General features: G+C 60.8%; 52 protein-coding genes and 1 pseudogene (1 of these 53 running past the window's edge). 34 read left to right on the top strand and 19 right to left on the bottom strand.

Annotated features, from left to right (window positions below; all coding sequences use genetic code 11):
* Both AC3A5O_RS27630 and aroC read right to left on the bottom strand, forming a co-directional pair.
* Nucleotides 1-530, bottom strand: the 5' portion of a protein-coding gene (locus AC3A5O_RS27630; RefSeq protein ID WP_487753968.1) for an MFS transporter. The gene continues 616 nt to the left of window position 1, outside the view; only the first 530 of its 1,146 coding nucleotides appear in the window; the start codon lies at nt 528-530; the stop codon falls past the left edge of the window.
* A gap of 34 nt (nt 531-564) precedes the next feature.
* A complete protein-coding gene (aroC, locus tag AC3A5O_RS27625; protein ID WP_060741135.1) occupies nt 565-1,656 on the bottom strand; it encodes a chorismate synthase in 1,092 nt (363 codons plus the stop codon).
* A gap of 143 nt (nt 1,657-1,799) precedes the next feature.
* Between aroC and AC3A5O_RS27620 the strand changes: the two genes are divergently transcribed.
* Both AC3A5O_RS27620 and AC3A5O_RS27615 read left to right on the top strand, forming a co-directional pair.
* Nucleotides 1,800-2,765 (top strand): alpha/beta hydrolase, encoded by a 966-nt coding sequence (locus AC3A5O_RS27620; RefSeq protein ID WP_487753967.1) that lies wholly within the window; start codon nt 1,800-1,802, stop codon nt 2,763-2,765.
* Nucleotides 2,766-2,874: 109 nt separating this feature from the next.
* Nucleotides 2,875-3,663 (top strand): hypothetical protein, encoded by a 789-nt coding sequence (locus tag AC3A5O_RS27615; protein WP_487753966.1) that lies wholly within the window; start codon nt 2,875-2,877, stop codon nt 3,661-3,663.
* 241 nt (nt 3,664-3,904) lie between these two features.
* Here the strand turns inward: AC3A5O_RS27615 and prmB are convergent, their stop codons facing one another.
* Entirely contained in the window at nt 3,905-4,813 is a 909-nt protein-coding gene (gene prmB, locus AC3A5O_RS27610) for a 50S ribosomal protein L3 N(5)-glutamine methyltransferase (protein WP_487753965.1), read from the bottom strand.
* A 254-nt stretch (nt 4,814-5,067) separates the two neighbouring features.
* Between prmB and AC3A5O_RS27605 the strand changes: the two genes are divergently transcribed.
* The 5 genes from AC3A5O_RS27605 to AC3A5O_RS27585 all read left to right on the top strand — a co-directional run bounded on the left by AC3A5O_RS27605 (nt 5,068) and on the right by AC3A5O_RS27585 (nt 7,844).
* Nucleotides 5,068-5,658, top strand: coding sequence for a cysteine hydrolase family protein (locus tag AC3A5O_RS27605; RefSeq protein WP_122566987.1), 591 nt, complete (start codon nt 5,068-5,070; stop codon nt 5,656-5,658).
* A gap of 130 nt (nt 5,659-5,788) precedes the next feature.
* Nucleotides 5,789-6,109: a hypothetical protein gene (locus AC3A5O_RS27600; protein WP_053124023.1), complete on the top strand. Its 321-nt coding sequence runs from the start codon at nt 5,789-5,791 to the stop codon at nt 6,107-6,109.
* A 73-nt stretch (nt 6,110-6,182) separates the two neighbouring features.
* Nucleotides 6,183-6,740 (top strand): Smr/MutS family protein, encoded by a 558-nt coding sequence (locus tag AC3A5O_RS27595; protein ID WP_003204497.1) that lies wholly within the window; start codon nt 6,183-6,185, stop codon nt 6,738-6,740.
* A gap of 82 nt (nt 6,741-6,822) precedes the next feature.
* Nucleotides 6,823-7,368 carry a GTP cyclohydrolase I FolE gene (gene folE, locus AC3A5O_RS27590; protein WP_003204506.1) on the top strand — a complete coding sequence of 182 codons (546 nt, stop codon included), beginning with the start codon at nt 6,823-6,825 and terminating at the stop codon, nt 7,366-7,368.
* Nucleotides 7,369-7,472: 104 nt separating this feature from the next.
* Nucleotides 7,473-7,844, top strand: a complete 372-nt coding sequence (locus AC3A5O_RS27585) for a glutathione S-transferase N-terminal domain-containing protein (RefSeq protein WP_305471260.1) — start codon at nt 7,473-7,475, stop codon at nt 7,842-7,844.
* Between the two features lie 153 nt (nt 7,845-7,997).
* On the opposite strand, the gene AC3A5O_RS27580 is transcribed toward AC3A5O_RS27585, so the two are convergent.
* Complete coding sequence (locus AC3A5O_RS27580) at nt 7,998-9,164, bottom strand: aminotransferase-like domain-containing protein (protein WP_305482322.1); 1,167 nt, start codon at nt 9,162-9,164, stop codon at nt 7,998-8,000.
* Nucleotides 9,165-9,245: 81 nt separating this feature from the next.
* On the opposite strand from AC3A5O_RS27580, the gene AC3A5O_RS27575 reads away from it, so the two are divergent.
* The 5 genes from AC3A5O_RS27575 (at nt 9,246) to AC3A5O_RS27555 (ending at nt 17,652) form a co-directional block, all read left to right on the top strand.
* Nucleotides 9,246-9,683 carry a MarR family winged helix-turn-helix transcriptional regulator gene (locus AC3A5O_RS27575; protein WP_212799458.1) on the top strand — a complete coding sequence of 146 codons (438 nt, stop codon included), beginning with the start codon at nt 9,246-9,248 and terminating at the stop codon, nt 9,681-9,683.
* 333 nt (nt 9,684-10,016) lie between these two features.
* Nucleotides 10,017-11,366: an NCS2 family permease gene (locus AC3A5O_RS27570; RefSeq protein ID WP_122566984.1), complete on the top strand. Its 1,350-nt coding sequence runs from the start codon at nt 10,017-10,019 to the stop codon at nt 11,364-11,366.
* Nucleotides 11,367-11,428: 62 nt separating this feature from the next.
* A complete protein-coding gene (locus AC3A5O_RS27565) occupies nt 11,429-12,058 on the top strand; it encodes a LysE family translocator (protein ID WP_122566983.1) in 630 nt (209 codons plus the stop codon).
* Between the two features lie 124 nt (nt 12,059-12,182).
* The gene (locus AC3A5O_RS27560; protein WP_487753964.1) at nt 12,183-15,908 is read left to right on the top strand and encodes a calcium-binding protein; all 3,726 of its coding nucleotides are present in this window, start codon (nt 12,183-12,185) and stop codon (nt 15,906-15,908) included.
* Between the two features lie 109 nt (nt 15,909-16,017).
* The gene (locus AC3A5O_RS27555; RefSeq protein ID WP_487753963.1) at nt 16,018-17,652 is read left to right on the top strand and encodes a hypothetical protein; all 1,635 of its coding nucleotides are present in this window, start codon (nt 16,018-16,020) and stop codon (nt 17,650-17,652) included.
* Between the two features lie 93 nt (nt 17,653-17,745).
* Here the strand turns inward: AC3A5O_RS27555 and uraH are convergent, their stop codons facing one another.
* A complete protein-coding gene (gene uraH / locus AC3A5O_RS27550) occupies nt 17,746-18,099 on the bottom strand; it encodes a hydroxyisourate hydrolase (protein WP_122566981.1) in 354 nt (117 codons plus the stop codon).
* A 413-nt stretch (nt 18,100-18,512) separates the two neighbouring features.
* Between uraH and puuE the strand changes: the two genes are divergently transcribed.
* From puuE to AC3A5O_RS27520, 6 genes are all read left to right on the top strand, one after another.
* The gene (gene puuE / locus AC3A5O_RS27545; RefSeq protein ID WP_487753962.1) at nt 18,513-19,454 is read left to right on the top strand and encodes an allantoinase PuuE; all 942 of its coding nucleotides are present in this window, start codon (nt 18,513-18,515) and stop codon (nt 19,452-19,454) included.
* Entirely contained in the window at nt 19,451-19,966 is a 516-nt protein-coding gene (gene uraD / locus AC3A5O_RS27540; RefSeq protein WP_122566979.1) for a 2-oxo-4-hydroxy-4-carboxy-5-ureidoimidazoline decarboxylase, read from the top strand. Before puuE ends, uraD begins: the two co-directional genes overlap by 4 nt.
* 67 nt (nt 19,967-20,033) lie before the next feature.
* A complete protein-coding gene (gene alc / locus AC3A5O_RS27535) occupies nt 20,034-21,029 on the top strand; it encodes an allantoicase (RefSeq protein WP_122566978.1) in 996 nt (331 codons plus the stop codon).
* A gap of 121 nt (nt 21,030-21,150) precedes the next feature.
* Entirely contained in the window at nt 21,151-21,654 is a 504-nt protein-coding gene (locus tag AC3A5O_RS27530) for an ureidoglycolate lyase (protein ID WP_122566977.1), read from the top strand.
* 51 nt (nt 21,655-21,705) lie between these two features.
* A complete protein-coding gene (locus AC3A5O_RS27525) occupies nt 21,706-23,007 on the top strand; it encodes a urate hydroxylase PuuD (protein WP_122566976.1) in 1,302 nt (433 codons plus the stop codon).
* Nucleotides 23,008-23,508: 501 nt separating this feature from the next.
* The gene (locus AC3A5O_RS27520) at nt 23,509-24,294 is read left to right on the top strand and encodes an outer membrane protein OmpK (RefSeq protein ID WP_487753961.1); all 786 of its coding nucleotides are present in this window, start codon (nt 23,509-23,511) and stop codon (nt 24,292-24,294) included.
* Between the two features lie 486 nt (nt 24,295-24,780).
* Here the strand turns inward: AC3A5O_RS27520 and AC3A5O_RS27515 are convergent, their stop codons facing one another.
* Both AC3A5O_RS27515 and AC3A5O_RS27510 read right to left on the bottom strand, forming a co-directional pair.
* Entirely contained in the window at nt 24,781-25,935 is a 1,155-nt protein-coding gene (locus tag AC3A5O_RS27515) for a patatin-like phospholipase family protein (RefSeq protein ID WP_460082398.1), read from the bottom strand.
* Between the two features lie 36 nt (nt 25,936-25,971).
* A complete protein-coding gene (locus AC3A5O_RS27510) occupies nt 25,972-26,904 on the bottom strand; it encodes a lipid A biosynthesis lauroyl acyltransferase (RefSeq protein WP_122566973.1) in 933 nt (310 codons plus the stop codon).
* Between the two features lie 118 nt (nt 26,905-27,022).
* On the opposite strand from AC3A5O_RS27510, the gene minC reads away from it, so the two are divergent.
* The 6 genes from minC to AC3A5O_RS27480 all read left to right on the top strand — a co-directional run bounded on the left by minC (nt 27,023) and on the right by AC3A5O_RS27480 (nt 31,824).
* Nucleotides 27,023-27,760, top strand: coding sequence for a septum site-determining protein MinC (gene minC / locus AC3A5O_RS27505; RefSeq protein WP_122566972.1), 738 nt, complete (start codon nt 27,023-27,025; stop codon nt 27,758-27,760).
* 200 nt (nt 27,761-27,960) lie between these two features.
* On the top strand, nt 27,961-28,773 hold the full coding sequence (minD, locus tag AC3A5O_RS27500) for a septum site-determining protein MinD (RefSeq protein WP_003179114.1): 813 nt from the start codon (nt 27,961-27,963) through the stop codon (nt 28,771-28,773).
* Complete coding sequence (gene minE, locus AC3A5O_RS27495; protein WP_003179111.1) at nt 28,773-29,027, top strand: cell division topological specificity factor MinE; 255 nt, start codon at nt 28,773-28,775, stop codon at nt 29,025-29,027. Before minD ends, minE begins: the two co-directional genes overlap by 1 nt.
* Nucleotides 29,028-29,217: 190 nt before the next feature.
* Nucleotides 29,218-29,853: an RluA family pseudouridine synthase gene (locus AC3A5O_RS27490; protein ID WP_018612476.1), complete on the top strand. Its 636-nt coding sequence runs from the start codon at nt 29,218-29,220 to the stop codon at nt 29,851-29,853.
* 286 nt (nt 29,854-30,139) lie between these two features.
* Entirely contained in the window at nt 30,140-31,429 is a 1,290-nt protein-coding gene (locus tag AC3A5O_RS27485) for a M18 family aminopeptidase (protein ID WP_305468037.1), read from the top strand.
* 212 nt (nt 31,430-31,641) lie between these two features.
* On the top strand, nt 31,642-31,824 hold the full coding sequence (locus AC3A5O_RS27480; RefSeq protein ID WP_122566970.1) for a hypothetical protein: 183 nt from the start codon (nt 31,642-31,644) through the stop codon (nt 31,822-31,824).
* Between the two features lie 7 nt (nt 31,825-31,831).
* Here AC3A5O_RS27480 and AC3A5O_RS27475 read toward each other — a convergent pair whose 3' ends face one another.
* Nucleotides 31,832-32,560, bottom strand: coding sequence for a UTRA domain-containing protein (locus AC3A5O_RS27475; RefSeq protein ID WP_305482314.1), 729 nt, complete (start codon nt 32,558-32,560; stop codon nt 31,832-31,834).
* A 349-nt stretch (nt 32,561-32,909) separates the two neighbouring features.
* Between AC3A5O_RS27475 and AC3A5O_RS27470 the strand changes: the two genes are divergently transcribed.
* From AC3A5O_RS27470 to AC3A5O_RS27445, 6 genes and pseudogenes are all read left to right on the top strand, one after another.
* The gene (locus tag AC3A5O_RS27470; protein WP_122566968.1) at nt 32,910-33,977 is read left to right on the top strand and encodes an ABC transporter substrate-binding protein; all 1,068 of its coding nucleotides are present in this window, start codon (nt 32,910-32,912) and stop codon (nt 33,975-33,977) included.
* Between the two features lie 214 nt (nt 33,978-34,191).
* Nucleotides 34,192-34,982, top strand: a pseudogene (locus AC3A5O_RS27465) (alkaline phosphatase family protein).
* Nucleotides 34,983-34,987: 5 nt separating this feature from the next.
* Nucleotides 34,988-35,824: an ABC transporter permease gene (locus AC3A5O_RS27460; RefSeq protein WP_163006779.1), complete on the top strand. Its 837-nt coding sequence runs from the start codon at nt 34,988-34,990 to the stop codon at nt 35,822-35,824.
* The gene (locus AC3A5O_RS27455) at nt 35,811-36,611 is read left to right on the top strand and encodes an ABC transporter permease (protein ID WP_060741108.1); all 801 of its coding nucleotides are present in this window, start codon (nt 35,811-35,813) and stop codon (nt 36,609-36,611) included. The genes AC3A5O_RS27460 and AC3A5O_RS27455 overlap by 14 nt, the downstream gene beginning before the upstream one ends.
* Nucleotides 36,608-37,597, top strand: coding sequence for an ABC transporter ATP-binding protein (locus tag AC3A5O_RS27450; RefSeq protein ID WP_487753960.1), 990 nt, complete (start codon nt 36,608-36,610; stop codon nt 37,595-37,597). The genes AC3A5O_RS27455 and AC3A5O_RS27450 overlap by 4 nt, the downstream gene beginning before the upstream one ends.
* A gap of 46 nt (nt 37,598-37,643) precedes the next feature.
* A complete protein-coding gene (locus AC3A5O_RS27445; RefSeq protein WP_122566963.1) occupies nt 37,644-38,297 on the top strand; it encodes an HAD family hydrolase in 654 nt (217 codons plus the stop codon).
* Nucleotides 38,298-38,448: 151 nt separating this feature from the next.
* Here AC3A5O_RS27445 and AC3A5O_RS27440 read toward each other — a convergent pair whose 3' ends face one another.
* From AC3A5O_RS27440 to AC3A5O_RS27430, 3 genes are all read right to left on the bottom strand, one after another.
* Nucleotides 38,449-39,237 carry a DUF2182 domain-containing protein gene (locus tag AC3A5O_RS27440; RefSeq protein ID WP_487753959.1) on the bottom strand — a complete coding sequence of 263 codons (789 nt, stop codon included), beginning with the start codon at nt 39,235-39,237 and terminating at the stop codon, nt 38,449-38,451.
* 2 nt (nt 39,238-39,239) lie between these two features.
* Nucleotides 39,240-39,875, bottom strand: coding sequence for a DUF1326 domain-containing protein (locus AC3A5O_RS27435; RefSeq protein ID WP_122566961.1), 636 nt, complete (start codon nt 39,873-39,875; stop codon nt 39,240-39,242).
* Nucleotides 39,876-40,306: 431 nt separating this feature from the next.
* Nucleotides 40,307-41,269, bottom strand: a complete 963-nt coding sequence (locus tag AC3A5O_RS27430; RefSeq protein WP_122566960.1) for a zinc-binding dehydrogenase — start codon at nt 41,267-41,269, stop codon at nt 40,307-40,309.
* A 139-nt stretch (nt 41,270-41,408) separates the two neighbouring features.
* Here AC3A5O_RS27430 and AC3A5O_RS27425 point away from each other — a divergent pair, with 139 nt between their 5' ends.
* Nucleotides 41,409-43,487 carry a carboxy terminal-processing peptidase gene (locus AC3A5O_RS27425; RefSeq protein WP_163006778.1) on the top strand — a complete coding sequence of 693 codons (2,079 nt, stop codon included), beginning with the start codon at nt 41,409-41,411 and terminating at the stop codon, nt 43,485-43,487.
* 118 nt (nt 43,488-43,605) lie between these two features.
* Entirely contained in the window at nt 43,606-45,393 is a 1,788-nt protein-coding gene (locus AC3A5O_RS27420; protein ID WP_305468046.1) for a bifunctional diguanylate cyclase/phosphodiesterase, read from the top strand.
* Nucleotides 45,394-45,527: 134 nt separating this feature from the next.
* Here the strand turns inward: AC3A5O_RS27420 and AC3A5O_RS27415 are convergent, their stop codons facing one another.
* The 8 genes from AC3A5O_RS27415 to bamJ form a co-directional block, all read right to left on the bottom strand.
* Complete coding sequence (locus AC3A5O_RS27415) at nt 45,528-45,944, bottom strand: hypothetical protein (RefSeq protein WP_487753958.1); 417 nt, start codon at nt 45,942-45,944, stop codon at nt 45,528-45,530.
* A 59-nt stretch (nt 45,945-46,003) separates the two neighbouring features.
* Nucleotides 46,004-46,426, bottom strand: coding sequence for a hypothetical protein (locus AC3A5O_RS27410; RefSeq protein WP_487753957.1), 423 nt, complete (start codon nt 46,424-46,426; stop codon nt 46,004-46,006).
* 21 nt (nt 46,427-46,447) lie between these two features.
* Nucleotides 46,448-51,238, bottom strand: coding sequence for an RHS repeat-associated core domain-containing protein (locus AC3A5O_RS27405; RefSeq protein ID WP_487753956.1), 4,791 nt, complete (start codon nt 51,236-51,238; stop codon nt 46,448-46,450).
* A 186-nt stretch (nt 51,239-51,424) separates the two neighbouring features.
* Entirely contained in the window at nt 51,425-51,826 is a 402-nt protein-coding gene (locus AC3A5O_RS27400; protein WP_122569180.1) for an SEL1-like repeat protein, read from the bottom strand.
* The gene (locus AC3A5O_RS27395) at nt 51,827-52,198 is read right to left on the bottom strand and encodes a hypothetical protein (RefSeq protein ID WP_003179080.1); all 372 of its coding nucleotides are present in this window, start codon (nt 52,196-52,198) and stop codon (nt 51,827-51,829) included.
* On the bottom strand, nt 52,195-52,536 hold the full coding sequence (locus AC3A5O_RS27390) for a helix-turn-helix domain-containing protein (RefSeq protein ID WP_053124879.1): 342 nt from the start codon (nt 52,534-52,536) through the stop codon (nt 52,195-52,197). Before AC3A5O_RS27390 ends, AC3A5O_RS27395 begins: the two co-directional genes overlap by 4 nt.
* 102 nt (nt 52,537-52,638) lie before the next feature.
* Entirely contained in the window at nt 52,639-53,094 is a 456-nt protein-coding gene (locus AC3A5O_RS27385; RefSeq protein WP_122569181.1) for a YkvA family protein, read from the bottom strand.
* Between the two features lie 293 nt (nt 53,095-53,387).
* Nucleotides 53,388-54,101, bottom strand: coding sequence for a BamJ family beta-barrel-assembly machinery protein (gene bamJ, locus AC3A5O_RS27380; protein WP_030142016.1), 714 nt, complete (start codon nt 54,099-54,101; stop codon nt 53,388-53,390).
* A 269-nt stretch (nt 54,102-54,370) separates the two neighbouring features.
* On the opposite strand from bamJ, the gene AC3A5O_RS27375 reads away from it, so the two are divergent.
* Nucleotides 54,371-56,176 carry a di-heme-cytochrome C peroxidase gene (locus AC3A5O_RS27375; RefSeq protein ID WP_487753955.1) on the top strand — a complete coding sequence of 602 codons (1,806 nt, stop codon included), beginning with the start codon at nt 54,371-54,373 and terminating at the stop codon, nt 56,174-56,176.
* Between the two features lie 31 nt (nt 56,177-56,207).
* Nucleotides 56,208-57,344, top strand: a complete 1,137-nt coding sequence (locus tag AC3A5O_RS27370; RefSeq protein WP_460082374.1) for a catalase family protein — start codon at nt 56,208-56,210, stop codon at nt 57,342-57,344.
* Nucleotides 57,345-57,671: the final 327 nt, after the last annotated feature.

Here is a 57,671-nt window from a genome sequence, read left to right as displayed (position 1 = left end):
ACCCAGAAGCTGGCGAGGACGATGCCGGCCATGATCAACACCAGCGCCAGCGGGTAGATGTCCAGGCTCAGCCATTCGAACAAACGACCGAGCACGACCACGGTGATGATGAAGCCGATGGAACCCCACAGGCGGATCTGGCTGTAGCGTGCGGCCTGCCCGCTCAAGTGGGCCAGGGTGATGACTTCGAACTGCGGCAACACGGCATGCCAGAAGAACGCATGCAGCGCCATGACCATCGCCAGCCAGGCGTAGCTTTTGTCGATGAAGATCAGCGAGAAGGTCAGCAGCGTACAGATCGCGCCAAAGCGCACGATCGCCAGGCGTCGGCCGGTGTAATCCCCCAGCCAGCCCCAGATGTTCGGCGCCACGCAGCGCATCAGCATCGGGATCGCCACCAGCTCGCCGATGCGCGCCGCGTTGAAGCCCAGGTGATCGAAATACAGCGCCAGGAACGGCGCCGTCGAACCGAGCAGCGCGAAATAGAACAGATAGAAGCTGGAGAGCCGCCAGTACGGCAGTGCCGCCATGGTCGTCAGGCCACGGCGGCTGGCAGGCCGGCCATCAAAGTTGTCCCAGCACCGGGGTGCTGACGCGGACGTCGGCGTTCTGGCCGCGATGACGCAGCAGGTGATCCATCAGCACGATGGCCATCATCGCTTCGGCGATGGGCGTGGCACGAATGCCGACGCACGGGTCGTGACGGCCCTTGGTGATCACATCCACCGGGTTGCCATGGATGTCGATGGAGCGTCCCGGCGTGGTGATGCTGGACGTCGGCTTCAAGGCCAGGTGCGCCACGATCGGCTGGCCCGAGGAAATGCCGCCGAGGATGCCGCCGGCATTGTTGCTGAGGAAACCGTCCGGGGTCAGTTCGTCACGGTGCTCAGTGCCGCGCTGGGCGACGCAGGCGAAACCGGCGCCGATCTCCACGCCCTTCACCGCGTTGATGCTCATCAGCGCGTGGGCCAGCTCGGCGTCGAGGCGGTCGAAGATCGGCTCGCCCAGGCCCGGCATCACGCCTTCGGCCACCACGGTGATCTTCGCGCCGACCGAATCCTGGTCCCTGCGCAGTTGGTCCATGTAGGCCTCGAGTTCCGGCACCTTGTCCGGGTCGGGGCAGAAGAACGCGTTCTGTTCCACCGAATCCCAGGTCTTGAACGGTATTTCGATGGGGCCCAACTGGCTCATGTAGCCACGAATCACGATGCCCTGGCTGGCCAGGTATTTCTTGGCAATTGCCCCGGCCGCCACGCGCATGGCGGTTTCTCGGGCAGAGCTGCGGCCGCCGCCACGGTAGTCGCGCTCACCGTATTTATGGTGGTAGGTGTAGTCGGCGTGGGCCGGGCGGAACAGGTCCTTGATGGCCGAGTAGTCCTTGGACTTCTGGTCAGTGTTGCGAATCAGCAGGCCAATGGCGCAGCCGGTGGTGCGCCCTTCGAACACGCCGGACAGGATTTCGACTTCATCGGCTTCCTGGCGCTGGGTGGTGTGGCGGCTGGTGCCGGGCTTGCGGCGGTCGAGGTCACGCTGCAGGTCGTCCAGGGAAATCTCCAGGCCCGGCGGGCAGCCGTCGACAATGGCGACCAACGCCGGGCCATGGCTTTCGCCCGCGGTGGTGACAGTGAACAGCTTGCCGTAGGTATTGCCGGACATGCAGGGTGCTCCGTGAAAAACGCTGAGAGACTCAACCTTGGATTCGTAGTGGGCGCCAGTATACGCAGGCTCCCCGCGTAGTTCATCCTCGAACCTTATCGGCGACCACCAGTCCAACCGGCACCTTCGCAACTAATGGCGTGATGATGTTAAAGCTGCTTGCCTTAAGCCTTGCCGTGTTCACCGGCCTGTTTTCCTGCCTGGCCCAAGCCACGGTGCTGCAACGCCCGATCAGTCTCGACACCGGCAGTGGTGAGCTTTTCGGCTCGTTGTTGCTGCCCAAGTCCGACACGCCCGTGCCGGTTGTCCTGATCATTTCCGGGTCCGGTCCTACGGATCGCGACGGCAACAACCCCGAGGGCGGGCGCAACGACAGCCTCAAGCGCCTGGCCTGGGTCCTGGCCAGGCACAACATTGCCAGCGTGCGCTATGACAAACGCGGTGTGGCCGCCAGCCTCGCGGCGACACCGGACGAGCGCAACCTGAGCGTCGAGGCCTATGTGGCCGATGCCGTGGCCTGGAGCCACAAGCTCGCCGCCGATCCACGCCTGGGCCCGTTGATCCTGCTGGGCCACAGCGAAGGCGCGTTGATCGCCAGCCTCGCGGCGCCCCAGGCCAACGCGGCGGCGGTGATTTCGCTGTCCGGCAGTGCCCGGCCGATCGACCAGGTGCTGCGCCAACAACTGAGCAACCGCCTGCCACCACCGCTGATGTTGCGCAGCAATGAGCTGCTCGACAGCCTCAAGGCCGGGCAGCTCGACAACAACGTGCCGGCGCAATTGCAGGTCATTTTCCGCCCCAGCGTTCAGCCCTACCTGATCTCGTTGTTCCGCCAGGACCCGGCCCGAGCCTTCGCCGCGTTGAAGATGCCTGCCTTGATCATCCAGGGCAGCAACGACATCCAGGTCAGCGTCGATGATGCCCGGCAGTTGAAAGCCGCCAAGCCCGACGCCGAGCTGGCGCTGATCGAGGGCATGAACCACGTGATGCGCATCGTGCCCAACGACGTGAAACGGCAACTGGCCTCCTACAAAGACCCTAACCTGCCCCTGGCGGCCGAGCTCGGTACGCGGATTCTGCGTTTTATTGACTCGTTAGCCGCCCGTTAAGCGGTTTTAGTCGCAACTAGCCCTCCAGTCCTGGCAAAAACGGCCGATAGCACTGTGTCGGATAGCGCAATGGCTACCGACCCGCCGGCCTGGACAGGACTTTGCCGTTATGACTGAAACTCAAACTTCCCCCGACACCGCTGCCGAAGCCCCCGCCTCGTCTGCGGTGGAGCTGCCGTGGGCCGACGTGCACACCGAGCATCACAAGATGCTCCGGCTGGCGCCGCTCAAGACCGACCGCGCCACCGGTGTGCGGCCGCTGCGGTTTGTCGAGTTCAGCTACGTCGAGCGCCACAGCAAGGAGCGCAGCCTGCTGCGCATGACCATCCAGTTGCCGAACCAGCGGGTGCGCAAGGAACAGAATCACCTGGACGTCTGGGCCGACCACGTCGAAAAACGCCTGACTTTTTCCCCGGACAACCTGCAAGTCGAGCCGTTGAACCGTGGCATCGGCCGTTTCCTGGCGGCCCAAGGTATTACCTGGGCCAAGAAACGCTGGTCGGCCTACCAGGTTGAAGGCTCCGACCTGGATAACAAGGACGCCCTGAACGAAGACACTCGCCTGCGCCGCGACCGCTTTCTCAAGGCCCAGGGTTTCGAGGTGGCCTACGCCGATGCCCAACACCTCAAGGGCAGCATCAAGCCGGCCCAGGTCGGCGATTTGATCGGCGACTGGAACACCGAGAAGCTGCAGTTCGTGACCATCCTCGAAGCTGCGCAGATGCTGCAACAAGCCGAGCAGAACCTGGCGGAACAGGAAGTCAAACTCAAGCAGCAGGAAGAAAAGGTCACCAAGTTCAAGCGCGAAGACACCGGCCTGCGCTTCACCATCACCTGCCTGGTGGCTTTCGCCATGTTCCAGGCGGGGTTGCTGATCTGGATTGCGACGCGGCATTGAACCCAACAGCGCGTGAGTAACCCTGTGGGAGCGAGCTTGCTCGCGATAGCGGTGAATCAGTCAACTTCCATGCTGCTGATCCGACGCCATCGCGAGCAAGCTCGCTCCCACAGTAGGGTTGCGGCGGAAAAATGCGGACAATCCCGTGGCGAGGGAGCTTGCTCCCGCTCGGCTGCGCAGCAGTCGTAAATCTGGCAAGTACTATTTTGAGCCTTTGAAGCCACAAAAGCGGTCGCAGCAATCAAACCCGCGAAGCAAACACCGCCTGATACTGGCGGCACTGCTCGGCACTGAGCATAAACACGCCATGGCCACCACGCTCGAAGTCGAGCCAGGCGAAATCGACTTCCGGGTACAGCGCCTCGACGTGCACCTGGCTGTTGCCCACCTCGACAATCAACAGCCCTTTCTCGGTCAGATGATCGGCCGCCTCGGCCAGCATCCGGCGAACCAGGTTCAAGCCGTCGTCGCCACAGGCCAGGCCCAGCTCCGGTTCGTGCTGGTACTCCTGCGGCATGTCGGCGAAATCTTCCGCATCAACGTAGGGCGGGTTCGACACGATCAGGTCGAAACGTTGCCCCGGCAGACCTTCGAAACCATCCCCCTGAACGGTGAACACGCGCTCGTCGACGCCGTGGCGCTCGATGTTCTGGTTGGCCACTTCCAGTGCTTCGAACGACAGGTCGGCCAGCACCACCTCGGCCTCCGGGAATTCATAGGCACAGGCAATGCCGATGCAGCCGGAACCGGTGCACAAGTCGAGAATCCGGGTCGGTGCCTGGCCCAACCAAGGCTCGAAACGGTTTTCGATCAGCTCACCGATGGGCGAGCGCGGAATGAGCACGCGCTCATCGACGATGAACGACATTCCGCAGAACCAGGCCTCACCCAACAGGTAGGCCGTCGGGATGCGCTCGGCAATGCGCCGACGCAGCAGACGCTGCACATGCACCAGTTCTTCGTCTTCAAGACGGCAGTCCAGGTAGCTGTCGGCGATTTCCCACGGCAGGTGCAACGCACCCAACACCAGTTGCCGAGCTTCATCCCACGCGTTGTCGGTGCCATGGCCGAAAAACAGATCCTCCCCATGGAAACGGCTGACGGCCCAACGGATATGGTCGCGCAGGGTACGGAGACGGGAAGTGATCACGGCGGCAAACTCCAGAAAAATCGACGGGCGAGTCTACCAGCCAAACGCGGCCCCACCCAAACACGCCTCGATGGCGAACGAAAAGCGCTGGACCAATCGTAGGATTTATCCGTTTTTTGCACCGCCTATTGAACGAGACGAGCATCTTGACAAGGCTGTAGGCCAGCAACGGCGGCCCTTGCGATGGAAGCGATTCACAGAACCGCTCAGCCAGAGGACAATGTCGCAAAAGCCCCACTCGAAGGAGCCCCAGAATGTCCGTTCCAAAAACGATGTTTCAACTCAGCGGCCGTGGTTATGCAGCGGCCAATCTGAGTCAAGCGACCTTGATCATCATCGATGCCCAGAAGGAATACCTCGCCGGGCCCCTGGCCCTGAGCGGCATGGATGCAGCCGTCGCGAACATCAAGCAACTGCTCGGCGCGGCCCGTGCAGCCGGTCGCCCGATCGTGCATGTGCGCCACCTGGGCACCCATGGCGGGCTGTTCGATCCACAAGGCGAACGCGGGGAGTTCATTGCCGGCCTCGAACCCCTGAGCGACGAAACCGTGGTCGAAAAGTTGCTGCCCAGCGCCTTCCACGGCACCGAGCTGAAAAAGCGCCTGGAAGACTTCGGCCCCCTGGACCTGATCGTGTGCGGGTTCATGAGCCATTCCAGCGTCAGCACCACCGTGCGCGCCGCCAAGAACCTGGGCTTTCGCTGCACCCTGGTGGAGGACGCCTGCGCCACGCGCGATCTGCCGTACAAAGGCGGTGTCCTCAGTGCCGAGCACGTTCAGCAGACCGAAATGGCGATCATGGCCGACAACTTCGCCACCCTGGCCCTGACCCGCGACTTCATCTGATGCGCCTTGATGAGCGGCCCTCCCTGCCGCTCATCCGCAAAAGCCTCTCATTTGCTGCAATTACCCTAGCCTCAGGAACAACCCGAATATCTTCCGGTCGAAGGGCCGATACCCATTGAGGAAGGTCGGAATGAAGTTATCCGATGGTTTTGACGCACGTCGCTTGCGGCCCAAGGGCCCGAGCAACTGGCGGTTTCGTTTTGGCGCGGCGATCGCTGCGCTGCTGGCAACACTCGGTGTGCTGCTGGCCATGGCCGGTGCGGCCAGCTTGCTGGGCCGTCCACCCGCATTGGGCGAGTTGAATGCCACCCCACTGGGTTCGGCGATCATCCTGGCAGTCGGTCTTTTCGTGTTGCTGTTGGGCGTCTGGCTCTGGCGCCGCTGCCGCCGTCGCGCCCGCCAATCCCTGGAGCTGGCCATGGCTCCGCACCTGATGAAAAAGCACGACTGATCCGCCACTCGACGTTTTGTCGCGCCTGATCCCGCCAGAGTTGGGTAAACTGGCCGGCTTCGCGGAGGCTGACATGCAAGACGACGACTTTTCCCTGTTCAAAAGTGCGATCCAGGGCGTAAAACCGATCAAACACGACCGTGCCGAGACCGGCAAGCCCAAGGCCGATCGCGCGCAAATCGCCAAGCTGCGCCAAGCCGCCACCGTGCGCACCGACGCCACGACCGTGGACGGTTTGTCCGATCAATTCGTGATCGACGTCGGCCCGGAAGACGAGTTGATGTGGGCGCGCGACGGCGTCCAGGAAAGCCAGATGCGCAAGCTGAAGGTCGGCCAGATCCCCTTCGAAGGCAGCCTAGACCTGCACGGCATGAGCGTCGAAAAGGCCCGGGAAACCCTTTGGGCGTTCCTGGCCGAAGCCACCAAGTTCGAAATCCGTTGCGTGCGCGTCACCCATGGCAAAGCCGTGCGCCTGGACGGCAAGCGACCGATGATCAAGAGCCACGTCAACACCTGGCTGCGCCAGCACCCGCAAGTGCTGGGCTTCACCTCCTGCCAGGCGAAACACGGCGGCGCCGGGGCGGTCTACGTGATGCTCAAGCGCACCATGATGGAAGGTCGCGACGAGTAGCCCTCGCTTGCCGAGCTTGCAGCGCCGTGTCCGCCACCGTACCCTTGCCCTTTGCGTAAAATCCCATCCCACAGGTAGTTTCATGTCTCTGGAACAGAATTACACCGCGATTCTCGGCCAACTGGGCGAGGACGTTTCCCGCGAGGGCCTGCTCGACACGCCCAAGCGCGCTGCCAAGGCCATGCAGTACCTCTGCCGCGGTTATGAACAGACCCTGGAAGAAGTCACCAACGGTGCCTTGTTCAGCTCCGACAATAGCGAGATGGTGCTGGTCAAGGACATCGAGTTGTACTCGTTGTGCGAACACCACCTGCTGCCTTTCATCGGCAAGGCCCACGTGGCCTATATCCCGAGTGGCAAGGTGCTGGGGCTGTCGAAAGTCGCGCGCATCGTCGACATGTATGCCCGTCGCCTGCAGATCCAGGAAAACCTCAGCCGCCAGATCGCCGACGCGGTCCAGCAAGTGACCGGCGCCTTGGGCGTGGCGGTGGTGATCGAGGCCAAGCACATGTGCATGATGATGCGCGGTGTGGAAAAGCAGAATTCCTCGATGATCACTTCGGTGATGCTCGGCGAGTTCCGGGAAAACGCCGCCACTCGCAGCGAATTCCTCAGCCTCATCAAGTAACCCGTCGCTTGAAGAAAACCGGCGTTGATCGCCGGTTTTTTTTCGCCGGTGAAAAATCAGGTAAGCTGCGCGCCCTCTTCTTCCCTGCCGCGAGGCTGAATACCGTGATTGTCAAAGCGCTTCGAGTTGGCTTGGGCCAGCTCATTATCTTCATCGACTTCATCACCCGCCCCGGCAAGAAACAGCGCCCGGCCGCGGCCCAGGCCCAGGTCGACCAGGCCGCCCGCAGCCTGACGCTGTATCAATTCCACGCCTGCCCGTTCTGCGTGAAGACCCGCCGCACCCTGCGCCGTCTCAACGTGCCGGTGGCCCTGCGCGATGCGAAAAACAACGAACAGGATCGCCAGACGCTGCTGGAGCAAGGCGGCAGGATCAAAGTGCCGTGCCTGCGTATTGAAGAAGATGGCAAGACCACCTGGATGTATGAGTCCAAGGTGATTATTGAGTATCTGGATAAGCGGTTCTCTGCAGCCTGATGGTTTTGTGGTGGCTGGGAGGCCCCCATCGCGAGCAAGCTCGGCTCCCACAGTAGGCCTTGGTGAACGCTAGATTTGTATTCACCACCGTCCCCTGTGGGAGCCGAGCTTGCTCGCGATGGGGCCCGGACAGCCACCACAAAGCCCCTGATATCAAGCCGCTTTTACCGCCAACGCCTCCCGCACCACCCCCGCCAACCGCTTGAGCCCTTCATCCAGCCGCGCCGGATCAATGTGGCTGAAGTTCAAGCGCAGGTGCCCTGGATGCTGGTCCGGTTCAGGAAAGAACGGCTCTCCCGGCATGAACGCCACATCGGCTGCCAGCGCGGCGGCGAGCAAGGTACGGGTGTCCAACGGTTGCCTGAGGGTCAGCCAGAAAAACAATCCACCCTGGGGTACGTTCCAGTCCGCGATATCAGAGAAATGCTTTAGCAACGCCACCTGGAACCGATCGCGACGGTCCCGGTAGAAATCCCTCAATTCACTCAAATGGCTGCGGTACTGCTCGGTGCCGATCCATTGCAGCGCCTGCCACTGACCGATGCGATTGGTGTGCAGGTCCGCCGATTGCTTGAGCCGCAGCAGGTGCGGGAACAAATCCGGGCTGGCGATCAGATAGCCCACCCGCAGCCCCGGCAACAGGGTTTTCGACACGGTGCCGGTGTAGATCCAGCTGGCTTTCTTCAAGCGACTGACGATCGGCGTGGCACTGCCGCCATCGAACGTCAGCTCGCGGTAGGGTTCGTCCTCGATCAGGGTGACGCCGAACTCATCCAGCAAAGCTGCCACCGCGTCGCGCTTGGCCTCGCTGTAGCGCACCGCCGAGGGGTTCTGGAACGTCGGAATCAGGTAGATGAACGCAGGCCGATGCCGCTCCAGCCGGGCCCGTAACTGATGCAGATCCGGGCCATCGGCCTCCAGGGGCACGGTGATGCAGTCGGCGCCGAACAACTGGAAAATCTGCAGCGCCGCCAGATACGTCGGCGCTTCGAGCATCACTTCGGTGCCCACGTCAATGTGCAACTTGGCCGCCAGGTCGAGGGTTTGCTGGGAGCCGCTGACCACCAACACCTGACTCGCCTCACAGACCACGCCCAATGCCCGCGCCTGAGCCGCCAGGGCTTCGCGCAGGGCCGGTTCGCCTTCGCTCATGCCGTACTGCCCCATGGACAACGGCATGGCCGCCCATTCCACCTTCGGCAGCATGGCTTCGGCTGGCAGGCCGCCGGCGAACGACATCACTTCAGGGCGCTGCGCCGCCGCGAGGATTTCTCGAATCAAAGAACTTTTGAGGCGCGAGACACGTTCGGAAAAAGCCATGGGGTCACCTGTAGCGGGTCGCTGGAAGAATGAGTCAAACTGATTGACCGAAACTACTCCGACCCCTCTGGATACGTCAATATGCTTGACCTTAAAAACCCAACCTCCCAACAAATGGCCATGGAAGCGTTTTTCTTCGGTTATCAGGCGTTCACCGCCAAGGCCGATGAAATGCTCGAGCGTCGTGGGTTGAGCCGGGTCCACCAGCGCATCGTCTTTTTCATCGCCCGCTATCCGTCCTTGAGCGTGAAGGAATTGCTGGCCCTGCTCGGAGTGAGCAAGCAGGCGCTGAACATGCCGTTGCGCCAGTTGATGGAAATGCACCTGGTGAACAGCGTTGCGTCCGAGACTGACAAGCGTAAGCGGCTGCTGGAACTGACGGCCGAGGGCGAGCGGTTCGAGCAGGCGTTGCGGCGCGAGCAGGTGAAATTGCTGGAGCGGGTGTTTGCCGAGGCTGGGGAGGCGGCGGTGAATGGGTGGTTGGCGGTGAACCTGGCACTGGGCAAATCCAGTGACTGAAGGCACCTGATCCGACGCTATCGCGAGCAAGCTCGCTCCCACAGGGTTCATGGTTGAACCCAATTCTTGCATTCACCCCACCCCACTGTGGGAGCGAGCTTGCTCGCGATAGCGTCCGCATGGGTGATATATCCCTATCGCCAGACATTTCGTCGACAATACAGAAAACATTATTTGCATTATTTGTATACAAAAGCATAATTCGCTTCGTGCGAGTTCCTGACCAAAAGGTCAACATACTTCGCCAGCCTTACCTGCCTCAACGCATCGCGACCACCCCCAGGGCGTTTGCGGTGCTGGAAATAACAATAAGACTCTTGAGGAGTACTCGCTGTGGAAAGCCGCAAACCCGACGCCCGGACGCTGGACCTCTCGCCGCCACTACGCAGTGGCTGGCTGGAACGCCTCTTCAAACTCAGCTTGCATGGCACCACGGTGAAGACCGAGTTGATTGCCGGCCTGACAACCTTCATCACCATGGCCTACATCATCTTCGTCAACCCCAACATCATGGCCGACGCCGGCATCGATCACGGTGCCGCGTTCGTCGCCACCTGCATCGCCGCCGCCCTGGGCTGCCTGTTGATGGGCCTGTACGCCAACTGGCCGGTGGGCCTGGCACCGGGCATGGGCCTGAACGCCTTCTTCACCTACACCGTGGTCGGCACCATGGGCTACAACTGGGAAACCGCGTTGGGCGCGGTGTTCATTTCCGGTGTGCTGTTCATGTTCTTGACCCTGTCACGGGTGCGCGAGTGGCTGCTCAACAGCATTCCGGTGAGCCTGCGCTTCGCCATGGGCGCGGGGGTCGGGTTGTTCCTCGGGCTGATCGGCCTGAAAACCGCCGGGATCATCGTCGACAGCCCCGCCACCCTGATCAAGCTTGGCTCGTTGCGTGAACCCGGTCCGTTGCTGGCCGCGGTGTGCTTCCTGATGATCGCCGTGCTCAGTTATCACCGTGTGTTCGGGGCGATCCTGATCAGCATCATCGCCGTGACGCTGGCCGGTTGGGGCCTGGGACTGGTGCAGTACAACGGCGTCATGTCGACACCGCCGAGCCTGGCCCCGACATGGATGGCGATGGACGTGGCCGGGGTGTTCAACATCAGCATGATCAGCGTGGTGCTGGCCTTCCTGTTCGTGCACATGTTCGACACCGCCGGCACCTTGATGGGCGTTGCCCAGCGCGCCGGCCTGGTGAAGGCCGATGGCAAGATCGAGAACCTGTCCCGCGCCTTGAAAGCCGACAGCGCCTCCAGCGTATTCGGCGCCATGGTCGGTGTGCCGCCGGTGACCAGTTACGTGGAAAGCGCCGCCGGTGTGGCCGCCGGTGGCCGCACGGGGCTTACCGCCGTGACCGTCGGTGTGCTATTTATTGCCGCCATGTTCTTCGCACCGCTGGCCGGTATGATCCCGGCCTATGCCACGGCCGGGGCCTTGATCTACGTCGCCATGCTGATGATGGGCGGCATGGCCCACATCGAATGGGACGAACCAACCGACAGCATTCCAGCCATCGTCACGGCCATCATGATGCCCCTGACGTTCTCGGTCGCCGACGGTATCGCCCTGGGGTTCATCACCTATGTGGTGCTCAAGGCCGGCACCGGAAAACACAAGGAAATCTCCGTCAGCCTGTGGGTGCTCTGCGCGATCTTCATCGCCAAGTTCATCTTCTTGTAAGCGATACCGTATCCACCTGCCTCACCCCTCGGGTGAGGCTTTTGTACATCAGGAGCAAAGCAATGAATCTGGAAACCTGGCTGTTGTTCAGTGGCGCCGCCTTGGTGGTGATCCTCATCCCCGGCCCGTTGTCGTTGTTGATGATCGGCAATAGCCTGAACTACGGTCTGCGCCGCTCGTACCCGGCATTCCTCGGCGGGGTGATCGCATCGATCTGCCTGCTGAGCGCTTCGGCGCTGGGGCTCGGCGCATTGTTGATGGCCTCGGAGCAGTTGTTCAGCGCCCTGAAGATCGTCGGTGCCCTGTACCTGTTTTACCTGGCCTGGCAGAGCTGGCAGCAATCGCGCCAACCCTCCCAAGGCGCCGAAGTGCCCCAGGCCGCTGCCGTCCCGCGCTTTCGCGCCCTCTTCGGGCGGGCGTTCGTGTTGGGTGCGAGCAACCCGAAAGACATCCTGTTCTTCGCCGCTTTCCTGCCGCAATTTTTGAGCGCCGAACACGCGTTCCTGCCACAACTGCTGATCATGATCGCCACCTGGACCGTACTCGACCTGCTGTGCAAGCTTGCCTACGGCCTCGGCGCCCATGGCGCGGCGCGGTATTTGCGCACGGGCAGAGGCCAGAGTTGGTTCAACCGCATCAGTGCCGGGCTGTTTGGCGGCGCGGGCGCAGCGTCCTTACTGTCCAGCCACTGAGTACCGGTGACCTTTTTTGAGCCGCGGCGCTGGTAAAACGGCGCAACAACCCATTGATATACACCCGTCAGAAAAACACCTTACATAGAAGGCCATTCATTATCGTTGAACAAGGAAGTTCACAATGGCCAAGGTTTTTTACCCCGGTTCCGTTTCTCACGAGCACGCCGTCGTCGTGACGGATCTAGGCTTTGATGCCAATGATCATTCTGTCGAGACACTCGATTTCAAAGCAGGCAATGAAACCCTGATCGGCCCGGAACATAAGCGAAGACAAGCCCAACTCGAAGTGGTCGATAAACTGTATGGCCCGCTGCGTATCGGCTCCGTGACGGTGACTCGTTTAGCCCTGGATGCGCTGGGCGTAACGACCAATGGCCAGCCCCTGAACGGCGACAATACGTTTTTCCGCACCCCCAATCGTTTTTTCCTGAATACGTTGCGGTTCAACCCGGTTGATATCGAAACCCGTATAAAGCTGATCGACAACGCCAACGACTACCGCTTGCCAACACTGCTGTTCGAAATTGCCAGTGAGCGCTCCTCTATCGCCCCGCCGTTGCTCAATGACCCTCCTGAAACACAACCTGAATCAGCCCATTATCGAACCACGCTCGAAAAGCTTTTAAATTCTGCCCAAAAACTCAATACCGCTTCGCTTGCAGAAAAAACATTTAAGTGGGTAAACAGATCCAAGAGCAACATCCTGATTCCCACAGGGTTCGGACTCCAGGCCTTTGGCATCTACAGCGGCCTGCGTGGTTTGCAAGATGCCATCCGCAACAAGAACGGTTACCAGGCCGTCTTCAATGGGGCCAGCGTGAGTGCCGAGGTCGCCTCGATCGGTGTCGAGGCCGCGCTGACCCGGCAAGCCACGAACATGCTCAAGGCCGGCCAAAGTTCCCTCGGGAGTTTCGCCAAAACCTCGTTTGCCTTACGGCTGGGGCGTGGCAGCGGCTTGATTGCCAGCGTGCTGACACTGCCATTCGATATCGTCGCGGCCATCGACGCTTTCAAGGCTGCCGCCAACGCCACCGGCAATGAAGCCACGGATCATTACGTCAACGCCGCCTTGAGCATCACCAGCGCCGCCATGTCCGTGATGATCGGCGCAGCGGCATTGGCGGGTTTTACTTCCGCCGGCCCCGTGGGCCTTGCCGCGGGATTGATCCTCGCGGTTGGATCACAAGTCTGGGGGGCGATTCGTGAAGTCGATGAAATCGACAACTACATAGAACTCACCGTGCATGAGCGCCTGCGCACAGGTTGGTTCGCCTTCTGGACCATCAGCCCCGATGAAGCCATCCAGGAGCGCTATACCATCGCCAAGGCGACCGCTGAACACACGAAACAACTTCGGGCCAATGCCATGAAGTTATTGCAAGGCACCTTGAAAAACAGCACCGAAGCCATCGTAAACGGAAAGTTCAGCGTAGAACTCGAACAGGTGACTTACAACACTTGGAATTGGTGGACGGGAGAACGCTACCAGGCGACCCGAGTGCGCCCCAGGATCACGGACAGCGACGACTTCATCGATGCCCGCGACGGGGTCACTGCCGATACCCCCGGGGCCGTGCTGGGTACTTCGGCGGAACACAAAGGCATCCACTGGTATATCGGTGGTGGCAACGACACCATCATCGGTCCGAAAAGCAAACCGAACGTTTTCCATTACGGCGCAGGCGTTAAACAGCTGACCGGGGGTGAGAAAGACGATGTTTTCATTTTCGAGGGTTCAACGCAGAGCCTCACGGAAAACCCTCCTTCACCCAATCGACTAGTCGGTGGCGCAGGCAGTGACACCGTCATTTTATCCGGTCGCTCTCGGGATACCGAGGCACAACAGCTTGGTTATCACGTCGACCTGGAGGCTGGGCAGATCACCCTCATCACCCAAGCCAGCCAGGAAAAAGACACCGAGGACTATCGCCATGCGGTCCTGGAGAGCATTGAACACGTAGAAATACTGGAGGGGGGTCGCAACATCATCAAGGGCACCGCCGGCCCCAACATCATTAAATCCCGCGGCAACGATGCCATCGAGGCCGGTGCAGGCGATGACCAGATTTTCCTCCTGGGCGCCAACAACCGCGACGCAGACGGTGGGCCGGGCAACGACGTCTACGCCATCGCCCATAAACCGGGGCGCGTATTCATCAGCGAGGACGGCATCGGCAATAGCGTCATTGCTGTGGACTGGAGAGCCGACCTGATCGAAGGCTGGAAGATCGAAGGGGACAACCTGGTGGTGACCTCGGGCTTTGACGCAGATGACTGGCAACTGCGTGAAGTCATCATCAAAAAGGTCTACCAGCCCGACGACGACGTACGATACCTCCAGAACAACAAACTGACCTTCATCACAAAGGATGGCTATCACTTGGTGCCCGACCTGCCCGACACCCTGGAGCAGAGCCAGCCCCTCGCCATTGAAGCGGTCATCACCCAGCAGGGAACACCGCGCAGCCCGATTATCCTCAATAACCAGAAAACGCACCGGGTCGCACACGACAAGGACACGAGCTATTACCTGTCACGCCTTACCGTGGCGACGACGCTGCAGGTAACACAACGCAGCGACTTCACCACCACGGTGCATCTGGATTATGCCAGCACCGAGCTGACGCGGATCGAGGCCCATTACAACGTCCTGGTCACTCACGACGATGATGGTTGGGACACCGTAAAGTATGGGGAATGTGGCCTGACGATTTATTTCGGCTCACGCCACGTGGTCTTGAAGAACCTGGCCAGCTCCGATGAGCGTTACAGCGCGCAAGATACCCGCACGAAGCGACGTGCATTTTCCGCCCTGGGCTCGAACCATCTCGTTACGCTCATCATGAAGGACGGCGTGTCCTACCGCCTCGTCCAACCGACACCCGACTATGGCCTGCTACTGGACGAAAAATTCATTGGCCAATCGTCGGTAAACTGGAAAACCGACCTGGCATTGCCGCTCACGGCGACCCGAAAGCAATATGTCTATCTTCCTCCTTCGGACAAGCCCCCCTATTACATGCGCAACCGAGCCACCTGCGCCCAGCTCACCTCCCCCTCGGAGCAAACCGGCATTGAAGTCCTGATCGGCGAAGGCGCCACCTACCTGGTGCACCTGAGCCCGGACATGACGCTACGGTTATCCACACCCGGCGCCCTCGCGGGGGCCAATCCCCGGCTGCCCCAGGCCTCGACCTGGGAACTTGACGCTACGCGCCTGGGGCACGTCGAGATCAATCTTGCTTCCAACCGGTTGCAGCTGGGCACAACGATTATTCATCTCCCCACGTATGAGGCTGAAGACCTTGTCGACAAGATACGGGTCATCACCGCCCAAGGCGTCGTTCATGCAGTCGATACCCTGTTTGAACGGGTGTATGTCGAGGCGCTCGACGCTCGGTATTTCACTTTTGCGCTCGCCCCCTCAGCGGCATGGCCCAGCGAACTGGCCGCCTTCGCTGCCAGGGAATTGAGGGTGCTGAACATTGCCGTCAGGGACGGCACTCGCGGCGGTCTGACCTACAACCTGAAAACCCGCCAATGGACCCTTGAGACCGATAAGGCTCGCCCCATCGTTGCCCAGGACCTGAGAAAAACCAATCTTTGCGATCACCATCTCAGCCTCTACCAGGACTTGGCGCGCGAAGGCCTCAGCCAGACCCCGCCCGCAAACGATGGCGCACTTCGCTTGCTACGGGAGAAGTGCGTGGCCCTGGTGGAAAGCCTCACGCCGGGCAACTCAAAGTTCCTGGTGCAAACCCTGACGCTCAGCCTGGCCTTTGGAATGAGCGCGGCGCAATTAAGTGGGCTTCTTGCATTGCATGGGTTCTTACCCGCCTATTTATAGCCCCATATATATATGTACTGCACAGGCTTGAGCCGTTTCCAGGAACATCTCAAGCCAGTGACCTGTCGGTGCGTCAATCGCAAGGCAGGGCATGCTCCACGACGAATGAATGACTCATTCATCACTTTCCAAACCTGAAGGAACAGGAATCCCAATGAGCCCAAAACTAAACACCCGCCCCAAGCTTCCAACCTCGCCCCCCGACACGCCCCATTCAAGTCGCGATACGTCACCGGAAACATTGCCCAGAAGCCCCGCCCGAAGCGAGGGAGGCGACCTGGCCCCCGTCACGTCGCCCGGACGACAACCTGACGCCGCAGAACCCCAGTCCCCCACCATCCAGATAGCCGAAATCACCTCACAGGCACCCGGCCATGAGTCAACCACGGCGGTGCCGCTGGAGCACTATCTTCTTTCACCCGAACTGGTCCCCATGCTATCGGAGCCCGACGCAACCTCCGGCATCCGCACATTCAGGACACGTACCTATGTGGATCTAACGGAAGGCGGCACAGTGCTGCTGGGGCGCGATGCCGAGCAGAATTACCGGGCCCGACTAGGCACCGAACTCATCGCCTCCGGGCCACGCCTCGAACAAGTGGAAGGCAGCCTGCTGTGGCGTCTTGCGCACCGCGCCGAGCCGGATGCCGCTGACTCCATACTGACGATTACCCGCCGCAGACCGGCGGAAGATGAGCCCTCGGACGTCATTGAACCCAAGCGTCAGCACACGTCCCCTTCACCAAGCGAAGCCACCTTGGAGAGCGCCCCCGCCTTCGCTAAAAACTGGGGAATCGAGCCAAGGCTCACGGTACCCGACTTCCTGACCATAGACGGTGTTCACTACAAGGTAGTGACGCGCGCCGACGCCCGCGAGTATCCGATCGCCTACGTCCAGCAACCCACCCATTCACCGTATGATTTTGACGTACTGGAGGCGACCATCAGGCATACGCCCGACGAGCAACCCCGAAGCGCGATACGCGTGCCTCCTGACAATCGCTGGCAAATCGATGCGAGGCTGCCCTTTGACAAACCACTGACGGATTACGTCAGGGAGGCGTTTCCAGAAGTCACCACCGTCACCCTGGAAAATATCGCCAGAAAGCAATTTACCCTCGCCAACAGCTCGTCTTTTGCCGACGCGGCAGGCTTGACCGCGCTCCGGCAGATTTTCAGCAGTTGGAAAGACGGCACCCCGTCCCCGCACCCGGAATGGAGTGATCCATTATTGATGCTACCCGTGCTTCGCGCCGCTTCAGGCAGCGTCAGCAGCACTGCACGCTCGCTCGATCTGCCGAATCCAACGTCAAGAATGTCGTTGGATCGGCTGGATTTCGACCCTCAGCGATTCACCCAGCAGTGGGATTATTTCGTCATGACTTACTCCCCGTTGGACCTCAAGCGCTTCATGGCCAACCTCATGACCCGTAACGGCTATGCAGTCTTTGAACCCAATTCTTTCAATAGCTTTCCGGCGTTGGTATTCCGGCGCACAGGGCATGACTATGTATTTTTCATGAGCTTGCATCGCACCCGGATCCCGAAGATTTCCCTGCCGGCACACACCAGCCCAAACACAACCGGCATCAGCCTGGAAACCCAGGTCGGCGAACACGCCGCGAACGTTGTCAGGGAGGCCCACCAGAACAACAAACTCATCTGGCTCAAGGGCGGTTCGCAAATCCGGCCAAACCATCCGGACACCGTTTTCATCGTTCGGGATGATGACGCCAGGCTGTAAGTCCGCAGGCAAAAAAAGCCCGCAGTGTGAGCGGGCGAAAACCAAAGAAGCGCCATGCGCAGTCGCTTCCAGGAGAGGCAGCTGCTTGGGGGATCAGCTGCCTCGATAGGTGGAATAGGCGTAGGGCGAAATCAGCAGGGGCACGTGGTAATGCTCCTGCTCGGCCGAAATACCGAAGCGCAGCACCACCACATCCAGGAACGCCGGATCGGGCAGTTGGACGCCACGGGCGCGGTAGTAATCGCCGGCGTGGAATTGCAGTTGATAGACCCCCGAACGGTAGTCATCCCCTTGCAGCAGCGGCGCGTCGCAGCGCCCGTCGCTGTTGGTCAGCGCACTGGCGACACAGTGCAGTTGCGAACCTTCCACGCGGTACAGCTCGATCTTGATCGAGCTGCCCGGGCAGCCGTGTGCGGCATCCAAAACGTGAGTAGTCAAACGTCCCATTGCTTATGCGCGCCTCGCTGCACTGCAGTCCGGCCCGACGCCTCCTGAATCAGTTGAAAGACAGGCCGCACCGTTTCGGAGCACGAAACGCCACGGCGATGTGCGAATTAAGACACTTTAAAAGAAAATTGTACACAATAAAAAATAAACACTTCACCCATGGACTGAGCGACGGCGCGTCAGCCCCAGGCTCAAGCAAACCAAATGAATACAAGATCCTCCTGACGATTCACTGACCAAGTGGGCAGGTTTCTTGCAGTGTAGACAACACCAGGGACACAGTGAAAAATGCAGAAAATCAGGCTTACAAATCGCGCATAAAGTTGTATACAATCATTCCATCGTCGTGACGCCAGCCTGAAACACATCGCCAGGGCGCCACCTACATGGTTCGAACAAGAAGGAAAACTGCAGTGAGCGCTGACTACCCACGCGACCTGATCGGTTACGGCAGTAACCCTCCCCACCCCCAATGGCCGGGCAATGCCCGCATCGCGTTGTCCTTCGTGCTCAACTACGAAGAAGGCGGCGAGCGCAACGTCCTGCATGGCGACAAGGAATCCGAAGCGTTCCTTTCGGAGATGGTCGCGGCGCAACCGCTGCTGGGCGAGCGCAACATGAGCATGGAATCGCTGTATGAGTATGGCAGCCGTGCCGGTGTCTGGCGTGTCCTCAAACTGTTCAAGGAATTCGATATTCCTCTGACCATTTTCGCCGTCGCCATGGCCGCCCAGCGCCATCCGGAGGTGATTCGCGCCATGGTCGCCGCCGGTCACGAAATCTGCAGCCACGGCTATCGCTGGATCGACTACCAATATATGGATGAGGCCCAGGAGCGTGAGCACATGCTCGAAGCGATCCGCATCCTCACCGAAATCACTGGCGAGCGTCCGCTGGGCTGGTACACCGGCCGCACCGGCCCGAACACCCGCCGGCTGGTGATGGAGGAAGGCGGTTTCCTCTATGACAGCGACACCTACGACGACGACCTGCCCTACTGGGAACCGAATACCCCCAACGGCAAGCCGCACCTGGTGATCCCCTACACCCTCGACACCAACGACATGCGCTTCACCCAGGTGCAGGGTTTCAACAAGGGCGACGATTTCTTCCAATACCTCAAGGACGCTTTCGACGTGTTGTACGCCGAAGGCGCCGAAGCCCCGAAGATGCTTTCCATCGGGTTGCATTGCCGGCTGATCGGCCGCCCTGCGCGCCTGGCCTCCCTCAAGCGGTTTCTCGAATACGTCAAAGGCCATGAACACGTCTGGTTCAGCCGTCGTGTCGACATCGCCCGCCACTGGCAGCACGTCCACCCGCATCAAGGGGCTTCGAAACCAGGAGCGTCGAAATGACCGCCTTCCAGACCCTCAAGCCCTCCACCTTGAGCCGTGAAGCCTTCATCCGGGCTTTCGCCGATATCTACGAACATTCGCCATGGGTCGCCGAAAAGGCGTTTGACCTGGGCCAGGATCCCTCGATCGACGAGATCGAGACCCTGCACCAACGCATGAGCGACATCCTGTTGAGTGCCGATCACGCCAGCCAACTGGCGCTGATCAACGCTCACCCGGACCTGGCCGGCAAAGCCGCCGTCCAGGGCCAACTGACCGAAGCCAGCACGAACGAACAGGCCGGCGCCGGTATTCACCAATGCACGGCCGAAGAGTTTCAACGCTTCACCGAGCTGAACGACGCCTACAAGGCCAAGTTCAAGTTTCCCTTCATCATGGCGGTAAAAGGCAGCAACCGGCACCAGATCCTCGCGGCGTTCGAAACGCGCATCCATCACTCGGCAGACGCCGAATTCAAATGCGCCCTGGCAGAGATCAACAAAATCGCGTTGTTCCGATTACTGACCCTTTAGCGAGCAGTCCTGAACCCAGGAACCTGCAAGCATCCCCAGCCAACTTATTTAAAGGCAGACAAGAAGAATGAAAGCTTACGCCGTACCTTTCGAGAAGTTCGTCAACCTGGCCGACGCCCGCCTGGGCACCAAGATCATTTCGGTCACCGATGACTGGTTCGCCGACGCCAACCGCCTGTTCCAGCCGACCCCGGCCGTGTGGAAGGAGGGCGTGTTCGATGATAACGGCAAGTGGATGGACGGCTGGGAGTCGCGGCGCAAGCGCTTCGAAGGCTACGACAGCGCGGTGATCCGCCTGGGTGTGGCGGGCTCGATCAAAGGCGTGGACATCGACACCTCATTCTTCACCGGCAACTACCCACCGTCGGCCTCCCTGGAAGCCTGCTTCCTGACGGAAGGCGAGCCGGACGAAAACACCCAGTGGACTGAAGTGCTGTCGGCCGTCGAGCTGCAAGGCAACAGCCACCACTACCACGAAATCAGCAACGACCAGGCCTTCAGCCACCTGCGCTTCAACATCTACCCCGATGGCGGCGTGGCCCGGTTGCGGGTCTACGGCATTCCGTACCGCGACTGGTCGGCGGTGGGCGACAACGAACAGATCGACCTGGCCGCCGCCCTCAATGGTGGCCGCGCCCTGGCCTGCTCCGACGAGCACTTCGGCCGCATGAGCAACATCCTCAACCCGGGTCGTGGCGTGAACATGGGCGACGGCTGGGAAACCGCCCGTCGCCGTACCCCGGGCAATGACTGGGTCATCGTCGCCCTGGGCCATGCCGGCGAGGTCGAGAAAGTCATCGTCGACACCCTGCACTTCAAGGGCAACTATCCCGACAGCTGCTCGATCCAGGCCGCGTTCGTCAAGGGCGGCACCGACAGCCAGATCGAAACCCAGTCGCTGTTCTGGCGCGAACTGCTGCCGAGCCAGAAACTGGAAATGCACGCCGAACACACCTTCGCCGAGCAGATCAAGGCCCTGGGACCGATCACCCATATCCGCCTGAACGTGTTCCCGGACGGCGGTGTGAGTCGCCTGCGGGTGCTGGGCAAGGTCGCAAAATAAGGGTGAACCCAAATCGCGAGCAAGCTCGCTCCCACATTTGAAATGCATTCCCCTGTGGGAGCGAGCTTGCTCGCGATGGCGGCACAACAAACAACACAGAATTCAAGGTAAGAAGACCAGCATGCGCACACTCAAGATCGAACCGTTGACCAAAGAAGCCTTCGCCCCGTTCGGTGACGTGATCGAAACCGACGGCAGCGATCACTTCATGATCAACAACGGTTCGACCATGCGCTTCCATCGCCTGGCGACGGTAGAAACCGCCACGCCGGACGATCAGGCGATCATCAGCATCTTCCGCGCCGACGCGCTGGACATGCCGCTGACCGTACGCATGCTGGAGCGCCATCCGCTGGGCAGCCAGGCCTTCATTCCGCTGCTCGGCAACCCCTTTCTGATCGTGGTCGCGCCACTTGGCGATGAACCTGTATCAGGCTTGGTCCGCGCCTTCGTCACCAACGGCAGGCAGGGCATTAATTACCATCGCGGCGTCTGGCACCACCCGGTGCTGACGATCGAAAAGCGGGATGACTTCCTGGTGGTTGATCGCAGTGGCACAGGCAATAACTGCGATGAGCATTTTTTCAAAGAGGATGAGTACTTGATCCTCGCCCCCCACCAATAAGAGAAGGTCCGATCACGCGAAAACAAGCGTGACGGGCGAGAGGTAAAGACTGTGGAAGCACATATGCTGGAATGGCTGAACCTGAGCGTTCGCTGGGTTCACATGATCACTGGCGTGGCCTGGATCGGCGCGTCGTTCTACTTCGTCTGGCTGGAAAACAACCTCAATCGCGTCAACCCCAGGAGCGGCCTGGCCGGCGACCTGTGGGCCATCCACGGTGGCGGTATCTACCACCTGGAAAAATACAAACTCGCGCCGCCGTCCATGCCGGACAACCTGCACTGGTTCAAGTGGGAAGCCTACTTCACCTGGATGTCGGGCATCGCCCTGCTGTGCGTGGTGTTCTATTGGAACCCGACCGTCTACCTGCTGGCCCCCGGCAGCGGCTTGAGCGGCCCCGAAGGCGTGGCCCTGGGCCTCGGTTCGTTGCTCGTCGGCTGGTTCGTCTATTCCTTCCTCTGCGACTCGGCCCTGGGCAAGCGCCCTGCCTTGCTCGGCTTGATCCTGTTCGTGCTGTTGATCGCCGCGGCCTACGGCTTCAGCAAGGTGTTCAGCGGTCGCGGTGCCTACCTGCATGTCGGGGCGGTCATCGGCACGATCATGGTCGGCAACGTGTTCCGCATCATCATGCCGGCACAACGTGCCCTGGTCGCGGCTATCGCCGAGAACCGCACGCCGGATCCAGCGCTGCCAGCCAAGGGGCTGTTGCGTTCGCGCCACAACAACTACTTCACCCTGCCGGTGCTGTTCATCATGATCAGCAACCATTTCCCGAGCACCTACGGTAGCCAGTACAACTGGCTGATCCTGGCCGGGATCGCCGTGGCGGCGGTGTTGGTGCGGCATTACTTCAACACGCGCCATGACAGCAACCGGTTTGCCTGGACGCTGCCGGTCGGCGCCCTGGCGATGATCTGCCTGGCTTATGTCACCGGCCCCAAGCCCATGCCCAGCACACCGGAGGTGGCCAAGGCGCCCGGCGTGATCGAGTACCAACCGTTGCCGGAAACGGCAGTAGGCGGTGGCGCGAAACCGGCGACGGCCCCCGCCGCACCGGCAGCTGCGCCCACTCAGGCCGCCAACGCCCAGGGCCCTTCGTTCGAGAAGGTCCACAGCGTGATCCAGGAACGCTGCTCGGTCTGCCACTCGGCCAAGCCCACCAGCCCGCTGTTCAGCGCCGCCCCAGGCGGGGTGATGTTCGATACGCCGCAGCAGATCCAGCAACAGGCCGCGCGCATCCAGGCCCAAGCCGTGACCAGCCAGATCATGCCGTTGGGCAACATCACCCAGATGACCCAACAGGAACGCGATCTGATCGGCGCGTGGATCAACCAGGGCGCCCACACCAACTGAGCCACGCGCTCCAACACCGTTAAACGTCATACCGCTGACAGGTCGACCGGCACACCACCGGTCCCCCGTCAGCGACTGCCTGCGCCTCAACAATAAAAACAAGAGCAAAGCACCCGATGACCACGCCCCGCCATCACGCCCCAAATTCGCCGCGCATGCGCTGTTGCAGGGCACTTGAGCCTTCCAAGGCAAGCCCGTATCCTGCGCGGCCGTTTGAAGCAGGCCGACCACAAAATCCCTTCCGATCCTGACCGGATCGCCAACTTGTTGCGGTGTTGGCGGACATAAACGCGCCCCTGAAAACAGCTTTCCGACTGATCAAAAAACCGCAGGGCAAGCCTTTTCCGGTTTTTTTCCGGACTTGGCTCAGCGCTTGCTATCAGCATTCGCCACGCTCAAAAAGCTGACCGAACGGATGTTTTTTAATCCATGGAAAAAGGCGCCACACCAGAGCGCTGACCTGAAAAAAAGCGGTACCACTTACCTTTGGGAGCAAACCGAATGAAACGTACGTGCACCAGCCTGATACTCGCAGGATCCTTGCTGGCCGCAGGCCAGGCGATGGCCGACGATCTGTTCCAGTGGCAGAACAACAGCCTGACCTACCTGTACGGCAAGGATTTCCAGATCAACCCGCGTATCCAGCAGACCGTGACCTTCGAACACGTCGATGCCTGGAAATACGGGGACAACTTCTTCTTCCTCGATCGGATCTTCTATAACGGCCAGGATGACGGCCAGTCCGGCCCGAACACCTACTACGGTGAGTTCAGCCCGCGTCTGTCGTTCGGCAAGATCTTCGACCAGAAACTGGAACTGGGTCCGATCAAGGATGTGCTGCTGGCCATGACGTATGAATTCGGGGAAGGCGACAACGAGTCTTACCTGATCGGCCCGGGTTTCGACCTGGTGATTCCCGGCTTCGACTACTTCCAACTGAACGTCTACAACCGCCAGACCGAAGGCCCGCGCGCCGGCGACAACGTTTGGCAAATCACCCCCGTCTGGGCCTATACCGTGCCGGTGGGCTCATCCGACATCCTGATCGATGGTTTCATCGACTGGGTGGTGGACAACGACAGCAACTCGAAGGGCACCTACCACGCCAACCTGCACATCGTCCCGCAGATCAAATATGACTTGGGCAAAGCGTTGAAGCTCGGCGCCAAGCAGTTGTATGTCGGGGTGGAATACGACTACTGGAAGAACAAGTACGCCATTGAAGACAGCGACGGGTTCAAGACCAACCAGAGCACGACCAGCTTTTTGCTGAAGTATCACTTCTGATCCCGGAATCAATATCAGACAATCCCCTTGTGGGAGCGAGCTTGCTCGCGATAGCGGTGGGTCGGCTTGCATTGATGTTGAATGTACCGCCGTCATCGCGAGCAAGCTCGCTCCCACATGGGTTTGTGTGCTGGGCTCAGCTTAAGCGTCCACCGCCAATCCCTTGTGGGAGCGGGCTTGCTCGCGATAGCGGTGGGTCGGCTTGCATTGATTTTGAATGTACCGTCGTCTTCGCGAGCAAGCTCGCTCCCACACGGGTTGCATGCCAACCACAGGTTTAGCATCCACCACAAATCCCCCTGTGGGAGCGAGCTTGCTCGCGATAGCGGTGGGTCGGCTTGCATTGATGTTGAATGTACCGCTGTCTTCGCGAGCAAGCCCGCTCCCACACGGGTTGCATGCCAACCACAGGTTTAGCATCCACCACAAATCCCCCTGTGGGAGCGAGCTCGCTCGCGATGGCGGTGGACCTGCGTGCATCACGCCTCAGGACAACCCCAGAAACCGACTCAACGCCTCACGCTGCGCCAACGCATCCTGGCGCCCGAGCTCGATCAGTTCGCTGCAATACCCCGCCTCGAACAGCAGGTAGCTCAGCACCCCCGCGCCACTGGTCTTGGTCGCGCCCGGCCCGCGCAGAAATACCCGAAGCGCACGGGGCAATTCCTGGCGATGGCGGGCGGCGATTTCGTCGATGGGCTGGCTTGGCGAAATCACCAGCACGTCCACCGGTGCCGCGCCGAGGGCATGGGCCGGGACGTCATCGGGCAGCAAGTGGCTGAACCCGTTCAGGCGCTCCAGCAACTCGATGTCACTTTCCAGGCTGTCGATGAACGTGCTGTTGAGCATATGGCCCCCAATCTGCGCCAGGGTCGGTTGCAGGCCGGTGTAGCTGCGTTCGGAAAGATCCTGCCCGCCACCACCACGGGGGTTGCCACTGACGCCGATCACCAGCACGCGATTGGCCCCCAGGTGCAAAGCCGGGCTGATGGGCGCCGATTGCCGCACCGCGCCGTCGCCGAAGTATTGCGGACCGATCTTGACCGGCGCGAACAACAGCGGAATCGCCGAACTGGCCAGCAAGTGTTCCACCGACAACTGCGTCGGCACACCGATACGCCGGTGGCGCAGCCAGGCATCGATGGTGCCGCGGCCCTGATAGAAGGTGACGGCCTGGCCGGATTCATAACCGAATGCCGTCACCGCCACCGCCCGTAGTTGCTGCTCGGCGATGGCCTGCTCGATACCCGAGGCGTGGAATTGGGCCTCGAGCAGTTCGCGCAGCGGCGAACTGTCGATCAGCGCCACCGGCAACTTGGCTCCCAGGCCCAGCAGGCTGTGAGTGATGAAACGCATTGACTGGGCGATCACGCCCCGCCAGTCGCTGCGCATGACCTGATGGCTGCGCACCGCTTGCCAGAACGCCGTCAGCCGCTCGATGGCAGTCTTGAAGTCCATCGCCCCGCTCGCCAGGCTGACCGCATTGATCGCCCCGGCAGAGGTGCCGACGATCACCGGAAACGGGTTATCCGCCCCGTCCGGCAGCAATTCGGCAATCGCCGCCAATACCCCCACTTGATATGCCGCCCGAGCCCCGCCGCCGGAAAGAATCAAACCTGTAACCGGTTCAGCTGGGGTCATCGCAATGCTCCGTGCTCAAGGTGATATCAAAAAAACTCAGCCGCGTTTGTCGTACAGCTTGGGCTCACCCGGTGGACGACTCTTGAAGCGCCGGTGGGCCCAGAGATACTGCTCGGGACAATCGCGCACCGACTGCTCGACCCATTGATTGATGCGGATGCAATCGGCTTCCTCGGTCTCGCCCGGGAAATCGGTGAGCGGGGCCTGAATCACCAAGCGATAGCCACTGCCGTCGGCCAGGCGTTCCTGGATGAAAGGTACCACCAGCGCCTTGCCCAGGCGGGCGAACTTGGTGGTGGCGGTGACCGTCGCCGCCTGGATGCCGAACAACGGCACGAACACGCTTTGCTTGGCACCATAGTCCTGGTCCGGCGCATACCAGATCGCCCGCCCGGCCCGCAGCAGCTTGAGCATGCCGCGCACGTCGTCACGCTCCACCGCCAGGGAATCGAGGTTGTGCCGCTCACGACCGCGGCGCTGGATGTAGTCGAACAGCGGGTTCTTGTGCTCGCGGTACATGCCATCGATGGTGTGCTGCTGGCCGAGCAAGGCCGCACCGATTTCCAGCGTGGTGAAATGCAGAGCCATCAGGATCACGCCCTTGCCCTCGCGCTGGGCCTGTTTCAGATGCTCCAGCCCTTCGACGTGGGCCAGTTTCGCCAAACGCGAGCGCGACCACCACCAGCTCATGGCCATCTCGAAAAAGGCGATGCCGGTGGAGGCGAAATTTTCCTTGAGCAGACGCTTGCGCTCGGCAGCGGACTTTTGCGGGAAACACAGTTCCAGGTTGCGACGAGCGATGCGCCGTCGGTCGCCGGCCACCCGGTACATCAGCGCCCCCAATGCACGACCGACCCGCAGCAATAACGGATAAGGCAATTGCACGATCAGCCACAACAGCCCCAGGCCGCACCACAGCAGCCAGAAACGCGGATGAAAAAATGCAGCTCGAAAACGCGGGCGATCCATTACAGCTTCCATTAAGACATGGGCCGCGCATTCTACATTGTTCGACCCGGGTTGCGGCTGGCGGACGATCTCGTTATAAGTCTCGGCACTTTTAGTGACAAGCCGTTGTACGCCGACCATGAGCCAAACCGAACCGCTAGACCAAGATCCCGTGTTCCAGCTGAAGGGCAGCATGCTCGCCATTACGGTGCTGGAACTGGCCCGCAACGACCTGGAGAGCCTTGACCGGCAATTGGCGGCGAAAGTCGCCCAGGCCCCGAACTTCTTCAGCAATGCCCCCCTGGTGCTGGCCCTGGACAAGCTGCCGGCCGGCGAAGGCTCAGTGGATCTGCCAGGCCTGATGCGCATTTGCCGCCAGCACGGTCTGCGCACCCTGGCGATCCGCGCCAGCCGCATCGAAGACATCGCCGCTGCCATCGCCGTGGACATTCCGGTGCTGCCGCCGTCCGGCGCCCGGGAGCGCGTGCTGGAACTGAGCCCGGCCGAAGCGAAGAAAACCCCGGAAAAACCACCGGAGCCCACCATCAAGCCAACGCGGGTCATCACCTCGCCCGTTCGCGGCGGGCAGCAGATTTATGCCCAGGGTGGCGATCTGGTCATCGTGTCCTCGGTCAGCCCGGGGGCGGAACTTCTGGCCGATGGCAACATCCATGTATACGGCCCGATGCGCGGTCGAGCACTGGCCGGCGTCAAGGGTGATACCAAAGCCAGGATCTTCTGTCAGCAATTGAGCGCTGAGCTGGTTTCCATCGCCGGGCAGTACAAGGTCTCCGAGGATTTGCGCCGCGACCCGTTGTGGGGGGCCGGCGTCCAGATCAGCCTGTCGGGCGACGTGTTGAACATCATTCGGCTTTAACGGATACTGCCGCATTTTCCAAGCATCTCTAAAACGAGCGAAAACGGCTTAAACGACGTAGGAAAAAGGATCAGGCAGTGTTTACCGGAGGTAGACCCCGCCCGACAGCCGATTCCAGCCAAGCCTGTCCAATTGCAGCGGTTTTCCAGAGATGTTTTTCAGGGGCTGACAAAGTCCTTTTTCCTTAGGGGTGAAACACCTTGGCCAAGATTCTCGTGGTTACATCCGGCAAGGGTGGTGTGGGTAAGACCACCACCAGCGCCGCTATCGGTACCGGCCTCGCTCTGCGCGGCCACAAGACAGTCATCGTCGACTTCGACGTCGGCCTGCGTAACCTGGACCTGATCATGGGTTGCGAGCGTCGCGTGGTCTACGACTTCGTCAACGTGGTCAACGGCGAAGCCAACCTGCAACAAGCCCTGATCAAGGACAAGCGCCTTGAGAACCTCTACGTGCTGGCCGCCAGCCAAACCCGCGACAAAGACGCGCTGACCCAGGAAGGCGTGGAAAAAGTCCTGATGCAGCTCAAGGAAGACTTTGAGTTCGTGGTCTGCGACTCCCCGGCCGGTATCGAGAAAGGTGCCCACCTGGCCATGTACTTCGCGGACGAAGCGATTGTCGTGACCAACCCGGAAGTGTCGTCGGTCCGTGACTCCGACCGTATGCTGGGCCTGCTGGCGAGCAAATCCCGGCGCGCCGAGAAGGGCGAAGAGCCGATCAAGGAACACTTGCTGCTGACCCGCTACAACCCGCAACGGGTCAGCGATGGCGAGATGCTGGGCGTCGAAGACGTCAAGGAAATCCTCGCTGTCACCCTGCTGGGTGTCATTCCGGAATCCCAAGCGGTACTCAAAGCTTCCAACTCCGGCGTGCCGGTGATTCTCGACGACCAGAGCGATGCCGGCCAGGCATACAGCGATGCCGTCGATCGCCTGTTGGGCAAGACCGTGGAGCATCGTTTCCTCGATGTAACGAAGAAAGGTTTCTTCGAGCGCCTGTTTGGAGGTAGGTAATGAACCTTTTTGACTTCTTTCGTGCCAACAAAAAGCCCAGTACCGCCTCGGTCGCGAAAGAGCGTCTACAGATCATCGTGGCGCACGAACGCGGCCAACGCAGTACCCCTGACTACCTGCCAGCCTTGCAGAAGGAACTGGTGGAAGTGATCCGCAAATACGTCAACATCGGCAGCGATGACGTGCATGTGGCACTGGAAAGCCAGGGCAGTTGCTCGATCCTGGAACTCAATATCACCCTGCCGGATCGCTGATCGCGCCGGCGGGAGCCACGGCGGCTCGGGCCCAAAGTCCTTCTCCCTGTGGGAGAAAAGCTTGCTCGCGATAGCCTCAACCGGATCTAACAGACAGACCGTGTTGTTTAATCGCGAGCAAGCTTTGCTCCCACAGGGTCAGGAAAAAGGGCCCGAGCCGCCGTTGGCGTTTGTAACGAGACTGTTTTCAATGCCCCTGTCCAACATCCGCATCATTCATCAGGACGCCGCTGTCCTGGTGGTCGACAAGCCGACCCTGTTGCTTTCCGTGCCCGGCCGGGCCGACGACAACAAAGACTGCCTGATCACCCGCCTGCAGGAAAACGGCTACCCGGAAGCGCGAATCGTGCACCGACTGGACTGGGAAACCTCCGGCATCATCCTCTTGGCCCGTGACCCGGACACCCATCGTGAACTGTCCCGACAATTTCATGATCGCGAAACCGAAAAAGCCTACACCGCGCTGTGCTGGGGTCAGCCGGAACTGGACAGTGGCAGCATCGACCTGCCCTTGCGCTACGACCCGCCGACCAAACCTCGGCACGTGGTGGACCATGAACAGGGCAAACACGCCCTGACCTTCTGGCGCGTACTGGAACGTTGCGGCGATTGGTGCCGGGTCGAATTGACGCCGATCACCGGGCGCTCACACCAATTACGCGTGCACATGCTGTCCATCGGTCACCCGCTGCTGGGCGACGGTCTCTATGCCCATCCGCAAGCGCTCGCGGCCTGGCCACGCCTGTGCCTGCACGCCAGCATGCTCAGCTTCACCCATCCGCAAAGCGGCGAGCGCCTGCGCTTCGAGTGCCCGGCACCGTTCTGAGGGATGTATCCGCAAGCAGGCCACAAAACCTGTGGGAGCGAGCTTGCTCGCGATAGCGGTGGGTCAGTTTGCATTGATGTTGAATGTGCGGGCCTCATCGCGAGCAAGCTCGCTCCCACAAGGGATTTGTGGTGAACACAAGCTCTGTACACGCCTGCGCTCCAATGTGGGAGCGAGCTTGCTCGCGATGAGGCCCGCACATTCAACACGGATATCACCCACTTCCCACCCTCCCCATCGACCACCAATACGGTAAACTCCCGCCCATTGCTGTCTGGAGTTTCTTATGCGCGCAGAGTTGAACCAAGGCCTGATCGACTTCCTCAAGGCCTCCCCTACCCCGTTCCATGCCACCGCCAGCCTGGCCAAGCGCCTGGAGGCGGCCGGCTATCAGCGTCTTGACGAGCGCGAGACCTGGACCACCGAGGCCAACGGTCGCTATTACGTCACGCGCAACGACTCCTCGATCATCGCCTTCAAGCTCGGCCGCCACTCAGCGCTGAACGACGGCATCCGCCTGGTTGGCGCCCACACCGACAGCCCCTGCCTGCGGGTCAAGCCGCAGCCGGAACTGCAACGCCACGGGTTCTGGCAACTGGGTGTGGAAGTCTACGGCGGCGCGCTGCTGGCGCCGTGGTTCGACCGCGACCTGTCCCTGGCCGGGCGCGTGACCTTCCGCCGCGATGGCAAGGTCGAAAGCCAGTTGATCGATTTCAAGGCGCCGATCGCCACGATTCCAAACCTGGCCATCCACCTCAATCGCGAAGCGAACCAGGGCTGGGCCATCAACCCGCAGAACGAACTGCCGCCGATCCTCGCCCAGTTCGCCGGTGACGAGCGCGTCGATTTCCGGGCCGTGCTCACCGATCAACTGGCCCGCGAACACGGCCTGAACGCCGACGTGGTGCTCGATTACGAGTTGAGTTTCTACGACACCCAAAGCGCTGCGGTCATTGGCCTGCACGGCGATTTCATTGCTGGCGCGCGCCTGGACAACCTGCTGTCGTGCTACGCCGGCCTGCAGGCCTTGCTGAACGCCGACACCGAAGAAACCTGCGTATTGGTGTGCAACGATCACGAAGAAGTGGGCTCGTGCTCGGCCTGTGGCGCCGACGGCCCGATGCTGGAACAGACCCTGCGGCGCCTGCTGCCCGAAGGTGAAGAGTTCGTACGGACCATTCAGAAATCCCTGCTGGTGTCGGCGGACAATGCCCACGGCGTGCACCCCAACTATGCCGACAAGCACGACGCCAACCACGGCCCCAAGCTCAACGCCGGGCCGGTGATCAAGGTCAACAGCAACCAGCGCTACGCCACCAACAGCGAAACCGCCGGGTTCTTCCGTCACCTGTGCATGGCCGAAGAAGTGCCGGTGCAAAGCTTCGTGGTGCGCAGCGACATGGGCTGCGGCTCGACCATCGGCCCGATCACCGCCAGCCAACTGGGCGTGCGCACCGTGGACATCGGCCTGCCGACCTTCGCCATGCATTCGATCCGTGAACTGTGCGGCAGCCATGACCTGGCGCATTTGGTGAAGGTGCTGAGCGCGTTCTACGCGTCTCGCGAGTTGCCGTAACACCCAGAAGGCATGATGAACCCTGTGGGAGCAAGGCTTGTCCGCGATGAAGGTGATGCGATTTTTCCAGAAATCGAGTCACCTTCATCGCGAGCAAGCTTTGCTCCCACACAGCGCTCGCCTCGGGATTGAGGGGTGTGCTGACATACATCAGCCCCCCCAGCCAAACCCCAACTAGACTGTCCTTATCCCTCCCCGACAAGGCCGTCGTCATGATCTCGATGTCTTCGTTCAACGCCATGCTGGTGCCCATCATCGCCGGCATGATCCTGCTGGCCATCGGCTTCAACTTCCGTGACAAGAACGTCGGGGTCTTTGCCATGTGGATCGGCATGTTGCTGATCCTCGCCACGGTAGTGATCAAGATCCTGGGCAAGCTCAACGAGTCGCTCTGAACCTGCCTCAAACCGGCGCTTGCTCCGGCACATCCACGCCGACATGGATCGCATCGTGTCGCCAGAACTCCAGGTCGCAGTCGATCAGCCGCTGGTGCTGGTCATAGTTGACCCGCGCGATGCGCAGCCCGGGGCTGCCCACCGAAACTCTCAACGCCGCTGCCGCTTCCGGCTGTAAAGAGGTGGGCACGATCTCGAACTTCACCCGGCCGTAGTGCAGGTCGTAATGGCGGGCGTACAGCTCGGTGATGGACTGGTTGAGGTCGAATTCGAGGATGTCCGGAAAATACTGTGGGTTCAGGTAGTGCTCGACATACAGCACCAGCCGCTCATCGATGCGTCGTACGCGGCAGATCTGGATCACGCTGGACAACGCCGGCAGTTGCAACCAGGCACACACGGCCGCCGAAGCCGGTTGCAAGCGCGCCGAGATCACTTGGGTAGAAGGCACACGCCCCTGGGCCGCGACCATGGCGTGAAAATGGCTGCGCTGCATCAGGTTGTAGGCCAGGCGCGGCGGCGAGACGAACCAGCCCCGGCGCTCTTCCCGATAGATCTGCCCCTGGGCTTCGAGCTGCAACAACGCCTCGCGCACGGTAATCCGCGTGGTCCCGAACAATTCACTGAGCTTGCGCTCGGCCGGCAACTTGCTGCCGGGCGCCAGCAACCCGTGATCGAGTTGCTCTTGCAGGACCTGTCCGATGGCTGTCACCGCTTTGGTTGCATCGATGCGCATCAACGTTACCTATCTGGACTAGACCAGCACTGTTTCGGGGCAGGATCGACGGTCCGTCGATCCGCTTCTGGGTCCAACAAGCCTAGGCACTGCACATGACTGGCAGATGACAGAGCCGCCGAACGGTCGTTTTTCGAGCGTGCAAATTAACGGCCAAGTCCTTGCAGATCAGCTGTTTAACCATGGTCTACGCTTAATTCGCAGCCAATCTCCACGAGCCAGGCATTTCCCGCCCCCTGCGACACCGACATCAAAATGTCACAGGGCTCGCCTACATTGGCTCAGGTATTGCTGACCTAGACCAACACAACCGCAATCGCAGCGTTGAAAACGCCCATAGGAGCTTCGGATGAAACAGCTTTTCCTGGCATCACTGTTAGGCTCGACCATTGCCATGTGCACCGCCGCCATGGCCGCTGACACCGATCTGAAAACGTTGGAAGCCGCTGCGAAAGCGGAAGGCGCCGTGAACAGCGTCGGCATGCCCGATGACTGGGCAAACTGGAAAGGCACCTGGGACGACCTGGCCAAGATCTATGGCTTGAAACACATCGACACCGACATGAGCTCGGCCCAGGAAATCGCCAAGTTCGCCGCCGAAAAAGACAACGCCAGCGCCGACATCGGCGACGTCGGGGCGGCGTTCGGCCCGATCGCGGTCAAACAGGGCGTGGTCCAGCCGTACAAGCCAAGCACCTGGGAACAGGTCCCCGCCTGGGCCAAGGACAAGGACGGCAACTGGGCATTGGCCTACACCGGCACCATCGCCTTCATCGTCAACAAGAAGCTGCTGCACGGTTCCGAAGTGCCGACCAAATGGGCTGACCTGAAGACCGGCAAATACAAAGTCTCCATCGGTGACGTGAGCACCGCCGCCCAAGCTGCCAACGGCGTGCTGGCCGCGGCCCTGGCCAACGGTGGCGACGAGAAAAACGTTCAGCCGGCGCTGTTGATGTTCGCCGAGATCGCCAAGCAAGGGCGCCTGTCCATGGCCAACCCGACCATCGCCACGATGGAAAAAGGTGAAGTCGAAGTCGGCGTGGTCTGGGATTTCAACGGCCTGAGCTACAAGGCCAAGATGGCCAATCCGGATGATTACGTCGTGCTGATTCCGTCCGACGGCTCGGTCATTTCCGGCTACACCACCATCATCAACAAATACGCCAAGCATCCGAACGCCGCCAAGCTGGCCCGTGAGTACATCTTCAGCGACGCCGGCCAGATCAACCTGGCCAAGGGCAACGCCCGTCCGATCCGCGCCGAGCACCTGAAACTGCCGGCAGAGGTCCAGGCCAAGCTGCTGCCGAACGAGCAGTACAAAGGCGTGACCCCGATCAAGGATGCGGATGCGTGGGAGAAGACTTCCAAGGCACTGCCGCAGCAGTGGAATGAACAAGTCATCGTCGAGATGAAGTGAGGCGCTAGCGCCCGCTCGGCTATCCACTGGCAATCCAACTGTGGGAGCAGGCCCTGTGGGAGCGAGCTTGCTCGCGATGGCAGCGGATCAGTCAGCATTGAGGTTGACTGATACACCGCTATCGCGAGCAAGCTCGCTCCCACAGAAGCTCGCGCCCACATCAGGTTCCTGAAGGATCCGAGTTTCCTGGTATCTGTCCGGAGTCCCGCTACCCATGAAGCACAACGTCATCCTGGTGGTGCTCGACGGTCTCAACCATGAGGTCGCCCGGCATGCCATGGGGCATTTGCAGGCTTACGTCGGCGCAGGACGCGCGGCCCTCTACAAACTGGAATGTGAGTTGCCCGCCCTGTCCCGCCCGCTCTACGAATGCATCCTCACTGGCGTCGTGCCCATCGACAGCGGGATCGTGCACAACAACGTCACGCGCCTGTCGAACCAACGCAGCATTTTCCACTATGCCACCCAGGCCGGCTTGAGCACGGCGGCCGCGGCGAGCTCTACAACGTCTCGCCCTTCGTCGCCGGTCGCGATCGTCACACCGACAACCCCGACCTGCCGATCCAGTACGGGCATTTCTATTGGAATGACCACTACCCCGATTCCCACCTGTTCGCCGATGCCGAACACCTGCGCCAGCGCTACTTGCCGAACTTTTTGCTGGTGCATCCAATGAACATCGACGACGCCGGCCACAAGCACGGCCTCGACACCCCGCAATACCGCAACAGTGCCCGCTCGGCCGATATCAACCTGGCGGTCTACCTGCAAGCCTGGCTCGATGCCGGTTACCAGGTGCTAGTGACCTCCGACCACGGCATGAACAACGACCGTTCCCACAACGGCCTGCTGGCCGAAGAACGGGAAGTGCCGTTGTTCGTCCTGGGTGACGGCTTCAGTCTCGATCCCGCTGCCGCGCCGAGGCAGACCGAACTGTGCGGCACCATTTGCCAATTGCTCGGCGTCGACCACGACAAACCCTATTGCCAGGAGTTACTCAAGTGAACGCCATGACGCGCGGCAAATGGCTGGCAGCGTTGTGCCTGGTGCCCTTCGCGATTTTCTTCATCGTGTTCCAGATCGCCCCGCTGCTCTGGGTGCTGGTCAACAGCCTGGAATCGGAAGAGTTCGGCTGGGGCCTGGCCAACTTCAGCAAGATCTTCAGTTCCAAGTTCTACCTGCAAGCGATCCAGCACAGCCTGGAGATCAGCTTCTGGTCCAGTGTGTTCGGCATCGTCATCGCCGTGCTCGGCAGCTATTCACTGCGCCGTGTGGATTCGCGGCTGCGCAACTTCGTCAATGCCTTCGCCAACATGACCAGCAACTTCGCCGGCGTGCCCCTGGCCTTCGCCTTCATCATTTTGCTGGGGTTCAACGGCAGCATCACAATCATGCTCAAGCAGGCGGGGATCATCGAGGATTTCAACCTGTATTCGAAAACCGGGCTGATCATCCTCTACACCTACTTCCAGATTCCCTTGGGCGTGCTGCTGCTTTATCCGGCTTTCGACGCCCTGCGCGAAGATTGGCGCGAATCCGCCGAGTTGCTCGGCGCCAACGGCTGGCAATTCTGGCGGCACATCGGCTTACCGGTGCTGACCCCGGCGCTGCTGGGCACCTTCGTGATCCTGCTGGCCAACGCCCTGGGCGCCTACGCCACGGTCTACGCGTTGACCACCGGTAACTTCAACGTGCTGCCGATCCGCATCGCCGCCATGGTTTCCGGTGATATTTCACTCGACCCGAACCTGGCCAGTGCCCTGGCCGTGGTGCTGGTGGCGTTGATGACCGTGGTGACCATCGTCCATCAGTTGCTGCTCAAGAGGAGCTACCATGTCTCGCGCTGAACCGGGCTCCGTCGGGCTCTATCATCGGGCGGTGGTGTACCTGCTGTTCGCCATCCTGCTGCTGCCCTTGGCCGGCACACTCGTCTACTCCATCGCCAGCAGTTGGTCGGCCACCGTGCTGCCCAGCGGCTTCACCTTCAAATGGTATGTGCAGTTGTGGAGCGATCCGCGTTTTCTTCACGCCTTCGGTCAATCGCTGCTGGTCTGCGTCGGTGCGCTGGTGCTCTCGGTGGTGTTGATCCTGCCGCTGCTGTTCGTGGTGCATTACCACTTCCCCAAGCTCGACGCACTGATGAACATCCTCATCCTGCTGCCCTTCGCGGTGCCGCCGGTGGTGTCGTCGGTGGGGCTGTTGCAGCTCTATGGTTCCGGGCCGCTGGCGATGGTCGGTACGCCGTGGATCCTGATCGGTTGCTACTTCACCGTCGCCCTGCCGTTCATGTACCGGGCGATCACCAACAACCTGCAAGCCATCAACCTGCGCGACCTGATGGACGCCGCCCAACTGCTCGGCGCCAGCACCTTCCAGGCGGCGTTCCTGGTGGTGCTGCCGAACCTGCGCAAGGGCCTGATGGTGGCGCTGCTGCTGTCCTTCTCGTTCCTGTTCGGCGAATTCGTGTTCGCCAACATCCTCGTCGGCACCCGCTATGAAACCCTGCAGGTCTACCTGAACAACATGCGCAACAGCAGCGGCCATTTCACCAGTGCCCTGGTGATTTCCTACTTTTTCTTCGTACTGGTCCTGACCTGGGCGGCCAACATCTTGAACAAGGACAAAAGCCAATGAGCTACGTCAGCGTCCAACACCTGCAAAAAAGCTATGCCGGCACACCGGTGTTCAGCGACATCAACTGCGAGATCGGCAAGGGCGAGTTCGTCACCCTGCTCGGCCCTTCCGGTTGCGGCAAATCCACGCTGCTGCGCTGCATCGCCGGCCTGACCGCGGTGGATGCCGGCCAGATCATCCTCGACGGGCAGGACATCGTCCCGCTGAGCCCGCAGAAACGCGGCATCGGCATGGTCTTCCAGAGCTACGCCTTGTTCCCGAACATGACCGTGGAGCAAAACGTCGCCTTCGGCCTGCGCATGCAAAAGGTAGACGCCTCGGACAGTCGACAGCGCGTGCTGGAGATCCTGCGCCTGGTGGAGCTGCACGATTTTGCTGCCCGCTATCCCCATCAACTCTCCGGCGGCCAATGCCAGCGCGTCGCCCTGGCCCGCTCCCTGGTCACGCGGCCGCGCCTGTTGCTGCTGGACGAGCCACTGTCAGCCCTGGATGCGCGGATTCGCAAGCACTTGCGCGAACAGATCCGACAGATCCAGCGTGAGTTGGGCCTGACTACGATCTTCGTCACACACGATCAGGAAGAAGCCCTGACCATGTCTGACCGGATTTTCCTGATGAACCAGGGAAAGATCGTACAAAGCGGCGATGCCGAAACCCTTTACACTGCGCCCGTCGATGTCTTTGCCGCCGGCTTCATCGGCAACTACAACCTGCTGGACGCCGACAGCGCGAGCAAACTGCTGCAGCGGCCGGTGACCGGTCGCATCGCCATCCGCCCGGAGGCCATCGAGCTGAGCCGCAGCGGCCAGGCCGATGCGCTGATCCGCAGCCACAGCCTGTTGGGCAACGTGATTCGCTACCGGGTCGAGGCTCGTGGCGTGGAGTTGGTGGTGGATGTACTCAACCGTTCGGCCGCCGACCTGCACCCCGATGGCGCACGGTTGGCACTTTCCATCGATCCGTCGGCGCTGTGTGAGGTAACCTGACGGCTTTGTTGATTTTGAAGCTGATCTTGAAAAGGGAAACACGCTGATGGCCTTGGCAATTTTTGATCTGGACGAAACCCTGATCCACGGCGACTGCGCCACCCTCTGGAGTGAACAGATGGGTCGCCTGGGCTGGGTCGATCCCGAGTCGTTCATGCGGCGCAACAACGAGCTGATGGACGCCTACAGCCACGGCAAGCTGAGCATGGAAGAGTACATGGACTTCAGCCTGGAACCGATGATTGGCCGCACGCCCGAAGAGATCGAGCATCTGGTGGCGCCGTGGGTGGAAGACTTCATCGAGCCGATCATCTTCAGCGACGCCACCAAGGCCATCGCCGAACACCGCAAGGCCGGTGACCGGATCCTGGTGATCTCGGCCTCTGGCACGCACCTGGTCAAGCCGATTGCCGAACGCCTGGGCATCGACGAGATCCTGGCGATCGAACTGGAAGTGCTTCATGGGGTGTACAGCGGCCAGACCGTCGGCACCCTGACCTATCGCGAAGGCAAGATCACCCGGCTGCTGGACTGGCTGGATGCCGAGGAAGAGAACCTGGAAGGCGCTAGCTTCTATTCCGACTCGCGCAATGACCTGCCGTTGTTGCTCAAGGTCGATCACCCGCACGTGGTGAACCCGGACCCGGTATTGAAGGCCCATGCCGAATCGGCCGGGTGGCCGATTCATACCTGGAAATAAGCACTGCACAGCCCCAGGAAGAACACTCGGATTATGTGGCCAGGTGCCCTCTGTGGGAGCGAGCTTGCTCGCGATAGCGGTGGATCGGCCGGCATTGATTTGGCTGACACACCGCAATCGCGAGCAAGCTCAGCTCCCACAGGTTCAGCCCCTAGCCCAGCAACAGCCACAGGCTCCAGCCAAGCAACAACACACCGCAGATACGACTAAGCCAGAGTCCCTGCGGCAGGTTTTTCTCCAGCAGAATGAAGGCACCGATCACTGCCACCCAGAGCAGGTTCATCACGCCGACCACGAACAACAGTCCCATCAAGGCCCAACAGCAGCCCAGGCAGTAAGCGCCATGGGCCAGGCCCATGCGCCAGCCGCCGAGCACGTCGGAGCGCCAGTAGCTGAGAAGAAAATGCAGCGGCCCGCGACAATGTTCAAGGCAGACCGCCTTGCTTGGCAGCCACTGATAGACGCCTGCGACCAACAGCAGGCCGGCGCCCAACGCGGTACTGCTGACGCGCATCCCTGGACTGAGCAAAGTGAGCTGCTCGAGCGCCCATTGCAACGCCGTGGCGCCCAGGGCGAAGCCAGCCCAGACCAGGCCATAGGCGCTGCAGAACAGCAGCAGGGCCAGGTATCGCTGCGGTGCCGGCATGCGCTTGCGCAGCATCTGCTGGTAGATCAGCAGCATCGGCAGGGCACTGGGCAGCATCATGCCGATCATCATCACCACCCACATGGCAAACATCAGCAGCGCATCGGCCAGGCTCCAGGGCATGACCATGCCAGCCATTGCCGCATCAGCCATGCCGCCCGGCGCGCTCATGTCACCGGCCATGTGCAGCAGCACCAGCCAGGCCAGGGCGGTCAGCGCAAGCAGGCAGGCCAGGAACAGCAACTGCTCGCCTGTCAGTCGCCTGCTCTGGGCCGCCACCTGAGGTGCTGCCATCTTTACGGCTCTATGCCATGGCCAGTGAAGTGCACATGGGCGAGGTGGCTATGACTGTCTTGGGATTGTAGCTTGAGGGCCGAATGCGTCTGGTAACTGCCGCTGGCGACCTCAGCCTCAAGGAATTCGAAGCCGTTGGGCAGGGATAGCCGGACTCGATGAGGTGAACCGTCGATCGGGCTGCGGATCGGCTCGCCGCTGGCCTGCAGCACGCCTGGAATGTCCAGGTGCGCCAAGCGTTGATCGACATCGATAGACAGAGTAATGGGCACGAACTGCGGTTCGAACACTTCACTCATGGTGCTGCTGAACACCTGGAACACGTTGGCCCCAGGGTCGCTCTCCAGACCAGAGAGGATGGTCAGCAGAGCCTGACGTTGCGCCTCGTCGGCGCGTTCATCGATGAACACCTGACAACTGCCGTTGCCCTCATGAATGGCACCCGGCCAAGCGAAGGTGGCGGCCCAGCACAAGCCTTCCAGCGTCACCTGATTGAAATACCCGTGTTCCACTCGCATCGACGCCACCGCCTGGCAGTGGCCATGGGTCGGTGGTGCGTCGAATTGACAGGGGCAGCCCCAATTGCAGTTGCAGGCAATGAATTCGACGCCCTGCATGCGCCATTCGGTGATGGCCATGATCAACCTCTTCACCTGGCGGGTGAAATGAAAGCTGCGGTTACCCCATCCCTCCATTAATTAACGCTAGCAGGACGCGCGCATCGGATACCGGCTGCCGACCAAAGGTCGGCCTGCCCGTGGTCGCAGGTCAAAGGTGAAAATTGGGGGGAACACCGACTCTGCGAACGTCCGAAGCACCATGTGGGAGCGGGCTTGCTCGCGAAGGCGCCAGCACATCCAACCTCAATGCAAACTGACCCACCGCTATCGCGAGCAAGCCCGCTCCCACAGGGGATTTGGGGTGAATACCGGTTCTGTGAGCACCCAAAGATCCATGTGGGAGCAAGGCTTGCCCGCGATGGCGGCCGCACATTCAACATCACTGCAAGCTGATCCACCGCTATCGCGAGCAAGCTTTGCTCCCACAGCTCCGCACCCAGCTCCGGGAGTCAGCTCAAGCTCTCATCGATCAGCAACACCAACTTGCCGGACACCTGGTTGGTTGCCAGTTCCGCGAACGCCGCTTCGGCGTCCTTGATCGCGAAGGTCCGGGCCAGTTGCGGGCTGAGGCGTTTGTCGGCAAACAGCGGCCACACCTGTTGCCCCAGCTCACTGATCAGGTCGGCCTTGAATTGCTCGTCGCGACTGCGCAGGGTCGAGCCGAGCAGTTGGATACGCTTGCCCAGCACCTGGGCCAGGTCGAGCTCGGTCGAGCGCCCGCCCATCAGGCCGATCAACACCCAGCGGCCGTCAACTGACAAAAGTTTCACGTTGAGTTTGGCGTAGTTGGCGCCCACTGGATCGAGGATCACGTCGAAGGGACCGAGGTCGTTCAAACTCTCCAGGCCATCGGTGCGCACCACGCCCCCCTGGGCGCCCAGGGCCTCGCAATAGGCCAGCCGCTCGGTCGAACCGACACTGACCCAGCACGGGTTCCCGAACGCCTTGCACAGCTGGATCGCGGCCGAGCCGACGCCGCTGGCCCCGGCATGCAGCAGCACTTTCTCGCCCGGCTTGAGCCCGGCCAGCTGGAACAGATTCAGCCACGCGGTGCTGTAGACCTCAGGCAGCGCGGCCGCTTCAGCCAATGACAAGCCCTCGGGCACCGGTAGCACATGGCGGCCATCGACCACCACCTCCTCGGCCATCCCACCGCCGGCCAGCAACGCGCAAACGCGGTCGCCCACCTGCCAGGACGAGCCCGGCCCGACCTCGCTGATCACCCCGGAACATTCCAGCCCCAGCACCTGGCTGGCGCCGGGTGGCGGCGGGTAAAGCCCGGCTTTTTGCAACAAATCGGCCCGATTCAGGCCGGCAGCCGCCACACGGATGCGAACTTGCCCGACATCACACGCCGGACTTGGCTCATCAGCCCATACCACTTGGCCTTCAACGCCTTGCAATGCTTTCACGGTGCCTCCATAGTGAGTCTCGACTGGGCCCGCTGCTTCAACGCCGGGCTTTCTTGCATTATGCGCCCGGGCCACATGGAACCGGCGACTTCAAAGACGGCCTAATATGCGTTATCAATTGTCCCTGCGTCGAATCAGCATGAAGCACCTGTTCCCCAGCACCGCCCTCGCGCTCGTCATTGGCCTCGGCCTGTTACCGTTGTCGAACGATACGTTCGCAGCCAACAGCTGGGACAAGCTCCAGCCCGATCGCGACGAAGTGATTGCCAGCCTGAACGTCGTCGAATTGCTCAAGCGCCATCACTACAGCAAGCCGCCGCTCGATGACGCGCGCTCGGTCATCATCTACGACAGCTATTTGAAGCTGCTCGATCCATCGCGCAGCTATTTCCTGGCCAGCGACATCGCCGAATTCGACAAGTGGAAAACCCAGTTCGACGATTTCCTCAAGAGCGGCGACCTGAACGCCGGGTTCACCATCTACAAGCGCTACCTGGACCGCGTGAAGGCGCGCCTGGACTACGCCCTTGCCGAGCTGAACAAAGGCGTCGACAAAATCGACTTCAATGCCAAGGAAACCTTGCAGGTCGACCGCAAGGACGCCCCTTGGCTCAAAAGCACAGCCGAACTCGACGACCTGTGGCGCAAACGCGTCAAGGACGAAGTGCTGCGCATGAAGATCGCTGGCAAGGATCCCAAGCAGATCCAGGAAACCCTGACCAAGCGCTACAAGAACCAATTGGCGCGCCTGGACCAGACCCGCGCCGAGGACATTTTCCAGGCGTACATCAACACCTTCGCCATGTCCTACGACCCGCACACCAATTATCTGTCGCCGGATAACGCGGAAAACTTCGACATCAACATGAGCCTGTCCCTGGAAGGCATCGGTGCCGTGCTGCAGAGCGACAACGACCAGGTGAAAATCGTGCGCCTGGTCCCGGCGGGCCCTGCGGACAAGACCAAACAGGTCAGCCCGGCGGACAAGATCATCGGTGTCGCCCAAGGCAACAAGGAAATGGTCGACGTGGTCGGCTGGCGACTGGACGAAGTGGTCAAGCTGATCCGTGGTCCGAAAGGCTCGGTGGTGCGCCTGGAAGTCATCCCGGCCAGCAATGCGCCGAACGACCAGACCAGCAAAATCGTGGCCATCACCCGTGAAGCGGTGAAGCTGGAAGAACAAGCCGCGAAGAAATCGATCCTCAACCTCAAGCAGGACGGCAAGGACTACAAGCTCGGCATCATTGAGATCCCGGCCTTCTACCTGGACTTCAAGGCCTTCCGCGCCGGGGATCCGGACTACAAGAGCACCACCCGTGACGTCAAGAAGCTGCTGACCGAACTGCAGAAGGAAAAGGTCGACGGCGTGGTCATCGACTTGCGCAACAACGGCGGCGGCTCCCTGCAGGAAGCCACCGAGCTGACCAGCCTGTTCATCGACAAGGGCCCGACCGTGCTCGTGCGCAACGCCGATGGCCGGGTGGATGTGCTGGAAGACGAAAACCCGGGCGCGTTCTACAAGGGACCGATGGCCTTGCTGGTCAACCGCCTGTCGGCGTCGGCCTCGGAGATTTTCGCCGGCGCCATGCAGGACTATCACCGTGCGCTGATCATCGGCGGCCAGACCTTCGGCAAAGGCACCGTGCAGACCATCCAGCCGCTCAACCACGGCGAGCTGAAGCTGACCCTGGCGAAGTTCTACCGGGTGTCCGGCCAGAGCACCCAGCACCAGGGCGTACTGCCTGACATCGATTACCCGTCGATCATCGACACCAAGGAAATCGGTGAAAGCGCCCTGCCCGAAGCCATGCCGTGGGACACCATCCGGCCGGCGATCAAACCGGCCGTGGACCCGTTCAAGCCGTTCCTGGCCCAACTCAAGTCCGACCACGACGCGCGCTCGTCCCAGGATGCGGAGTTCGTGTTCATCCGCGACAAGCTGGCCCTGGCGCAGAAATTGATGATGGAAAAGACCGTCACCCTCAACGAAGCCGACCGTCGCGCGCAGCATGCCGATATCGAGGCCAAGCAACTGACTATGGAAAACCTGCGTCGCAAAGCCAAGGGCGAAGAACCGCTCAAAGAGCTGAAGAAAGAGGACGAAGACCTGATCACCGAGCCGGAGAAAACCAAGCCGGAAGACGATGCCTACCTGAGCGAGACCGGGCGAATCCTGCTGGATTACCTGAAACTCAACACGGCGATCGCCAAGCACTAAGATGATGGCCATTTAATGGTGATGCTCGTCGGAGTGTCATCAAACTGACATCAGTCTGTCGTGAAATACAGGACTGGGTGCCCCGCACCCGGTCCTTTTTTTATCGCCAGAGATTGCCATGACCACGACAGAACAGCTGGGTGCCTTGAGTTCGATCCTGGCTCAAAGCAGTTTGTACAGTCTGTTCCAACCGATCATCTGCCTTTCCGAACGGCGCATCGTGGGCTATGAAGCCCTGACCCGCGGCCCTTCCAACAGCCCGTTGCACTCGCCCATCGCACTGCTCTCCGTAGCGCGCCAGGCCGGACGCCTCAGCGAGCTGGAACTGGCCTGCCGCCGCAGCGCCTGCCAACGCTTCAACGAGCAAAAACTGCCGGGCAAGCTGTTTCTCAACGTCTCGCCCGAGTCCTTGCTGGAATCGGCACACCAGACGGGGCGCACGCTGCAACTGCTGCAAGACTTCGGCATCTCACCCAGCCAGGTCGTGATCGAACTGACCGAACAGACCCCCATCGATGACTTCCAGCTCCTGCAAACCGCCCTGCACCACTACCGGGCCATGGGTTTCTCGATTGCCCTGGACGACCTTGGCGCGGGTTATTCGAGCTTGCGGTTGTGGTCCGAATTGCGACCCGACTATGTGAAGATCGACCGACATTTCATCGACGGCATCCATCAGGACGCCCTCAAGCGCGAGTTCGTGGGCTCGATCCTGAAGATCGCCCGGGCCTCCCGCGCCCAGGTGATTGCCGAGGGCATCGAACTGCCGGAAGAACTGGCGGTGCTGATCGAAATGGGCGTCGACCTGGTCCAGGGCTATCTGCTGGCCCGCCCCCAGGAACAACCGTCACGCGATGCCAGGGCGCTGATGCCCAGGCAGGACAGCGGCGTGGCAGCGCTGAATGATGAGGTCAACGACCTCGGTGCGCTGCTCAACGAACAGCCGGCGGTGGCCCACAACACGCCAACCGCCACCGTACTGGAGGCGTTCCGGCGCCAGGCCAACCTCAACTCCCTGGCGGTGCTGGACAATCAGAACCAGCCCTGCGGCATCGTCCATCGCCATTCACTCTCGGACGCCTTGCTCAAGCCCTTCGCCACTGACCTGTTCGCTCGCAAGCCCATCAGTCGGCTGATGAGCGATGACTTCCTGGCGGTGGAGTTGAACCAGTCGCTGCAACAAGTCAGCCGCCTGATCACCAGCCGCGCCCGACAACGTATCGAAGAAGACTTCATCATCACCCTCAACGGCGGCTACCTCGGCCTGGGCCGGGTGATCGACGTACTCAAGCTCATCACCGAGCTGAAAATCCAACAGGCCCGCTACGCCAACCCACTGACCCTGCTGCCGGGCAACGTCCCGATCCAGCAATGCCTCACGCGCCTGCTGCAACAACGGCAGGAATCGGTGATCTGCTACGTGGACATCGACAGCTTCAAGCCCTTCAACGACATCTACGGCTACGGCCGCGGCGACGAAGTCCTGCTGTGCCTGGCCCAATGCCTGAACGAACGCATCGACCCCAGCCGCGACTTCGTCGGACACATCGGCGGCGACGACTTCCTGCTGGTCCTCGGCCCGGAAGACTGGCGCAGGCGCCTGGACCAGTTGCTCGGCGACTTCCAGACCCACTGCCGCCGCTTCTACCGCCCTGAGCATTTAGAGGCGGGATGTTTTACGGCATTGAATCGACAGGGCATTCGGCAGGAGTTCGCGTTGTTGTCGCTGTCGATTGGCGTGGTGCACCTGCGCGCCGAGGCCTGTGAAGCACTGGACGCCAGTCAGTTGGCGGAACTGGCCTCGCAGGCCAAGCACCATGCCAAGGAGATTTTGGGGGGGAGTGTGTATCTGGTGGAGGGGTTGGCTGAGCGGGAGGCTGTGGTGGGGTTGGGTGTTTCGGTGTAAGTCGGTTCGCGTTAGCGCCTCGCCACGGCCCGAATGCCTGGCGCTACCCCTGTGGCGAGGGAGCTTGCTCCCTCGCCACGAAAAGCGGTTTGGTGGTGTGTTTAGCAATAGGAACCTCATTATCTACTTCTGGCCTACCAAGTAGATGGATCCTCAAGGGCTGCCTTTCTTAGATCCTCCTTCCAAGTTTCTTTTGCCAACACATAAACATCTTGAAAAAACCCTCTAGAATTTTTCAAGTTATACCACTCCCCTCGAGGCCAGCTACCCGCGCACTCCTCGTCTATCTCAAACAATTTTTTAAAGTCAAAATTCGGTTCATTAAGCTTTTCACCCAAGAAACTCACCAGCACATACTTATGTCTATAGGATAGACATTCCAAACCCAGACCATATTTAACAATCAGCTCCGACCTGTCCTCCTCATTATTAGGATCGTAGACTGCTAGTATTGCCCCAAGAGTCTCTTCTCGATCGTACACGTCAAACTGCCCAATAAACCACATAAGCTCAGGAAAAAAATCTTCTTTTAGAAAAGGGTGTCTAAGCATTCTTCTTATTTGTGAGAGCGGTATTGCATTCTAGACGATTTCAGAAGTTCAAGCCGATATCACCACACCGAAGTGTCTTCCCTAGCAGCCCTCGAAATGTCAGTTCTCCAAATATCATTCGCCACATTAAAAATCTCCTCAAAAAAGCTACGTGGCGTATCAATTTCCGATGCAGACCAAGGCGAAGGGGATGGCTCATCCGCCTCGTAGTCATATTCAAATGCAGAAGAAAAATCGTAATTTTTATCTGCTAATGCATTCTCCAACCTTTTGATAAGTAAAAATTTATGCCTATATGACAAGTACTCCTGCTCCTTGATAATATATTTTTTTATTATTTCCACCCGATCCACCCTGCTATTTGGATCAAGTCTCAACAACTCATTTCTGAATTCGCGATCACTATACTCAGTCTCAAGCCCCGCCAAAAACATGTCAACGGTGGGCTCGTATGGCAGCTCAGTGAATGGAGCTTTCAACATAACTGACTCCTCATACATTCATTAGTCAATAGGAAATGCAGTAAAAGGCCTATCCACCTCTTCCTTATCAAACTTAATCTCTGCCCCTTTCATATTTTCATTCAGCATTGGATTTTGACTATCCCTTCTATTGGGTTTATAACCACGACCGGCGCCGGGCAACTCTATCCTAAGAATAGGATTTCCCGCTCTATCGAAGCCCGTGTGGGCGGGTAACCCCCTGGCCTTTCTTGTTAAAGCCTCGTTTAGAGCATGCAGTTGCATCCTCCAACTTCTAAACTGAGAGCTTTTATTTAACCTACCCGGAGCCCCGCTTATTGGATCTGTTCCGTCTATTGCTCGTTGCCTAAGCACGACATCGGGAATGTGGGGCCCATGTTTGTCTATGGTATGCATATCGTATTTTTCCTCCATTTCCACGACTCGTCGCCTAGCGTTTTCTTCAGAAAGCTCCTGAGTTCTGGCCCGCCGCTGCTCCGCCGTCATCGGCAGCCGCGGCTCCCCCTCATCCACCCCAACCTTAACCGCCGGATCCTGCTCCCCAACCGCCGGCCTACACCCGCCCTTCCCTGGACAGTCCACCAACCCCAACGGATCCACCCACCCCGTCGGGTTCAGGGTGTACCGATACCCATTAAGCCCTCCCGCCAGTTTGCTCGGGTCGGGCGTCAAATAGCGGCCGGTTTCGGGATTGTAGTAGCGGTGGCGGTTGTAGTGCAGGCCGCTTTCGGGGTCGAAGTATTGGCCCGGGAAACGCAGGGGCTGTTCCAGTGGCTCACCGTCACCGTGCTGGAGCTCGGTGACTTGGCCGTAGCCGTTGTAGCGCGCCGACCAGACGATCTGGCCGGCCGGGTTGGTCAGTTCCTGGGGTGTGCCCAGGTGGTCGAGGTGGTAGTAGAACGATGTGGTTTTTTCCGGGCCTTCGCCCTCAAGTAGGGCCAGTGGACGGAAGCTGCCCGGTTCGTAGACGTAGCTGCGGTGGTGGTGCGGGCTGTTTTCGGCGACGAGCTGGTCGCCCTGCCAGAAAAATTCCGTGGTCAGGCCGTCCACGGTCTTGCTGATGCGTCGGCCGAAGGCGTCGTAGCGGTAGGACGTTTCGCGACCATCGGCCGTGGTGACGCCGATCAGGCGGTGTTGGCTGTCATAGCGGTAGGCGCTGACCAGGGCTTGGCCGCGGCGTTCGCGGATCAGGTTGCCGAAGGCGTCGTAGTCGTAGTGGCGGTCGCCCTCCCGCAGCAGGCGGTTGCCCTTGACGGTGGTCGGCCCGGGACGGTCCTGTATCAGCAGGTTGCCGGCCGGGTCGTGGCTGAAGTGTTCCGGCGGCTGGCTGTGGGAAAAGTCGATGCGGGTCAGGCGATCCAGCGGGTCGTATTGGTAACTGCGGCGGTTTCGGTGGTCGGAAAGGGTCTGGAGGTTGCCTCTGGGGCTGTAGGCATAGTCGCGCCAGAACAGTTGCTGCTGTGAGCTCTGCCAGACGGTCTGAGCCTTGAGGCGGCCTTGTTCGTCATACGTGTAGTCACTGAGCAGCCGGCCCTGCTGGCGTTGCCGTTCGCGGCCGCCGTCAAAGCGGTGTTCGGTCAGGCGCGTGCCGTTGAGGTCGATGGCGGTCAGCGCGCCGCCTGGGCTGTGGTGATAGTCGAGCTGGCTGTCGTCCGGCAGGCGCAGGTGGTTGAGGCGCCCGCAGACATCGTAGCGATAGCGCAGGGTGCCCCAGCCTTGGTGCTCAGCGATCAGGCGGTCTTGGGCGTCGTATTCGAAGGCCAGCGGATGGTCGCTGCCGTCGTCGACCTGGACCAGCCGGCCCAGGTCGTCGTAGCGATACTCGATGGCCTGGCCGTCGGGCAAGGTCTTGACCCGCAGGCGCCCGGCCGCGTCACGCTGGTACCGGGTGACCCATTGCAAGCCGTCCTCGCCGTGCTCGGTTTTTTCCAGCAGGTGGCCGTTGAGGTCGTAGGCGTAGGCGGTGCGTTGGCCGTCGAAGCCGATCTGCTGTCGGATCAAGCCGTTGGGCGTGTAGTCCAGCTGATATTTTTCGCCGGATTCGTTTTCAATTTCCGTCAGCAACAGCCGCGCCGAGTCGTAGCGATACTTCACCTCGCTGCCGTCGGGGTTCAGGCGGCGGCTGACCAGGTGCAGGTCGTCGGCGTATTCGTAGCGGGTGGTCCGGCCCTGCTCGTCACGCTCGGCGATGACCTTGCCGTAAGCGTTGTAGCTCCAGGCCCGGGTGGCGCCGGTGGGCAGGGTCACTTGCAGCAGGCGGCCAACGGCGTCCCATTGATAGTGCGTGAGGGCGCCGTGTTCGTCCCGACGGCTGAGCAAACGCCCCAGGGCGTCGTAGGCAAAACACCGGCGACCGCCGTCGGGCAGGGTCTCTTCGGTCAGTTGGCCCAGGCGACTCCAGGTGAAGCGATGTTCGCCACCGTCCGGGTCGTACCGCGCCAGCAGTTGCCCATGGGCGTCGTAGGCATATTCCGTACGCTGGCCGTGCGGGTCGATGCTGACGATCACATCGCCCCGGGCATTGCGCCGGTAGGTCCACACGGCTTTGCCACGGGAACGGGTATGCAGGAAACCGTTGCGGTATTCGTAGGACGTTGGCGCCTCGTCTGGAGGAATCAGCGCCACTAGCCGTCCGACTTCGTCGTAGCGGTATTCGCTGACCGCCCCCAGCGGGTCCTGTTCGGCGATCAACCGGCCCTGTTCGTCATAGGCCTTGAGGTGCTCGCCGCCGTCGGGCTCGACCTTGCGCACCAGCCGCGCCCGATCGTCGTGGACATACACTTCCTGGCTGCCATCCAGGTGCCGGACTGTGACGCTGCCGTCCTCGCCCCAGGTGTAGCGACTGTCCATCTGCGCAAACGAGGCCCAATGCCGGACGCAGCGGGACGCCGCCCCGACGCCTTGCCACTCCCAATAAAAACTCGCCCCGCCGGCCAGTTGCCGCTGGAGAATGACGTGCTGGTCGTCGTAGTCGTAGCGTTCGCTTTCACCGGCGGCATTGGTCGCTTCGATCAGTCGGAAACGTCCGTCGTAGCGGTAGGACACCAACGTCTGTTCGGTCCGCCAGGCTTCGTCGAGGGTGAGGGCCGGGTGGAAGCTCTGGTAGTCGACGGCGATCAGGTGGCGCTGTTCGTAACGCAGGCGCAGGGAACGCCCGGCGCCGTTGTCCAGGCGGCTGATGTCGCCGTGGATGTTGCGCTGGAGGGTCAGGCGATTGTCGTAGCGGTCGCTGAGGGCGATCAGATGGCCGTCGCGAAAGTGTAGGAACGGGGCGTTTTCCCCGGGCTGGGCGACGATCAGTTCGTCCGCCTCGGTGCCCAGGTAGATTGCCGAGCGGGCCAGGCTGTTGTGGATCGCCGGACGCTGGGTGGTGGGCCGGGGGAAGGTGGTGCGGCGGTTTTCCTGGTCGATCCAGATGACCTCCTCGCCTTCGATCAAAAGGCGATGGGCCAGGGCATGGCTCCAGCCGCGGCCGAGGCCGACGTCCAGGTCGGCGGCGCTGGTGCGGTACAAGCGGGTGAAGACGAACGGCAAGCGGCCATCGAGGGTGCCGTCGTCCAGGGTCAGCAGTTCTTCGCCGGTGACCATCGACACCGGGCAGCCGCTGGTCTGGGTCTGGGCGGAGGTGTCGGCGCTGTCGCCGTTGGGGTTTTTCGATTGGGCGGGGGCGTCGTCGTGGGGTTCGTGTTTTTTCAGCGTGGTGTTGCGCTGTGCATCCCAGCGCAGTTGCATCCGACCTTTTTTTATTCCCGCCGCGATGCCGCGTACCGCCACGGTTTTGTAGCGGTCCACGTAGGTCATGAAGCCGTTGACCACCGCGAAGATCGCCTTGACGAAACGCTGCACGGCGTTCAGCAGGCTAGCGCCGTGCCTGGCCAACCGCATCGATAGATAGGCGATCCCAGCGCCCGCCCCGGCAAAGGTCAAGACCACGCCGATCAGCAAGTCGATCACCAACTGCACCACCACGGTCGAGAGTGCTTCGGCCGTTTCGCCGGCAACCTCACTGGGCGGCAACATGTCCAACCAGAGACTGGCGGTGCGCACCAACAGGCACAACGCCGCTTCATCGCTGGCCAGCAGTTGCAACCTGGCCATCAGCTGCGGTGTTTTTTCCGCCAGGTCCTCCAACTGTTTGGCGCTTTCGCCCAACCGCTCTACAAACTGACCCGGATCCTTGAGGATGTCCGACAGCAGGCTGACGCTGTCCCACACCCCCTCGATCGCCGCCCAACTGCCAGCGAGCAACCCGTTCCCCACCGCAGCCGCCGATGTCGCCAAGGACTGCTGGGCCCATCGCGGCTTGAAGCCTTGCCACTCGCCCCGTAGCCAGTCCGTCAGATCGCGGGTCAAGCCATCGTAGGAAGAAAACAGGCTCTCGATGTGCCGGGGAGACACCTCGCCCTGGACATGCACCCGATAGGACTTGCCCGCCTCCCCCTTGAAGGTCCCGAGACCCTGGGCGTCCAGAATGACCGGCGTCACCTCGCCGCTGTCCACCGCCACCACATCCACCACGATGCCGCCCAGCGGGATGTCGTACACCGACTCGAACTTGCTCTCGATCGTCATCACCCCGCCCAGGGGGCACTGGACGACCGTGGAGAGGAAATCATCGTCACCCGTGCTGACGGCGGTGGTGCTGTCGCCGACGCGGATCAACCGCTCCATGCCCATCAGCGAGGGCAAGTCGACCGCATGGCTGGCCCGGTCCGCCGCCCGGCTGTACCAGCGTTCGAGTTGCTCGCGGTAGACCGACAGGGTGTCTTTGAAGCTGTCGAGTTCCTGCTCGATACGGTTCACCTGCTCCATCAGGACAGGGCTCGCGCAAGGGCCGGCAGGAAAAAACGGTCGAACATGGGCAGCGTCTCGCAGCACTCAGGGAGCGCGAGACTGTGCCGGGGATGACGGGGGAATTAAGTCAGGGGAACGGGACAAAGGATGTAGGGCGATTCGCTAAATTCACCCAACTGCACAACGAATAGCCTGTGGATAACGCTAGAGATCGCGCGCTTCGAGGGCCTTGAGCTTGATCTCGGCCAACGGGTGCCCGGCTTTCGCCGCCAAGGTCCACCAGCGTGCCGCCTCGACCGGGTCCGGCGCTTTGCTGGTGGTACCGGCCAGGCTGATCACGCCGATCTGGTAGGCGGCCTTGCCATCACCGGCCAATGCCGCCAATCGCAGCAGCCGCACCCCTTCTTCACGGGCGCCCAGCCCTTGGCCGCGAAACGTGAGGATGTGCCCATAAAAGCTTTGCGCACCGACATCACCCAGGTTCGCCATGCGGGAGAACTGGCCCTCGAGCCAGGCCCAGCCACGCGGCTGGCGGACAAACCAGGACCAGTGAAACAACCGACGCGCCAGCCAGTAACCGAGCCGCGCCTTGAGTCGCCAGAGCACTCAGGCCTCCGCCGACTCGGGGTATTCGTATTCAAACACCCGGACCACTTCCGAAGCGTGCCAAGAGGCGGCGGCCACCCCATCGGAAGGCCCGGAAAAGCGGCCCAGGCGTTCAACGCATTCGAAGAACCCCGTGCGCGGCAACCGGCTCGCGCCCTGGCTGATCACCAGGGAACTGCGCAACGGCTGTTCTGCCCGGGCGTCCAGCGCCGCCAGGTGTTCAAGGGCCGCGGTCAAGGTCTGCATGGCCGGGCTGGGCAGCTGCAAGCGCTCCAGCAAGGCGCGGTAAGTCAATAAATGGCGCTGGCGACGCGCCTGGTCCAACTCACCCAACAACCCATCCCAATGCTGCCGACTGATGCGTACGCTCACGATTCTTCCCTCCAACCCGGCACCGTCAACTCCCAGGCCAGACTGCGCCGAATCGCGGCATCGGGCTGTCGCTCGCCGCTCTCGATCAAGGCCAGATAAGACGGGCTGATACCTACCGTGCGGGCCAACGCCTCAATGGCGATGCCCTTCCCTTCGCGCAAACTGCGTAATTGATCCAGACCAGGGAGAACCTGGCCGGGTGCCGCCGCGTGACGGACTGTCGCTTCGCGCGGCGGAGCTTGATCGATGCCTGCTGCTTTCAACAACGCTTGGTACTGATCCCACGGCAAAACCGCGTACTCGGGCTCTCCGTCACGTGTGATGATTTGAATATCCATGTCTACCCCGTAGGACAACAACACTTAGCGAGTCAGCCTTTTTCCTTGGAAGTGTAATCCTAAATGCTGGCTAAGGTCGCGGGGTGATGAATTCTCAGGGGATCAGGGCTTTTTCTGGCCTTGGAGCTGGAGTTGTTCCGGGGTATCGGGAAGCCTTTCGACCTGGGCCAGTTTCTCGGGGGATTGCCGATAACGCCAGGCGCGGAATGCCTCGAGTTCAACGTCGAGGGTTTTCATGACCCACGCCAGCACGGCGATGTCGTCGAACATGCCAAACATCGGCAAAAGGTCGGGAATCGCATCCAGGGGGCTGAGGAAGTACATGAGGCCGGCCACTACCGACAACATCGACTTGGCGCTGACCGCACGGTATTCGCCGCGCCAATAGGCCAGGCACAGGGCCTGCAACAGGCGCAGGTCCTCCTTGAGCTTGCCCAGCCGCCCGCCCTCCCGCGCACCTTTGCTGGCGACGGCGAAGAGCAACGTCGGCAATCGACCGCGGGCCAGCAGGCGGCCTGCCAAGGGCAGAAATCGCGCAAAATTCCACGGGGCCTTCATTTTTTCTCCCACTGAAATGTTATCCACACAAATTGTGGATAACCTTGTGAACAGAGCTGCATTTCACCGCTGAAGGCCCCGTTTCATAAGGGCCCGGCTTAGATCGGGCGTTTTTTACTCACATAAAAAAACCCAATATTTCATTGACTTGACCGGCTGACTGCGTCTAGAGCAGCGCCTGTACTGCCTATGACTGTAGCCTGCCTTATGCGTTCGGTTTTTTTGCCATTTGCCGCCGCCCAGATGCGACAACGCCCCGCATAAGCGAGGCGTTGTCGTTATAGCAGACGCGATTACTTGGCTGCGTCTTCTTTTGCCGGATCCTTGATCGCCAGCAGTTCCAGGTCGAACACCAGAACCGAGTTGGCCGGAATGGCCGGGCTCGGGCTCTGGGCGCCGTAGGCCAGGTCGCTCGGGATGTACAACTTGTACTTCTCGCCGACGTGCATCAGTTGCAGACCTTCGACCCAACCCGGGATCACGCCGCTGACCGGCAGGTCAATCGGGCTGCCACGCTCAACGGAGCTGTCGAACACGGTGCCGTTGGTCAGCTTGCCGGTGTAGTGAACGGTCACCACGTCAGTCGGCTTAGGCTGTGCGCCATCGGCTTTCTTGACCACTTCGTATTGCAGGCCGGAAGCGGTGGTGGTGACACCGGCTTTCTTGCCGTTTTCCTCGAGGAATTTCTTGCCGGCGGCTGCCGACTCTTCGCTCATCTTGGCCATGCGCTCTTCGGCACGCTTTTGCAGCGCGGCAAAGGCTTCGACCAGTTCTTCGTCTTTCAGCTTCTGTTCTTTCTTGCCGACGGCATCTTCGATGCCCTGGGCAACTGCTTTGGAGTCCAGGTCATCCATACCTTCCTGAGCCAGGCTTTTGCCCATGTTCAGGCCGATACCGTAGGAAGCTTTCTGCGCCGGGGTTTTCAGCTCTACGCTGGTCTGCGAGTCGCAACCCGCGAGTACCAGGCCAACCAGGGCCACCGCCGCCGCCAACCGATGCTGTTTCATGCTATTTCCTTGTTCATGCGCCTAAAGGGCAATCGAATAAAGCCGCGAGCTTATCAGGCGGCCACGACCAATGGCTACCGGCATGTGAGCCACAAAGTGATGATAAGTTCAGGTCAGCAAACGCTTTTTAATCCTGGACAAATGAAGCATCTGTCATCTGTTACGTACAGGGACACATTGCCCCTCCCTCACAGGCCAAGCGTCATGGCCACTTGCCCGGCGCGCAACACTGAGGCATAAGGGCTTATCAAAAAAACAAGGACGTTACCGTGCGCCTTCTCTCTCGCATTCTCTTGCTGCTTCTCACACTGCTGATCGTCGCCGTGGCCGTGGTGCTGTATTACGTCGCCAATCCTCGCTTGCCGTTCTATACGCCCGTCGAACAGGTGCACTACCTGGACCAATGGAGCGCCGCCGAGCGCCAGACGTATTACTTCACGCCCCAGGGCACCCAGGTCAAAGGCCTGCGCTACGACTGGTTCACCGCCCTCGAATTGCCGTTTTCGCAACAACGCTTCGCCTCGCCGGAGTATCTGGCGCGCTTTGGCTTCCTGATCGACCCGGCAAAGAAAGCCTCGCCCGACAATCCCGGCAACTTGCCGGTAGGGTTTGCCCGACACCAGAACCCGGGCAGCACCGACCAATTCCTGGATATCACCTGCGCGGCGTGTCATACCGGCGAATTGCACTTCAAGGGCCAGGCGATACGGATCGATGGCGGCTCGGCCCAACACGTTCTGCCTTCCAGTGTTCCTACGCTACGCGGTGGCAGTTTCGGACAGGCATTGGTCGCCAGTCTGGCGTCTACCTACTACAACCCTTGGAAATTCGAACGCTTCGCCCGCCAGGTACTGGGCAAGGACTACGACGCCCGCCACAAAGAATTGCGCAAGGCGTTCAAGGTTTCCCTGGACACGTTCCTCAAGACGGCCTGGAACGACACCCACCGCGGCCTCTACCCCACCGAAGAAGGCCCCGGGCGTACCGACGCCTTCGGCCGCATCGCCAATGCCAGCTTCGGCGACGCCATCTCGGCGGAAAACTACCGGGTCGCCAACGCTCCGGTGGATTACCCGCAGTTGTGGGAAATGTGGACCTTCGACTGGGTGCAGTGGAACGGATCGGCCCAACAACCGATGGCCCGCAACGTTGGTGAAGCGCTGGGGGTCGGCGCGACGCTGAATTTCTTCGACGCCCAGGGCAAACCGCTGCAGGGCGACGCGCGATACCCTTCCAGCGTGCGCGTGCGTGACTTGAACAAGATCGAAGAGACCCTGCAACTGCTCAAACCCCCCGTGTGGCCGGAAGCGTTGCTGGGAACGATCGATAAACCGCTGGCCGCCAAGGGCCGGGCCCTGTTCGCCGAAAACTGCGCCGGCTGCCATGTGCCCAAAGTGGTCCAGGGGCCTGACAGGCCGATGCAGCAATTGCACATGCTGCCCGTGCAGGTGATCGGCACCGACCCGGGCACCGCCAATAACATCGCCGACCACCGCTTCGACCTGACCAGCCTGCAGTGGGACCCGGCCGAGCTGGCGAAGCTGGACGTGCAACTGCACCCGACCCCGACGGAGCCGCTGGACCTGAGCCGGCTTTCGGTCGCCAAAGGCCTGGCCTACGTCACCGCCTTCGTCGAAAACCGCGCTTACCGCGATGCCGGCGTCACCCCCGCCGAGCGCCCGGCCCTGGACGGTTTCGGCCTGCCCATTGGCGTGCGTGAACTGCGTGCCTACAAGGCCCGGCCGCTGGCGGGTGTCTGGGCCACGCCGCCGTTCCTGCACAACGGCTCGGTGCCGACGATCTACCAACTGCTGTCCCCTCAGGCTGAGCGGGCGGCCACGTTCTATAAAGGCAACTTCGAATACGACCCACGCCACCTGGGCTATCGCACCGAAGCCTTCACCAACGGCTTTCTCTTCGACACCCGGATTACCGGCAATCACAACAGCGGGCATGAATTCCGTGCGGGTGAGCGTGGTAACGGCGTCATTGGCCGCTTGCTGCAACCGCAGGAGCGCTGGGCTTTGCTGGAGTATTTGAAAGTGCTGGGCGGGCCATTGGAGTCGCAACTGTAATGATGAATCTCACCGGTAAAAGGATGTTGGCATGTTGATCACCCTCTGGCTGCGCCTCGGCGCCTTTTTAGGCAAGACGCTCCTGTGGCTGCTGGGTATCGGGTTGCTCGGCTGGGCCCTGTCCACGGCCTGGTTTGCCTGGCAGCACAGGGGACCGGTCCCGGACAAGGAACAGGTTGCACCCGGCGAAGCCGCCATGACCCAGGACATCATCCAGACCGCGATCCGCATCGTCGATCAGCACCGCGAAGGCACGCGTTACCTGCGCGACGCCCATGCCAAGGCCCATGGTTGCGTCATGGCCGAAGTCCAGGTGCCGAGCGACCTGCCGGTACCGTTGCGCCAAGGCGTGTTTGCCGAACCGGGCAAGACTTGGCAGGCAACGATCCGCCTGTCAAATGGCAATGCTTATCCGCAATTCGACAGCCTGCGCGATGCTCGAGGGATGGCGATCAAGCTGATGAATGTACCCGGCAAGCAATTGCTGGCGGACCGGCAATCATTTGGCGAGCAGGATTTCGTGATGTTCAATCATCCGAACTTCTTTGTCAGTGATGTCGCCGAGTACCGTCAGAATGTGGCCGCTCAGGCTGACGGGAAGAAGGCGATGGCTTTTTTTCCGAGCCTGGACCCGCGCAGTTGGCAGATCCGTCATTTGTTCATCGCTCTGGCGACACTCTCGCCGGCTCCGGCCAGCCCGACCCAGACCACTTATTTCTCGGTATCGCCTTATAAGTTTGGCGAGGCCAACGCCAAGTTTCGCGTCGCGCCGGATCCGGACAGTTGCCCTAGCTACATCCTGCCGCCCCAGAACCAGGACCTGCCGAACTTTTTGCGTAGCGCATTGAATCAGCAGTTATCCACAGACCGGGTGCCGGCGTGTTTTGTCTTGCAGATCCAGCGTCAGGATCCGAGCAAGTACATGCCGATTGAAGACACCAGCATTGAATGGCGGGAAAGTGATGCGCCGTTCGAGACCGTGGCGCGCATTAAGGTGCCGGCTCAGGATTTTGATACGCCCAAGCTGAATCTGGCTTGTGATAATCAGTCGTTCAATCCTTGGTTTGGGATTGAGGCGCATCGGCCTATTGGTGGGATCAATCGGTTGCGTAAAGCGGTGTATGAGGCGGTCAGCGATTATCGTCATCGGCGTAATGCTGAGCAGTAGATGGGGGGGCGTATATCCGTTATTTCGGTAACGGCTGCTGACGGTTCCGCTCTTAAAGCGGGTCACTTTTGACTGGGCCGGCTTCCGGGCTCTTCAAAAGTGACCCGCCGTCAGGGCGGAACCCTAAGTGGCCATAACCGCAGCAACGGATATACACACAAAAAAAGAACAAAAAAAACGACGCTCTTCCCTCGAAAAGGAAAAGCGTCGTTTCTAGTAGCCACCTGGCGTTCAGCATTCCAGATAACCGAATATGGCGCAGCGGACGGGACTCGAACCCGCGACCCCCGGCGTGACAGGCCGGTATTCTAACCGACTGAACTACCG

This window comes from Pseudomonas sp. Soil_N_39 (genome assembly GCF_057655955.1).
This window is presented reverse-complemented; position numbering and strand designations above follow the sequence as displayed.

Bases quoted from the DNA above. Each gene is read 5' to 3' on its own strand.
- aroC (WP_060741135.1), bottom strand. From the start codon at position 1,656: ATGTCCGGCAATACCTACGGCAAGCTGTTCACTGTCACCACCGCGGGC.
- AC3A5O_RS27620 (WP_487753967.1), top strand. From the start codon at position 1,800: ATGATGTTAAAGCTGCTTGCCTTAAGCCTTGCCGTGTTCACCGGCCTG.
- AC3A5O_RS27615 (WP_487753966.1), top strand. From the start codon at position 2,875: ATGACTGAAACTCAAACTTCCCCCGACACCGCTGCCGAAGCCCCCGCC.
- AC3A5O_RS27605 (WP_122566987.1), top strand. From the start codon at position 5,068: ATGTCCGTTCCAAAAACGATGTTTCAACTCAGCGGCCGTGGTTATGCA.
- AC3A5O_RS27600 (WP_053124023.1), top strand. From the start codon at position 5,789: ATGAAGTTATCCGATGGTTTTGACGCACGTCGCTTGCGGCCCAAGGGC.
- AC3A5O_RS27595 (WP_003204497.1), top strand. From the start codon at position 6,183: ATGCAAGACGACGACTTTTCCCTGTTCAAAAGTGCGATCCAGGGCGTA.
- folE (WP_003204506.1), top strand. From the start codon at position 6,823: ATGTCTCTGGAACAGAATTACACCGCGATTCTCGGCCAACTGGGCGAG.
- AC3A5O_RS27580 (WP_305482322.1), bottom strand. From the start codon at position 9,164: ATGGCTTTTTCCGAACGTGTCTCGCGCCTCAAAAGTTCTTTGATTCGA.
- AC3A5O_RS27575 (WP_212799458.1), top strand. From the start codon at position 9,246: ATGCTTGACCTTAAAAACCCAACCTCCCAACAAATGGCCATGGAAGCG.
- AC3A5O_RS27565 (WP_122566983.1), top strand. From the start codon at position 11,429: ATGAATCTGGAAACCTGGCTGTTGTTCAGTGGCGCCGCCTTGGTGGTG.
- AC3A5O_RS27560 (WP_487753964.1), top strand. From the start codon at position 12,183: ATGGCCAAGGTTTTTTACCCCGGTTCCGTTTCTCACGAGCACGCCGTC.
- AC3A5O_RS27555 (WP_487753963.1), top strand. From the start codon at position 16,018: ATGACTCATTCATCACTTTCCAAACCTGAAGGAACAGGAATCCCAATG.
- uraH (WP_122566981.1), bottom strand. From the start codon at position 18,099: ATGGGACGTTTGACTACTCACGTTTTGGATGCCGCACACGGCTGCCCG.
- uraD (WP_122566979.1), top strand. From the start codon at position 19,451: ATGACCGCCTTCCAGACCCTCAAGCCCTCCACCTTGAGCCGTGAAGCC.
- alc (WP_122566978.1), top strand. From the start codon at position 20,034: ATGAAAGCTTACGCCGTACCTTTCGAGAAGTTCGTCAACCTGGCCGAC.
- AC3A5O_RS27530 (WP_122566977.1), top strand. From the start codon at position 21,151: ATGCGCACACTCAAGATCGAACCGTTGACCAAAGAAGCCTTCGCCCCG.
- AC3A5O_RS27520 (WP_487753961.1), top strand. From the start codon at position 23,509: ATGAAACGTACGTGCACCAGCCTGATACTCGCAGGATCCTTGCTGGCC.
- AC3A5O_RS27515 (WP_460082398.1), bottom strand. From the start codon at position 25,935: ATGACCCCAGCTGAACCGGTTACAGGTTTGATTCTTTCCGGCGGCGGG.
- AC3A5O_RS27510 (WP_122566973.1), bottom strand. From the start codon at position 26,904: ATGGATCGCCCGCGTTTTCGAGCTGCATTTTTTCATCCGCGTTTCTGG.
- minC (WP_122566972.1), top strand. From the start codon at position 27,023: ATGAGCCAAACCGAACCGCTAGACCAAGATCCCGTGTTCCAGCTGAAG.
- minE (WP_003179111.1), top strand. From the start codon at position 28,773: ATGAACCTTTTTGACTTCTTTCGTGCCAACAAAAAGCCCAGTACCGCC.
- AC3A5O_RS27490 (WP_018612476.1), top strand. From the start codon at position 29,218: ATGCCCCTGTCCAACATCCGCATCATTCATCAGGACGCCGCTGTCCTG.
- AC3A5O_RS27485 (WP_305468037.1), top strand. From the start codon at position 30,140: ATGCGCGCAGAGTTGAACCAAGGCCTGATCGACTTCCTCAAGGCCTCC.
- AC3A5O_RS27480 (WP_122566970.1), top strand. From the start codon at position 31,642: ATGATCTCGATGTCTTCGTTCAACGCCATGCTGGTGCCCATCATCGCC.
- AC3A5O_RS27475 (WP_305482314.1), bottom strand. From the start codon at position 32,560: ATGCGCATCGATGCAACCAAAGCGGTGACAGCCATCGGACAGGTCCTG.
- AC3A5O_RS27470 (WP_122566968.1), top strand. From the start codon at position 32,910: ATGAAACAGCTTTTCCTGGCATCACTGTTAGGCTCGACCATTGCCATG.
- AC3A5O_RS27460 (WP_163006779.1), top strand. From the start codon at position 34,988: ATGACGCGCGGCAAATGGCTGGCAGCGTTGTGCCTGGTGCCCTTCGCG.
- AC3A5O_RS27455 (WP_060741108.1), top strand. From the start codon at position 35,811: ATGTCTCGCGCTGAACCGGGCTCCGTCGGGCTCTATCATCGGGCGGTG.
- AC3A5O_RS27450 (WP_487753960.1), top strand. From the start codon at position 36,608: ATGAGCTACGTCAGCGTCCAACACCTGCAAAAAAGCTATGCCGGCACA.
- AC3A5O_RS27445 (WP_122566963.1), top strand. From the start codon at position 37,644: ATGGCCTTGGCAATTTTTGATCTGGACGAAACCCTGATCCACGGCGAC.
- AC3A5O_RS27440 (WP_487753959.1), bottom strand. From the start codon at position 39,237: ATGGCAGCACCTCAGGTGGCGGCCCAGAGCAGGCGACTGACAGGCGAG.
- AC3A5O_RS27435 (WP_122566961.1), bottom strand. From the start codon at position 39,875: ATGGCCATCACCGAATGGCGCATGCAGGGCGTCGAATTCATTGCCTGC.
- AC3A5O_RS27425 (WP_163006778.1), top strand. From the start codon at position 41,409: ATGAAGCACCTGTTCCCCAGCACCGCCCTCGCGCTCGTCATTGGCCTC.
- AC3A5O_RS27420 (WP_305468046.1), top strand. From the start codon at position 43,606: ATGACCACGACAGAACAGCTGGGTGCCTTGAGTTCGATCCTGGCTCAA.
- AC3A5O_RS27415 (WP_487753958.1), bottom strand. From the start codon at position 45,944: ATGCTTAGACACCCTTTTCTAAAAGAAGATTTTTTTCCTGAGCTTATG.
- AC3A5O_RS27410 (WP_487753957.1), bottom strand. From the start codon at position 46,426: ATGTTGAAAGCTCCATTCACTGAGCTGCCATACGAGCCCACCGTTGAC.
- AC3A5O_RS27405 (WP_487753956.1), bottom strand. From the start codon at position 51,238: ATGGAGCAGGTGAACCGTATCGAGCAGGAACTCGACAGCTTCAAAGAC.
- AC3A5O_RS27390 (WP_053124879.1), bottom strand. From the start codon at position 52,536: ATGGATATTCAAATCATCACACGTGACGGAGAGCCCGAGTACGCGGTT.
- AC3A5O_RS27385 (WP_122569181.1), bottom strand. From the start codon at position 53,094: ATGAAGGCCCCGTGGAATTTTGCGCGATTTCTGCCCTTGGCAGGCCGC.
- bamJ (WP_030142016.1), bottom strand. From the start codon at position 54,101: ATGAAACAGCATCGGTTGGCGGCGGCGGTGGCCCTGGTTGGCCTGGTA.
- AC3A5O_RS27370 (WP_460082374.1), top strand. From the start codon at position 56,208: ATGTTGATCACCCTCTGGCTGCGCCTCGGCGCCTTTTTAGGCAAGACG.